This is a genomic window from Parvibaculum sp., assembly GCF_039680535.1.
Classification (GTDB): Bacteria; Pseudomonadota; Alphaproteobacteria; order Parvibaculales; family Parvibaculaceae; genus Parvibaculum.
In genome coordinates, this window is sequence record NZ_JBDKSS010000001.1 from 1 (window position 1) to 56,473 (window position 56,473).

Sequence of the window (56,473 nt, forward strand, 5' to 3'; positions counted from 1 at the left end):
ATGAAGAACCTCGCCATGGCGGGCGGCTTCCTGCAGCTCGTCGCCCATGGCGCAGGTGCGTACAGCATCGACAATCGCGGCAATGCCTGATTGCAGACTGGCGCGGGCGATCAGTCGCCCGCGCGAAGCCGCTGCTGTACCGGGACGGCTGAGAGCATGCGCTCCCGCTTGCCGATATAGTCGCGGGTGAGGGGCAGGGCATCGATCTTCTTCGTCAACTGAAGCTGGAAGTTGACCATTCCCTCGTGGCGGAACGAGGTTTCCGAACCCGCCAGATAGAACTCCCACATGCGGCAGAAGCGTTCGTCATAGATCCTGGCGGCGATGTCGCGCTTCGCCATGAAGCGGCGGCGCCACTCCTTCAGCGTTTCGGCATAATGGAGCCGGAGCACTTCGAGGTCGGTCATGAAGAGGCCGGTCTTTTCGACCGCCGCCGACATCTCGCTGAGCGCTGGAATATAGCCGCCGGGGAAGATGTATTTCGCGATCCAGGGATTGGTCGCGCCGGGCGGATCGAGCCGCCCGATGGTGTGGATGAGGGCAACGCCATCATCCGCGAGCAGGCGCTTTACGCCGTTGAAATATTCCGTGTAGTGACCGATGCCGACATGCTCGAACATGCCGACAGAGACGATGCGGTCGAACCTGTCGGTGAGCGTCCGGTAGTCCCGCAGGTGAAACTGCACGCGGTCGGCCAGGCCCCTTTCAGCCGCGCGCTGGCACGCTACCTTGTGCTGTTCGACGCTCAGGGTGACGCCGGTGACGAGTGCGCCCGTTTCCTCGGCGAGCGTTAGCGCCAGACCGCCCCAACCGCAGCCGATATCGAGCAGTTTCATGCCCGGCTCGATCTGCAGTTTCGCAGCGATATGGCGCTTCTTCGCGAGTTGCGCCTCTTCGAGGCTCATCGAGGGATTGGCGAAATAGGCACAGGAATATTGTTTGTCCGCATCGAGAAAGAGATCGTAGATGCCGCCGTCGAGATCGTAATGATGGGCGACGTTCTCTTGCGCCTTGCCGATCGGATTGTGCTGATCGATACGCCGCTTCATGCGCCGGAGCGCGGCATATGCCTTGAAGGCGCGGCTCGGATAGCTCGCGCCGAGATTGCCGAGGATGAGGTCGAGGAGGTCGTAGATGGTGGCCGGCTGGTCGACGGTCAGTATGCCGTCCATATAGGCTTCGCCGAGCTTGAGATAGGGATTGGTGGCCAGCGCGAATTGCGCGCCCTTGTCCCGCAACCGTATGGTTATGAGGCGGCCTGTGCCGTCACCATAGGTGCCGACCTTGCCGTCATGGTCAATCAGGCGGAGCGAGCCGCGCTTGACGACCTGCTTCAGAAGCACACCGAACAGCATACAGCCTCCATTATCAGGAGTTGACGCAGGATCGGGTCCCGTCAGTACGCGACCGATCGAGGTTCGTACTTGCCTTGTTTGACCATGAAAAAAGAAAGCCAGATTAGAATCAATAAAAAAGTGAGCGGGGGCTACACGGAAGAGGGAGGTGCCAACGAAAAACGCCGCCCCGAAGGGCGGCGTTTCGTGTTTCGTCCGGTCGTATCGGAGACGATCAGGCCTCTTCGGCTGCCGTCTCTTCTTCGGTCGGAGCCAGTTCTTCGGATTCGAAGAACTCGGCGGCTTCGATCTCGTCTTCTTCCTCGGTCCGGCGGGTGAGGTCTTCACCGGCGGCCTGGCGCTTGGCCTCTTCCTCGGAGCGGGCGACGTTGATCGAAACGGTCGCGGACACTTCGGGGTGGAGGACGACGCGCACCTGATGCAGACCGATCGTCTTGATCGGGTGATCGAGCGCGATCTGGTTGCGGTTGGTCGAGAAACCGCCGGCGGTCGCCGCATCGGCGATGTCGCGGCCGTTCACCGAGCCGTAAAGGTGGCCGGTTTCGCCAGCCTGACGCAGGACCGTGAAGGTCTGGCCGTCGAGCTTCGTCTTGACCTGCTCGGCTTCCGACTTGAGTTCGAGGTTGCGGGCTTCGAGCTGCGCGCGCTGCGCTTCGAAACGCACAAGGTTTTCTTTGGTGGCGCGGAGCGCCTTCTTGCGGGGCAGGAGGAAGTTACGGGCAAAGCCGTCCTTCACCTTGACCACATCGCCCATCTGGCCGAGTTTTTCGACCCGTTCGAGAAGTACGACTTGCATGTCTGTCTCCTTTTCCGGGCTCAGCCGATGACGTAGGGCAGAAGGGCGAGGAAGCGCGCGCGCTTGATGGCGCGGGCGAGTTCACGCTGCTTCTTGGCGGAAACCGCCGTGATGCGGCTCGGAACGATCTTGCCGCGCTCCGAAACATAGCGCTGCAGGAGCTTCACGTCCTTGTGGTCGATCTTCGGAGCGTTGGCGCCGGAGAACGGGCAGGTCTTGCGGCGGCGGAAGAAGGGCCGGCGCGCGGGGGCTGCTGAGGTGCTCATTATTCTTCAATCCCTTCCGAAGCGGCTTCTTCACGGTCGCGCGAGAAACGGGGACGGTCGCCACGGTCGCCGCCACGGGGACGGTCGCCACGGTCGAAGCGGTCGCCACGGCCACCGCCGCGCTCGTCGCGGCTGCCACGGTTCTGCAGCATGGCCGACGGACCGGCTTCATGCTCTTCGACGCGGGTCGTCATGAAGCGCAGAACGTCTTCGTTGATGCCCTGCTGGCGTTCCATTTCGGCGACGGCAGCGGCCGGCGCGTCGATGTTGAGGAGGGCGTAGTGGCCCTTGCGGTTCTTCTTCACCTTGTAGGCAAGGTTGCGCAGACCCCAGTATTCGGTCTTCGCGACGGAACCGCCGTTTTCCTTGAGGATGTTCGAGAACTGCTCGACGAGCGCCTCGACCTGCTGCTGCGTCACGTCCTGACGCGCAATGAAAATATGCTCGTAAAGAGCCATTGAGCCTTTTCCCATATGTATCCGGTCCCGACGCAAAGCCCCCTTTGAGCCCCAAAAGGCTCGAAAGGACCACCAAAGAAGCGGAGACACCGGAGCCCGGGATTTCTCCCTGCCGCCCCCTCGAAAGGGCGCGGTGCGCCGTTCAGCCTCCAGCCGAGACCTTCAGAAGCCGCGCAATATAGGGAAAGCGGGGTCGAAAGCAAGGGGAGATGGGGCCGGCGTCTGGCATTCAGGCGGCAGATAGAGCGAAAGCGGCGATTTGGGATAGTTAAAGGTGCCTGCGCGGCCAAAGTCATGCGTGAGCGCATAGCCCAGCATCTGGCCATCGAATCCCCGCTCTCCATAATATCCAACCAGCAGGCCGGTTGTTGGCCCCATATACCGGGTCACGTCGGAATATTTGCGAAATTCGGGGTGCCTGTGCCGAAGCAGGCCGTCAATTCGGAACAGGAACTCGCCGCCCGCGCTTCCCGGCGACAGCGGCACCCCGCTTCCCAGCGCCGGAATGGCGCTGGCGCTCAGAATTTCGGTGACGCAGCCGGGATGATCCCGCAGCGCCGCGCCGACGGATCGGGCGATCGCTGCCTGCGCGCGCATGACGAGGACGGGAGGGTATTTGTCCGCGCCGTCCCGGGTGAGGAGCCAGATGTCGGCCGCCGAGGAAAGGCCGGCGAGCCCAAGTGCGATGAGCATCGCGGCGGTCCTGAAAACAGGCGATCGGTCTGCGACCACGGCTGCCGCAGGAACCGCGAACATGGTGAATGCGAGCGCGGCAGGGCCCCAATAGGGCAACTGGTAGGTCATGGGCATGATCGCCGAGGCGACGGTGGACGCGAAAATGACCGCTGCTGCCGCCGCAACCCGGTTTCGCAGGCTTTGGTGACTCGTCCAGGTCGCGAGGATCGGCGCCGCCATTGCGAGGATCAGCCAGACCGGGGTGACGCCTTTGAGGAAATACGCGAAGCCGCGAACGACCTGGATTATCGACGTATGAATAGTCAGGCCGCGAAAATCGTTTGTAAGCAGATGAAATTCAAAGTTGAGAAAGAGAAAGTCCGGCCAGTCGGCGATCAGGTAGTAGAGAATGGGCAAAAGACCGAGGACGCAGCCGAGGACGTATTGGAGCGCGAACATTCGCGATTGGCGGTCGACGACGAAGATGAGCGCGAAAGCCGACATGGGTGCGATGAAGCTCACCTTGCTCGATGAAGCGAGACCGAGGCAAAGGCCGATCAGCAGCGCATCGAACTTCTCGACCGTTCGTCCGAAATACCGGAAGCACGCAAAGGCAAAGAGCAATAGCGGCAGAGCGTAATTGCCTGTCTGCGCCATGTTGGAAAAGGTGCCGTGGTTGAAGAGGATGAGCGCGAAGGAGATCCAGAACACATAGGTGCGTTGCGCGAGTCTTTCTGCGGTCTTCGCCGCAAGTAGGGCTGCGCCGAGCACGAACAGGACTGATGTGAGTCTTGCCGAGAGATAGAGCCAGGATGGGCCGAACAGCGCGTTCAGCGCGGCGTAAAGGAAGATGCTGAGCGGCGTCTGCACATAGGCGATGTCCCGGTAGAGCGCGAGATGCGGAAACAGCGACGCCGCGGCGACATACATATGGTCGTTGTGATTATATTCGCCGAAGGCCCTGATTGCCCTGATGACGGCATAGAGGCAGACGGCAATGGGAAGAACGCGAGTGGCGAGAGCCTCGACCGTAAGCCGGCGCGCCCGGTCGGTTGGAGCGGGTGGCGAAGCGAGGGCATCGTCCATGCGCAAATTGCCTCCCCCATGTGGCTCATTTTCATTCGGACTTCAGCATTGGCAATGTGAATCGGGCAAGCGCGGGCGGGAGGAGAATGTTCCGGTCTGAAAGGTGCCGACATTGCCTCTGCGTCCCCGCCGCCGCGGGCCCTTGTCTTGACACCCCTTTTTGAGCCTGTATCTCTGTGGATCAGCCGGGCCGCGAGCAGTCCGGATATTGCTGGATATGCAGGGAGCGTCGATGAGCAGGGCTTTCACCTTTCCGGGGCAGGGATCGCAGGCGGTCGGCATGGGCCGGGAACTGGGCGAGGCTTTTGCTTCGGCCCGCGAGGTTTTCGAGGAAGTCGACGAGGCGCTCGGCCAGAAGCTTTCCAAACTGATGTGGGAAGGTCCGCAGGAAGACCTGACGCTGACCGAGAATGCCCAGCCCGCGATCATGGCGGTGAGTCTCGCCGTCGTGCGTACTCTTGAAAGAGAGGGCGGCTTCAAGCTTGCCGACAAGGCGGCCTTTGTTGCGGGCCATTCGCTCGGCGAATATTCGGCGCTCGCCGCCGCCGGCAGCTTCACCATTGCCGACACGGCCAGGCTGCTGAAGCGCCGTGGCCAGGCGATGCAGCGCGCGGTGCCCGTGGGCGTCGGCGCGATGGCCGTTCTGCTCGGCCTCGATTTCGACGCGGCCTCCGAAATCGCCAAGGAAGCGGCGCAGGGAGAAGTTTGCGAAGCGGCCAACGACAATGGCGGCGGTCAGGTCGTCGTCTCCGGCCACAAGGCCGCCGTCGAACGCGCCATCGAGATCGCCAAGACCAAGGGCGCCAAGCGCAGCATGGCTCTGCCGGTGAGTGCCCCTTTCCATTGCGTGCTGATGCAGCCTGCTGCCGACGAAATGGCCGAAGCGCTGGCAGAGGTCGAGATCAGGACGCCCTCCGTTCCGCTCGTTGCCAACGTCACCGCTTCGCGCGTTGCCGACCCCGCGACCATTCGCGACTTGCTGGTAAAGCAGGTCACCGGCATGGTTCGCTGGCGTGAAAGCGTTCTCTATATGGAATCGCAGGGCGTCTCGCGTTACGTCGAAGTCGGCGCGGGCAAGGCGCTTGCCGGTATGATCAAGCGCATCGCGCAGGAGCCCGAGACCGTTTCGGTCGGCACGCCCGCCGATGTCGAAGCCTTCCTGAAAACCATCTGATCCGGAGAGACGCTATGTTCGACCTCACAGGTAAATCCGCGCTGGTCACGGGCGCTTCGGGCGGCATCGGCTCCGACATCGCCCGCGCCCTTCACAAGCAGGGTGCGGCCGTCGCGCTCTCGGGCACGCGCAAGGACGCGCTCGACGCGCTGGCTGCGGAACTCGGGGCCCGTACCTTTGTGCTCCCCTGCAATCTTTCGGATAGCGCTGCCGTCGACGCGCTGCCCAAGCAGGCCGAAGAGGCGATGGGCTCGCTCGACATTCTCGTCAACAATGCCGGCCTCACGCGTGACAATCTCTTCATGCGCATGAAGGACGAGGAGTGGGACGAGGTTATCCGCGTCAACCTCACGGCGGCCTTCCGCCTGTCGCGCGCGAGCCTGCGCGGCATGATGAAGCGCCGCTTTGGCCGCATCATCGGAATCACCTCGGTCGTCGGCGTCACCGGCAATCCGGGGCAGGGCAATTATGCCGCTTCGAAGGCCGGCATGATCGGCATGACCAAGGCATTGGCTCAGGAAGTGGCCAGCCGCAACATCACGGCGAACTGCATCGCGCCGGGCTTCATCCGCAGCGCCATGACGGACGCCTTGAACGACGATCAGAAGTCCAAGATCCTTGGAACGATTCCCGCCGGACGCCTCGGCGAAGGGGCGGAGATTGCCGCAGCGGCGGTCTATCTCGCCAGCGACGAGGCGGCCTATGTGACCGGCCAGACCATCCATGTTAACGGCGGCATGGCGATGATCTGACGGGGGCGGGCCCTAAAAGGTAAACGAAATCAGCGCGGTAGTTGTGTGCATCAGTGGTGCGCGCTGGCTGGCACCATAGTGAAAAGTGTGTTACCTAGGCCCCTCGATTTGGCTTGCGGTCTAGGCTTGAAATGGGCCAGAAGAGGTGCAGTCTTTCCGCCGAATTCAATCGCGTTGTCTCCCTGAAGCCTGAGGCAATGGGGACGGGGCGTGAAGCCGGTCAAAACAGGGAATCTGAGGACTTAAAATGAGTGATATCGCGGAACGCTTGAAGAAGATCGTGGTCGAGCACCTCGGCGTCGACGCCGACAAGGTGACTGAGAACGCGAGCTTCATCGATGATCTCGGCGCGGACAGCCTCGACAACGTCGAGCTGGTCATGGCGTTCGAAGAAGAATTCGGCGTCGAGATTCCGGACGATGCGGCCGAGAAGATCCTGACCGTCAAAGACGCGATCGAGTTCGTCAAGGCGAACGCGAAGTCCTGATTTCGGTCTTGTGGAGCGCGGGGCTGAAGTCCCCGCGCTCTGCAGCGTCTTAGGGTCCGGCGCGCCCGGTCAGGTCTCGCCGGCTCTTGCTTTGAGTATCAAGTAGGGCAGCCCCGCGCTCGATCGCAGTGGGCGATGGGGGAGTAGGGACCGATATGAGACGGGTCGTCATTACCGGACTGGGCATGGTGTCGCCGCTTGGCTGCGGCGTCGACGTAACCTGGAAGCGTCTTCTCGATGGCCAGTCTGCGGCTCGCCGGATCGAGAATTTCGACGTCTCCGACCTTCCTTGCAAAATTGCGATGCCTGTTCCCCGCGAAGGCGAGGGCGCATTCATTCAGGACAACTGGATGGATGCGAAGGAATCGAAGCGCGTCGACGATTTCATCGTCTTCGCCGTCGCCGCTGCAACGCAGGCGCTGGACGATGCAAACTGGCATCCCAAGACCGACGAAGAACAGTGGCGCTCGGGAACGTTGATCGGCTCGGGCATCGGCGGCCTTCAGGGCATTGCCGAGACGGCGCTCATTCTTCAGGAAAAGGGCCCGCGCCGCGTGAGCCCGTTCTTCATCACCGGACGCCTGATCAATCTCGCGTCGGGTTATGTCTCCATTCAGCATGGCCTCAAGGGACCGAACCATTCGGTCGTGACGGCCTGTTCGACCGGCGCGCATGCGATCGGCGACGCGGCGCGTTTGATCGCGCTCGACGATGCCGACGTCATGGTCGCGGGCGGCACCGAGTCCGCTATCAGCCGCATCGGCATTGCCGGCTTCGCCGCCTGCCGCGCGCTCTCGACCGGCTTCAACGATGAGCCGACCCGCGCCTCGCGCCCCTATGACAAGGACCGCGATGGTTTCGTCATGGGCGAGGGCGCCGGCGTCGTCGTGCTTGAGGAATATGAGCACGCCAAGGCCCGCGGCGCGAAGATCTATGCCGAGGTTGTCGGCTATGGTCTCTCCGGCGATGCGCACCACATCACCGCGCCGCCGGAAGACGGCAATGGCGGTTTCCGCTCCATGCAGGCCGCGCTGAAGCGCGCTGGCATTACGGCGTCCGATATCGACTATGTGAACGCGCATGGCACGTCCACGATGGCCGATACGATCGAGCTTGGCGCCGTGTCGCGTCTTCTCGGCAATGCGGTCAGCAAGGTTTCGATGTCCTCGACGAAATCGTCGATCGGCCATCTGCTCGGCGCTGCCGGTGCTGTCGAAGCGATCTTCTGCACGCTCGCCATTCGCGACCAGATCGTGCCGCCGACGCTCAACCTTGAGAATCCGGAAAGCGAGACCGAGCTCGATCTCGTGCCGCTCAAGGCGCGCCAGCGCGAAGTCAATTACGCGCTGTCGAACTCCTTCGGGTTCGGCGGAACCAACGCTTCGCTGGTGCTGAAGAAGGTCGATTGATTGTCCGACGGGACCGATAACGAAGGCACGGTCGAGCCTCGCGCTGATGCTCGACCGGGGCGCGTCCGGCGCTTCCTTCTGACGATCCTCGTTGTCCTTCCCATGAGCGCCGCCCTGATCGCGGGCGGTGCTTTCCTTTATGGCAAGCGGATGTTCGAAGCGCCCGGGCCCGCAGCGGCGCCGACAGTCGTCTGGCTCGCGCCGGGACTGGGGCTTTCGGCCATCGCCGAACGCCTGCATGAAGCGCACGTACTCAACGAGCCGAATATCTTTCGGCTGGCCGTGCGGCTTAACAAGGCGGCGGGAACGCTCAAGGCGGGTGAATATGAAATCCCTGCCCATGCGAGCATGGCCGAGATCGTCCGTATCCTGAGGGAAGGCAAGTCGATCGTCCACCAGATCACTGTGCCTGAAGGGCTGACCAGCCAGGAGGTCATGGAGATCGTAAGGGCTGACCCCGTGCTCACGGGCGACGCGCCGCCGGCGCCGGCGGAAGGGTCGCTGTTGCCCGAGACCTACAATTTCACGCGCGGCACCACGCGCGTGCAGGTCGTGCAGCGCATGCAGAAGGCGGCGTCCCAGCTCGTCAATGAGGCATGGCCGCATCGCGCCGCGAACCTTCCCTACAAGACCCAGAGGGAAGCGATCATCCTTGCCTCCATCGTCGAGAAGGAAACGGGGCTCGCCGCCGAGCGGCCGAAGGTCGCCGCCGTTTTCGTGAACAGGCTGCGCAAGCCGATGCGCCTCCAGTCCGATCCGACGATCATCTATGGCATCACAGGCGGAAAGGGGCCGCTCGGACGCCCGATCCGCCAGAGCGAACTCGACCGCGTGACGCCCTATAACACCTATCAGGTGGACGGCCTGCCGCCGACGCCGATCTGCAATCCGGGGCGCGCGTCGATCGACGCGGTGCTGAACCCGCCGCAGACCAGCGACCTCTATTTCGTTGCCGACGGAACGGGCGGGCACGCCTTTGCCGGCTCTCTTTCAGAACATGACCGCAATGTCTCGCATTGGCGTCAGGTCGAGCGGAAGGCCGCCAAGGCGGCGGTGAATGCCGCGGAGCAAAAGCCGGCAGGAGCCAAGCCCGTGGTGCCGCTCAAGGCCCCGGCGCGGCCGACGGGCGGGTGAGTCGGTCACCGGCCCCGCCGCTGCTATAGTTGAAAGCGTTTCACAGTGATTCCAGGAAAGTCCGCCCTATGCCGCTGACCAGCATGACAGGCTTCGCACGCGCCGATGGCGAGAGCGGCAATGAGGCTGGCCTCGTGCGCTGGCATTGGGAGCTTCGCAGCGTCAATGGCAAGGGCCTCGATGTTCGCTTCCGGTTGCCGTCAGGCTTCGAAGGGCTCGAGGCGCGTCTGCGCGAGGAACTGGCGCGGCACATGAAGCGCGGCAACATTCAGGCAACGCTGACGATCGATCGCGTGCGCGGGCCCGCGCCGCTGCGCATCAATCAGGAGGCGCTTGACGCTGTCCTTGCGGCGCTCGCCACGCTCCAGCAGCGCATCGAGGTCATGCCGCCGCGGCCGGAAGGCATCCTCGCACTCAAGGGCGTTCTCGAAACGAGCGAGGTCGAGGAGAGCGACGAAGATCACGCGGCGCTCGAGAAGCTCGTCCTTGGCTCATTCTCCGAAGCTGCGGCTTCGCTTGCGCGCGCGCGCGGCGAGGAGGGGGCGAAGCTTGAGCGCATTCTGCGTGATCAGGTAGACGAGATCGAAAGGCTGACGCAGCAGGCGTCCGCATCGCCTGCCGCCGGTGTCGAGGCTCTCCGTGCGCGCCTCAGGGCGCAGGTGGCGGAACTTCTCGGGGCCTCGCCTGCGCTGTCCGAGGAAAGGCTGGCGCAGGAGGCGGCGCTGCTTGCCACCAAGGCCGACATCCGCGAGGAGATCGACAGGCTGATCGCACATGTGGCGCAGGCGCGCGAGCTTTTCGCGGGGGTTGATCCTGCAGGCCGCAGGCTCGATTTCCTGACGCAGGAATTCAACCGCGAGGCGAATACGCTTTGCTCCAAGGCCGCCGATGTCAGCCTCACACGCGTCGGGCTGGAGCTGAAGGCTGTGATCGATCAGTTGCGCGAGCAGATCCAGAATGTCGAATAAGGAACTTGTCGGCCGCAGGGGCCTGATGCTCGTTCTGTCCTCGCCTTCCGGCGCGGGCAAGACGACGCTGTCGCGCAAGCTTCTCGAGAGCGACCCGCAGATCACCATGTCAGTGTCAGCTACAACACGACGCCCGCGCCCAGGTGAGATCGATGGTCTTGACTATTTCTTCGTCAGTACCGAAGAGTTCGGGCTGATGCGCAATCGGCGCGAGTTTCTGGAAAGCGCGAAGGTCTTCGACAATTACTACGGAACGCCGCGCGCGCCGGTTGAACAGGCCTTGTCGTTCGGACGCGACGTTCTCTTCGACATCGACTGGCAGGGCACGCAGCAGATCGAAGAGGTCGCGCATGAGGACCTCGTGAAGGTTTTCGTGCTGCCGCCCTCGGCGCAGGATCTGGAACGGCGCCTCAATGCGCGCGCGCAGGACTCGGCCGAAGTCGTCGCCGCCCGCATGGCCAAGGCCTCGGATGAAATCAGCCACTATCAGGAATACGACTACATCATCATCAACGACGATGTGGAGCGGGCCTATGGTGAACTCCGTGCCATCCTTCAGGCCGAGCGCCTGCGCCGCCGGCGCCTGACCGGCCTGTCGGATTTCGTGAAGCGGCTGCGCGATACGCTGTGACGCGTTACATGCAGCAGCCCATCATGGGCATCAACTCATCTGCCTTCTTGCGCTGATCGGCGGAGAGCGCCTTGTAAAGCGCTTCGGTTGCGGGCTTCAGCGCTTCGAGTGCGGCAAGCCTCGACTTCATGGCATTGATGTGAAGATCGAAGAGCTGCGTCGGCGAACTGGCCCCTTTCTGGAAGGCTGCGGCCATCTGCTTATGCATGCTGGCCATGACCTCAGCGTTGGACGTCAACGCATCCGCATAGGCCTGCCAGACGGATTCCTGATCCTTCGTGATCTTGAGTTCGGCCTTGAGGAAGGCAATTCGGCCTTCGATGTAGCTGTCGAAGTCGCCACCCGCGCCGTAACCCATCATGCCCCAGCCGCCGCCCATCATTCCGGGGCCGCCGCCATAACCCATCATCATGCCCGGCCCGTAGCCGCGCCCGGCGCCGTAGCCCATCATGCCGTGGCCGCCCCAGCCGCCACCCATCATTCCGGAGCCCCAGCCATAACCCGGGGCCGGCTGCCCGCTTCCCGGTTGAGGCGCCGCTGTCTCCTGCGCCAAGGCCAGAGATGCCCCTGAAAGCGCGAGCAGCCCGATGAGAGCGAATGTACGGAGATTCATGGTGGCCTCCTTTGTTGAGAGCGATGGTCAATCTGCTCCTGGCCGATGTCGACTTGCATTGAGACCGATCAAAAACGCGTGACGGGGTCTTGCCGATAAAATGCGGGTGAGTCTTCCCGGCTATATGCAGCCGGCGGCGGGGAGCCGCGCGTCGGCGGTTTTCTTCTGTTCTTCCGATAGCGATTGGTAGAGTGCGATGGCGGCGGGCTTCAGCGCTTCGACGGCCGGGAGCTTCGACTGCGTTGCATCGATGTCGAGATCGACGACGGTCAAGGATGAATGAGTGCTCTGTGCCGATGCGCCGATCATCTGCCGATGGATGCTGGCCATGACCTGTGACGTTGCCTGCAATGCATTCGCGTAGGCGTTCCAGGCCTTCTCCTGATTGCCGGTGATCTTGAGTTCGCTCTTGATCGATGCGAGGCGGTTGGCGGAGTAAACGTCATTGCTGGCGGAGGATGCGCCGAGGTCGCAGTTCCCAATAGGCCTGAGCCCCAACCGTCGCCTGTCATCATGCCGGGGTCATAGCCATAGCTGCGTCCGGCTTGATGTCCGGTGACGGCGGTATCGGCGTTCGGCGGCTCTTGCGCGAAGGCAAGGCTCGAACCGCAAAGCGCGAGCAGGCCGACGACTGGAAATATACGCGGCATCATGGGCGCCTCCTCCCAAAGGCATGGACAATCGTGGGATTGTCCGCCATGGGCGGCATTGAGGCCGATCAAGAATGTGTGACCGGATATCAGCGAGACCCGAGGCCGGAGAGCCTTGCGAGGCGCTTTCTGACGCGCTTTCCAAACCGTTCGAGCCTCTTGCCCTTGCGTGCATAGCCTGGCTGGTCGGCGATCAGCGTGTCATTCAACAAATGACGTTCGATCGTGGTCTGAGGCGCGGAAAGCGCTTCGACGATGAGATCGACATAGTGAGATGTCGCGAATTGATCGGGAAACCTGTTATCGCGGAAGACCGGCGCGGTGACGATGCGTTCCATTTCTTCGCGGCTTTCGCTTAGCCGGACGACGTGATCGGCGAGATCGTCGAAAGTCTCGAAGTCGCGCGCAAAAATGAAGGCCTCGGGATTGAAATCGCTCCGGCCTTCGGAGGCGCCCCAGTAGATCGGGATCGAGCGCGCGGCGAGGGGGTCGATCAGCTTTTCGGTGACGTATCCGGGCGAGAGCGCATTCTCGAAGGCGATGGTGAACTGATACGCGCTCACTGTTTCGAACTTGTCGGCGCAGGGGGCGCCGATATTGTTCAGTACACGTCCGCAGCTGTCGACGCGGCGGCGCCTGCCGAGCATATCGAAAAACTCGGTGCGGAACGAAGTGCGGTTCGAGTAGATGAAGTTGCAGAACTTGTCGCGCTGCTCGAAGCGGCGGTCGCCCAGCAGTTTCTCGGGCGAATAGGGCGACGTCGCGTCCCACCAGTCGACGCTCGACGACCAGACCGGACAGCGAACCCAGCGCCTGCCGAGGAGGGATTCCGGCAGAGAGCCGAAATGCAGATCGTAGATCATTCGGGAAGGCTCGGCGGCCTCGCCGCTGAACCAGACGCGCAGCGCGCGCTCCCGGCCTTTTGCGGGCACAAGTTCCTTGCCGAAAACGCTGAAGAATTGCAGGTCGCGGCCGAAGAGATCGAAGCGAATGTCGAAGCGACGCATCAATTCGCGCGTCAGAAAGAATCTCTTCGGATCGAAGCCAGGCCAGAAATTATGAAAGCTGACGGAGAGCTCCGGACGCGAGGTCATGGATGGGCCTCTTCTGGCGGCGGAGGCCGGCCGGGCAGGAACCCGGCCGGCGTCACGAGAGTCAGGGTTTGAGCACGACGCGGCCGAGCACATGGCCGGCGCGGAGATCGTCGAGCGTCTTCGAGGCCTCGGAGAGCGGCCGCTCCTGCACGGGGATCGGGTCGATCTTGCCGGCCTTCACGAGTTCCATCATGTCGAGCGTCTCGGCGAGCGAGCCCACATAGGAACCGCCGATCGAGATCGCGCGCATCGGGAACATCGGGATCGGCATGGAGAAGCCGCCGCCGAAGAGGCCGACGACAATGACCTGTCCGCCCTTGCGTACGGCGCCCGTCGCGAATTTGAGCGAGGCTTCCGAGCCGACGAAATCGACAGCCGCAGGCACGCCGCCATTGGTGTCGGCGAGGAGCTTCTTCAGCGATTCCGGATCCTTCGGGTTGTAAACCTCATAGGCGCCGGCGCCCTTTGCGGCCTGGAGCTTCTGCTCGTCGACATCGGCACCGAGCGGGGCGTTCTCGAACAAGGCCTTGGCGAACTGCAGACCCATCATGCCGACGCCACCGAGGCCGACGACGAGGACGCGCTCCTCGGGACTGATGTCGCCGAGCTTCTTCATCGCGCTGAAGGCGGTGAGGCCCGAGCACATGTAGGTCGCGGCGAGGCCCTGCGGCACGCCCGTGTAGTCGATGAGATAGCGCGGATGCGGCACGATCACATGCGTCGCATAGCCGCCGGCGACCTGAATGCCCAGATTGACCGGCTTGTTGCAGAGGTGCTCTTCGCCGCGCTTGCAGGTGGGGCACTGGCCGCAGCCGATCCAGGGGAAGGCGACGCGGCGCTGGCCGACGGTAACGCCTTCGGCATCCTCGCCGATGGCAATCACTTCGCCCTCGATTTCATGGCCGAGCGTGAAGGGCAGCTTGCGTCCGCCGCGCACGTCGAGCTTGTTGCCGCCGCCAAGGTCGAAATAGCCGTCATGGAGATGGACGTCGGAATGGCAGACGCCGCAATGCGTCACCTTGAGGAGCACTTCGGTGCCCTTGGGCTGCGGCGTTTCGCTGACGATTTCCTTGAGCGGCTGGCCGTAGTCGACAATGGCTTCAGATTTCATGGCGTGCTCCTGTCCTCTCTACATAAGGCGGTCTTCGCCGCCCGTTTCCGGCAATTTGGCACGCGGGGCGGCGCCCCACAACCTTGTCAGCGCCGCTCCGCAAAGGCGCGGGCAAGCGCGCAGAATTCCTCCACCGAAAGCTCCTCGGCGCGCTGGGTCGGGTTGATTCCTGCCTGCTCGATGATGGCGGCAGGATCGGGCATCAGCGATTTGAGGCTGGAGCGCAGCATCTTGCGGCGCTGGCCGAAGGCTGCGGCGACAACCCGCTCCAGCGCCTTGGGATCGGCGGGCGCGAGGGGCTCGGACCGGGGAATGAGCTCGACCACGGTCGATGTGACCGCAGGCGGCGGCGTGAAGGCGCTGCGGTTGACGTCGAACAGCATGCGGGCTTTTGTCCGCCACTGCGCAAGCACGCCAAGGCGCCCATAGGCCTTGCCGCCCGGAGGAGCGACGATGCGCTCCGCCACCTCTTTCTGAAACATCAGCGTGAGGCTCGCGAAAAACGGCGGCCAGGGCTCCGTCTGGAGCCAGCCGACGAGAAGCGGCGTCGCGATGTTATAGGGCAGGTTCGCGACGATGCGGGCAGGGCCGTTGACGAGGCTTGCCATGTCGGTTGCGAGCGCATCGCCTTCGACGATGGTGAGGCGCCCTGGATAGGCCGCCGCGATTTCCTGCAGGGCGGGAAGGCAGCGGCGATCGCGCTCGATGGCGACGACGCGGGTCGCGCCTTCAGCGAGCAGCGCGCGCGTCAGACCGCCCGGACCCGGGCCGACCTCGATCACCTCATAGCCTTCGAGCGGACCCGCGGCGCGGGCGATGCGGCCCGTGAGGTTGAGGTCGAGCAGGAAGTTCTGGCCGAGCGCCTTGAGCGCGCCCAGCCCGTGCTTCGAAATGACTTCGCGTAGCGGTGGAAGATTGTCGGTCGTCATGAGGCGGCCCGGTTTCGGGCGATCTCCGCCGCAAGACGAACGGCCTCGATCAGGCTGCCGGGATGGGCAAAGCCCTGTCCGGCGATGTCGAGCGCGGTGCCGTGGTCGGGAGAGGTGCGCACGATCGGCAGGCCGAGCGTTGTGTTGACGCCGCGCTCGAAGTCGATGGTCTTCAGCGGGATGAGAGCTTGATCGTGGTACATGCAGAGCGCCGCGTCGTAGCGCGCGCGGGCGGCGGTGTGGAACATGGTGTCCGGCGGAAGCGGGCCCGAGACATCCGCGCCGGCCTCGCGGATCGCAGCGAGGGCGGGAATGATGACGTCGAGTTCCTCGCGGCCGATATGCCCTTCCTCGCCCGCATGGGGGTTGAGACCGGCGACGGCGATGCGGGGATGCGCGATGCCGAGGTCGCGCCGCAGCGCGTGGGCGAGGATCACGCCCTTTTCAGCGATCATCGCCGTGGTGAGCGAAGTTGCCACGCTCGCCAGCGATTGATGCACGGTGACGGGAACCACCCGAAGCCCGGGGCAGGACAGCATCATCACCGGCGTTGCGCCGCCCGTGCGCTCCGCCAGATATTCCGTATGCCCCGGAACCTTGAGGCCGGCCTCATAGAGGGCGCGCTTGTGGATCGGATTGGTGACGATGCCAGCGGCCTCGCCCGCCAGTGCGAAGTCGCAGGCCATGTCGATCGACCGGATGACGGCGTGGGCATTGGCGGGGGCGAGGTGACCGGGCCGGACGGATGCGTCGAGCGTCACCGGCAGAACGGGAAGGGCGGCATCGAAGAAGCGGTTGGCCTCGTCCGGTGTCGCGATCTCCCTGACGGTCACATCGAGGCCGAGCCGTACCGCTTCCTCGCGGTAGAGCGACGGTGCGCCGATGACGAAAAAGGCAGGGAGATCCCCGCCCGTTCGCGCCGCCCAGGCCTTCAATGTGATCTCGGGGCCGATGCCCGCCGGCTCGCCCATCGTAAGGGCAAGCGGCGGCCTCTCCGCATTCGTCATGACAGATCCTCGTCCGGCGGCATGTTCCTGCCGCCGGATCATATCACCTGATATCGACGACGGCGTCGCGCCGCAGATCGCGCAGATGCCGGCGCGCCATCATGTCCAGCCGCTGGCCGAAGATGTTGTTCTCGAGCTGGTCGCGGGTCGGTGCGCCGCCCGTGTCCGCCTGATAGCCGCAGACGGCGATCATTTCGATGCCCTGCTGGCTGCGGATAGGCTTCAGGATCGTGCCCGGCTTGGCTCCGGACAGCGCATCGCGAAGCCGCTGGTCGAGCTGACCGAAGACGACGGCGCGGGGCGGCTGTGCGGCGGCGCCAACGAATTCCTTCACCTGATCGGAGAGTGCGTCGCAGGATTTGAACTCGGCCATGAGCTTCTGCGCTTCGCCGACGCGGCGCGAGACCATGGTTTGCGGCGCATCGGGAGCCAGCGGCAGGAGAACATGGGCAAGCGTCCAGCGATCCTGCAGCGGGTCCGCACCGAGACCGGTTTGCTTGTTGCGGAGCTGGACGATGTAGACGCCGTTCAGCGTCTTGATCGGATCCGAGATGGCGCCAATGTTCATCTGCTCGACGATCGGGGCGACATCGCTCGGCATCTGGCTCGCATGTTCCCAGCCGATATCGCCGCCGTTTGCGGAGCTTGCCGACTGGCTGAACTGCCGCGCAACGGAGGCGAAGGGCGCCCCCTGACGCATCTGCTCGACCAGGCGCTGCGCGCCCGACATGGCTTCGGCTTCCTGCTCCGGATTGTCATAGGTGAGCACGATTTCCGACAGCTGATAGCGCGGCTGATCGGCCTGGGCCTCAAGCTGCTTGAGCGCCTCGTCGACCTCGTCCGCGCCGACGGAGACAAGCGGGGCAAACTGCTGCTCGATCACCTTGTTCCAGGCGATGTCCGCATAGAGCTGGGAGACGAGCGTGTCCCTGGAGACGCCGTTTTCCTTCAGATAGTCCTCGATCTCCTTTGGCGTCATGTTGGCGCGCGCGGCGATCTGGGCGAGCTGCTGGTCGATTTCCTTCTCTTCGACCTTCAGTTCGAGGCGCACGGCTTCCTGCAGCTCGAGGCGCTCATCGATCAGGCTGCGGAGAACCTGACGCTGGATGCGGCTGACCATTTCCGGCGAATTCGGAATGCCGGAGGTCACCATGACAAGGCGGACGCGCTGGTCGAGGTCGTATTTCGAGATGATCTTGTCGTTGACCGTCGCGACGATGCCCTGGCTATCGTCGGGTTCGGACGCCGCCGGGGCGCCGTCGAGACCGAGGCTGTCCGGCGTCGGTGCGCCAAGTCCTTCTTCCGCATGGGTCGAAATGGGGTAGGCCAGGCTCACGCACGACACCATTGCGAGCGTTGAGAGGAACCGGGACACAGTAGCTACGGCAGGCGTGAATGAGCACGCGAGCTTCATTGACTTCATGATTTTTTCAAACGGGGCCGGAGCCCCTCCCGTGTTAGCCTGGACGCCCCTGGCCTGAGGCGGACAGAATACTGCAATCGGTGCCCTAATCAACCGAGGAGCACGGGCGAAAAGCCGCAAGTTTCCGCGGTTTTACGCCTCGGGCGGGGTTTATCTGTTGGTGCCGATACCCGGGCGGCGGCTGTCGTTGATCATGACGCCGGCAGGGTCGCCAAAGAGGGAGGTGTCGGGGTCGCCGAAGAGGGTGGTCCCCGGGTTCACGATGCCCATCGAATCCGTCCGGGCGGACAGGTTCGACTGGCTGCCTACACCTGTGGAGCCCAGATTCTTGAAGGTGATCTGCAGCAGGAAGGTGTTGGACCTCTGGATGTCCTGATAGCTGATGTTCGACTGGTAGAAGCCAAGCGCCAGGCCGAAGCAGTCATCCTGGTAACCGACGCCGATCTGGTTCGAGATCGAGCCGCTATTGGCGAGATCCTGCACCGTGCTGCCGAACAGGCGCCAGTAGCGGCTGAGCTTCAGCGTTGCGCCGAGCGAGAGTTCCTCACGGGCGCCGATGGCCGTTGTCACGGCCTGATCCGCCGCAAAATATGCATAACCCAGCGAGGTCGTGAGCGGGCCGGTGCGGGCCAGGACGTCAAATTCGTTGCGGCTGAACTTGAAGTTGTTCTCGTTGATGCGGAACCGGTGAACCGCGACGAGATTGTCGTTCGGTGCGACCTGGATCGCGCCCACGTAATCGGAAAGCTGATCGCGCAGGCCGGTCGCGTCCGAGAAGCTGTTGTCGTCCTTCAACCGGTAGCTCTGACCGAGAAGGACGCTGGCCTGTCCGCCGCCTGCGCCATAGATCGAATAGCGCATGCCGACATTGGCGCGGCCGCCGGTTTCCCAGCGATCGAGGCCCGGGAAGCGGTTCTCCGAGAACAGGTTCGTGTCGTCGAACTCGACGTTGATCGAGTCCATGTTCGGAATGCGATCGCTGTTGCCGATGCTGGGCGCGTAGATCACCTGAACGATGGGCTCGATCACCTGCTTGAGGCCGGGATCGGGCCGGACGAAGGGATAGCTCGCCTCCGCGCCCACGGTCGGCAGGGCGCGAATGATGGTTTCCTGTCCGAAGTAGGTGCCGGCAGCGGCGGGGTTCGGCGCCTTGTCTGTCGAATAGGCGTCGGCGCGCAGGTTCGCGAAGATGCGATAGACCTCGCCGCCGCGCGACGTATAGGGCTTGTCCCAGTCGAAGGCGGCCGTGAGGCGGCGGGAGTCCAGACCTGCGGGCGTGCCCAGAACCATCGCGTTGCTGCTGAACTTCAGCCGGCCGAGACCGAGCAGATCGCCCAGATATTTCTCGTAATCCACCGTCGGTGCGACCCAGGGCGTGTTATCGCGATTGGTGCCTGCGAGCAGGTTTCGGAAGTAGTAGGCGTTGGCCGAGAAGCTGTCGCGTCCGTCGATATTGTTCAGGTGAATATTGGTCGTGAGGTCGGTCGCGTCTGACAGGCCGTATTTGCGCAGATAGGTGTTGTCGGTGACGAGCTGCGTCTGGAAGCCCCAGCTCCATTTCGGTGCGAGGTTGAATTCGCCATTGCCGAACAGGCTGCCGCGGAAGGCCGCATCGGCGGGCGTGCCTGCGGTGCGGCTGTCGGGCCAGGTGCCGGTGCCGAAGAACTGATAGGAGCCCGACTCGAGGCGATGACGGAATTCGCCCTGATAGACGATGCCTGCCTTGGTCGTGAAGCGTGGCGCCAGCGTCACGTCGAGGTTCGGCTGGATCGCCCAGTAATAGGGGAGCGTGATTTCCTGGCCCAGATCGGTGGAGCTTGCCACGCTCGGCGTCAGGAACCCCGACTGGCGCTTCACCGTCGGATCAGGATGCGAGAAGAACGGAACGTAGAAAACGGGGACGCCGAACATTTCCATGTAGGCGTCTTCGTAGATGATCCGCTTTTCCGACTTGTTATGAACGACGCGGAAGGCCTTGATCTGCCAGACCGGCGTGTGCTGTCCCTGCTTCTCGCAGATCTCGCAAGGGCTGTAGACGCCGCGATGAACGGTGGTCACGTCGCCGTTGGTGCGCACCGCGTCGCTGCCGGCAAGGCGCGATTTGTCGGTGAGGAGGACCTGCAGCGTCTGAATGACGCCGTCCTTCATCTCGTTGCGGAGCACCACATGGTCGGCGAAGGCGACATCGCCCTGCGGCTCCAGCAGCGAGACGTGGCCGTCGGCCGTAACCACGCCGGTCTTCTGGTTGTAGGTGACCTTGTCGGCCATCAGGACCCGCTGGCCATAGGCGATCTCGACGTGGCCCGTAGCGGTCACGATCTGGGCGTCACGGTCATAGCTGAGGTCGTCGGACTGCATGAGGACCTCTCCCGACTCGGGGAAAGGCTTCGTGCCATTGTCCAGGGCTATCGACTTGCGCTCGCCGGCCGGCGCGTCCTGAGCGGAGGCGGCGATGGGCCAAGCCGCAACGGCCCACAATGCGGCTACCGCAGCAAATGCCACGGACCGTCGACCGGCCGACCCCATCCTCGATCCACTCAAAATGACCCCCTGCAACCTAGGATTCGCTTGTTGTTTAACCGTCTTCGAGGTGAAAGAGAACCGCAACCCCCAAAAGCAAGGCAACGATAACCGGCGCCCATGCAGCCAGGAAGGGCGGAAGGACCCCCGAAAGTCCGAGTGCGAGCGACAGATCGCTCAGGAAATAGAGCAGGAACCCTGCGAAAATGCCTCCGACGACGAGCTGGAAGAGGCCCCCGAGGCGCGAAGCCCGGAGCGAGAACACGGCCCCAAGAAAGACCATGGTGCATAGCAGGACGGGCGTCGACAGGATGTCGTAGAGGTGAAGCCGGTAGCGCTGGGCGGAAAAGCCTGCGGCCTCGGCCATGTCGATGAAATGAGGCAGATCCCAGAAGGAGATGGTGTCGGGATCGGCGAAACTCTCCTGCACCTGCGTCAGCGTCAGGGTCGTGGGCTGGCGATAGGTGTCATAATGCTTGGGCTGGTCCGCCGTGGACGTGACCCAGGCGTCCTTCATGTCCCAATAGCCATCTTCCAGCACGGCGCTGGCCGCGTCGATGCGGCCGGTGAAATTATCGCTCTGGCCATAAAGGAAGATGATGACGTCTTCGAGCCGCAAACCGCGCTCGCTGACGCGAAGCGCGTGGACGACCGATTGGCCGCCGGTGTCCGCTTGCCGGAGCCACAGCCCGTTCGACGAAACGGCGATGAGGCTCGGCCTGCCGCGCAGATATTTCGCTTCGAGCTGCGTGTAGCGCGCCGACATGGCGGACGCGACCGGGTTGTAGACCGTGATGACCACGAGCCCGAGGGCCAGTGCGGCAGCGAGGGCAGGGGCGAGAAACTGCCAGACGGAGATGCCGGCGGCGCGCGCGACGACGAGTTCGTGATTGCGCGTCAGCCGGAGGAAGGAGGCCATGCCGCCGAAAAGCACGGCGAAGGGCAGCGTGTCGGAGCCGAGCGTCGGCAGGTTGAGGAATGCCATCGACGCAATGGTGCCGAAGGTGATCTCGCTGTGTTCGGCAGCCTTACGCATCAGCTCGACGATGCTGATCATGTAGATCAGGCAGAGCACGATCGCGAAGGTGATGAGCACCGTGCCGAGGAACTGGCGTCCGAGATAGCGCGACAGGGTCCAGGAAATATTCATGCGGTCCACGCCTCAATTCTGCGCCGGACCTGATCGAAGCGAAACCCGGCGATGAGCGCGCATGAGGCGGCGCAGACGAGAAGAGGCGTCAGGTAGATCACGGGAATGAGAAGAGGCTGGTTGACAGCGGCGTTGACGAGGCCGAAGCCGACCACGCGCGCGACGATGGTGGCGAGCGCCGCAATGCCGATGCGCAGTGCATAGCCGCGCCGGTTGAACGGGGCGGGCAGCAGGGCCGCGAGCGCGATGCATGCGAACATGATCGGATAGATGGCCGCCACGATGCGGTCATGCCCTTCCGCCCGCAGCCGCGCCTTCATGCGCTGTCCGTAGAGATCGTTGCTCGCGGGATTGAACAATTCATCCAGATAGCGTTCGCGCACTTCCCAGGGGGAGATCTGCTCGGTCGACGCATATTGCGACAGGTCGTAGGTATATTTGTCGAAGAAGAGCAGCGTGACCGGGCTTTCGGTCTTGGTCGCCTTGCGGGTAACGCGCTCGATATTGCCATTATACATGACGAGGCGCGGGCCCTCCGGCGTGCGGACCATTTCGCCGGTCTCGGCCATATAGGTCACCGGCTCGTCGGGGTTGCGCCCGTCATGCACCAGAATGCCGCGAATGCCGCCTTCCGGCGTGCGCGATCTGACATAGACGGTGAGGCCGGATACAGGATTGGTGAAGGCGCCCTCGCGGATGAGCGACGTCGCCACGTCGCCGCGAATTTCGAAGAGCTTGACCCGCAGCGTCCGCATGCCGGCAGGCATGAGCCAGAGATTGAGCACGATGACGAGGGCTACGGTGATGGCGGTCAGCATCATCACCGGGATGGCAACCGTCCACCGGCTGACACCGGCCGAGAACATCACCACGAGCTCGCTGTCGGTGATCAGCTTGTTCAGCGCGTAGACGAGGGCGAGAAAGAGCGCGATGGGCAGGACCGAGTTCACGGCCGTCGGCAGGGCGAGCAGGCTCAGTTCGAAGAAGGCCGAAACCGTCTGCCCCTGCATGATGAGCACGTCGAGCATCTTCAGCGCCTGCGTCAGCCAGATGATGCCTGACAGCACGAAGGTCGCTATGGCGAAGGGGCCGGCGGACTGCCAGAAAATATATCTCGTCAGTGCTAAGGGCATCCGTCCCGGCTTTCAGGGGCTTGTTTGTGGCGTGGTGCGTGATCCGGGCGTGCGATCCGGGGATCGACGAATAGCTTTTCCTCTCAAGGGTTTCCGCTAGGATACGCGCTTGGCCGAGATGAATGGTTATCCCATTTTGTCCGACCGGAAAAGCCGGGCGCTGGAACGCCTCTGACGCAAGCCCTTTCTGGGGGGAGCGAGGGGTGACGGCGCCAACGGCCGCTCCGACGATTCGTTTTGCCCCGGGCGCGGGCCTGCCTTGAGAGCTGGAAAGGTTAACTTCATGAATATCTCCTTTGCCGATGTTTCGCTGACGAAGCCCGGCGTTCTCGCGCTGCTCGTATGCGAGGACCATATCCTGTCCGGCTTTGCCGCCGACCTCGACCGCAAGGCCGATGGGGCGATCAAGCGGGCGATCAAGGCAGCGAGCTTCACCGGCAAAGCCGGCGGCATCCTCGAACTCGTCGCGCTGCACGGGATCACCGCGCACCGGACCATTCTGATCGGCATCGGCAAGCGGGCGGATCTCACGACCACGATCCTGGAACATGCGGGCGGTGACCTGCATGGCCGCATCGGCAAGGCGAAGGAGCAGGTCGCGATCATCGTCGATGGCGCCCATTCGGCGAAGATCGAGCCGGGCGAGGCCGCAGCCCGCGTCGCCTTCGGCGCGGCGCTCCGCAGCTACAAGTTCGACAAGTACAAGACCAGCACCAAGGACAAGGACGCGGCCGACGCGGCGCTGAAGAGCCTGACCATCATGACGAAGGCGGCCGCGGCCGCTCGCAAGGCCTATGCGCCGCTCGCCAAGATGACGGAGGCGATCTACTTCGCGCGCGATCTCGTCAACGAGCCTGCCAATGTTCTGACGCCCGGCGAGTTTGCAAAGCGCGTTCGCGGGCTTTCGAAACTCGGCCTCAAGATCGAGGTGCTCGGCGAAGCGCAGATGCGCAAGCTTGGCATGGGCTCGCTGCTCGGCGTCGGTCAGGGCAGCGTGCAGGAAAGCCAGCTCGTCATCATGCGCTGGAACGGCGGCAAGGCGGCGGAGAAGCCCATCGCCTTTGTCGGCAAGGGCGTCTGCTTCGATACCGGCGGCATTTCGCTCAAGCCGGCAGCGGGCATGGAAGACATGAAGGGCGATATGGGCGGCGCGGCCGCTGTCGCCGGTCTCCTCTACACGCTCGCGGCGCGCAAGGCGAAGGTCAATGCGATCGGCGTTCTCGGCCTTGTCGAGAACATGCCCGACGGCAATGCGCAGCGGCCCGGCGACATCGTCACCTCGATGTCGGGACAGACGATCGAAGTCATCAACACCGACGCGGAAGGCCGCCTCGTGCTCGCCGACGCGCTCTGGTACACGCAGAAGCGCTTCAAGCCGAAGTTCATGGTCGATCTTGCGACCTTGACCGGTGCGATCATGGTCGCGCTGGGCAAGGAATATGCGGGCCTCTTCGCGAGCGATGACAAGCTTGCCTCGCAGCTCATCGAGGCGGGCGAGGCCGAGGGCGAGAAGGTGTGGCGCATGCCGATGGGCCCGGCCTATGACAAGATGATCGAGTCCCGCAAGGCCGACATGAAGAACACGGGCGGGCGCGACGGCGGCTCGATCAGCGCCGCGCAGTTCCTCAAGCGCTTCGTCAATGACGTGCCCTGGGCGCATCTCGATGTCGCGGGAACGGCCATGGCCTCGCCGCCGACCTCGATCAATCAGAGCTGGGGTTCGGGCTGGGGCGTGCGCGTCCTCAACCGCCTCGTTGAAGATTATTACGAGGCATGACGGAAGTTCTCTTCTATCACCTCCAGAACGCGCCGCTCGAGCAGGTGTTGCCGCAACTGCTCGAGCGCTCGCTGGCGCGGCCATGGCGCTGCGTGGTGAAGGTGGGAAATGCCGAACGGCTCGACGCGCTGGTGAACGCGCTCTGGACCTGGCGCGAGGACAGTTTCCTGCCGCATGGCACGAAAGAAGACGGGCCTGCCGAGGCGCAGCCGATCTTCATGACCACGGAAGATGAGAACCCGAACGGCGCGCAGGTCGTCTTCCTTGTCGACGGCGCGGAGCCGGGCGACGTCTCGGGCTATGAACGCTGCGTGCTGATGTTCGACGGGCGGGATGAGCAGGCGCTGTCCCGTGCGCGGGAAAACTGGAAACGGCTGAAGGCGGAGGGGCACGACGCGACCTACTGGCAGCAGAACGAGGACGGGCGCTGGGAGAAGAAGGCCTGAGGGGCGGGATTAAATTTCGTATATCGGCCAGTAAATTTTCGCGATTGATCCGTCCACGATCCGCGCCATATCGTCTCGACCGGAAACAAAGCCAGCGAGGAGGGCTGATTTCGATGGGTTGGAAGCGTATTGCGTTGATCGCGCTTGGGGTGGTCGTTCTGATCGGCGGCGGCGCCTATTATTGGCTGGTCGTCGAGAGCCATGATGCCGGCGAGCGGCATTTTGCGCTCGATATGGAGGAAGTCCGCCGTCAGGCCGACGCATTGCCGGGCGCGAAGCCCGTCGAGATCGACGCCGAGAAGGTGGCTGCCTTTTCGTTCCCGAAAGCCGCTGTGGTTGCAGGCGACGGCTGGGAGAAGGTCGACGTGCCGGTCTTTTCCTATCGGGTCGTCTTTCCCGGCGGCGCGAGCGCGATCATCGACACAGCGCTCGACGACAAGCTCGGTGGATCGAACCTCGTTTCTTTCGACAAGGCCGCCTATGACCGCATGAGCGCCGCGCTCGACAAGGCGTCGCTCATCGTCATTACGCATGAGCATATGGATCACATCGGCGGACTGACCGAGCACCCCGATGTGCGGCGTATTTTGCCGTCAACGAAGCTGACGCAGGAGCAGGTCGATCATCCGGAACGTTCCGCACCCGCCGCCTTTCCGGCCGGCACGCTCGATGGCTACAAGCCGCTCGTCTACGACCATTATGTCGCCATCGCGCCGGGCATGGTGCTGATCAAGGCGCCGGGCCATTCGCCGGGAAGCCAGATGGTCTATGTGCAGAAGGCTGACGGAACCGAGGTGCTCTTCATTGGCGATGTCGCCTGGCAGTTCCGCAACATTGACCTGGTGCGCGAGCGCCCCCGCCTCATGACCCAGTTCATGCTCAAGGAAGATCGCGGCGAGGTCTTCGCGCAACTACGCGAGTTGCACCGGCTTCACGCGGCGGAGCCGAAGCTCAGCATCGTGCCGGGCCATGACGGGGCCACGGTAACTGCGCTCGAGCAGGCGGGTGTGCTCAAGACGGGATTCTGAGGGGTCCATCTTTTTAGGGGAGCGTCGATGAAGGGCGGGTGGGTTTACATCATGACCAACAAGCCACGCGGCACGCTCTATGTCGGTGTGACGGCGGATATCGGACGGCGAGCACATGAGCACCGCGAGGGCTTGATCGACGGATTCACGAAGCGCTACGGCCTGAAGAGGCTTGTCTATGTCGAGAGGCACGAGGAGATCGAGGCGGCCATCGACCGGGAAAAGAAGATCAAGAACTGGCCGCGCGCGTGGAAGATTGATCTGATCCTGTCCGTTAATCCGGGGTGGGACGATTTGTACGAGACGCTTCAGGCTTGATGGTGGGAGAAGGTGGACCCCGGCTCGATGCCGGGGTGACGGATGTTGTTGAGGGGAGACTCTCATTACCCAGATGCGTCATGCCGGACTTGATCCGGCATCCATCTTTTCTTCAGTGCGCCGGTCACGATGGACCCCGGATCAAGTCCGGGGTGACGAGAGAGAAGTTAGCGCCCTGCTTTAATCCGCCATCGCTTCGTCGTAAGCCGCGGAGGCGTGGAGCCAGTCTTCTTCGGCCTTGGCGAGCGCCTTGAGCGTGTCGGCGCGGAGCTTGGCGATGCGGGCGGCGTCCTCGGGCTTGGCGACGAGGTCCGCGTCGTGCTTCGCCACTTCGGCCTGAAGACGTTCGACTTCCTTTTCGGCGGCCTGCGCCTTTTTCTTCAGCGGCGCGAATTGCTCGCGCTTCTGGGCGGCGATGCGGCGGGCTTCCTTCCTGTCGATCTGGGGCTTCGGAGCGGGGCGGGCTTCTGCTTCCGCCTGTTCCTCGGCCGTCAGCGGCTTTATGCGGCGCGCCGGATCGAGCAGCCACTTGCGATAATCGTCGAGGTCGCCGTCATAAGGCTTCACTGTCCCGTCGGCGACCAGCCAGAGGCGATCGGCGCAGGTCTCGACCAGATGGCGGTCATGGCTGATGAGGATGATGGCGCCATCATATTCGTTGATCGCCATGACCAGCGCCTCGCGGCTGTCGACGTCCAGATGGTTCGTCGGTTCGTCGAGAATGATGAGGTGCGGCTTGCTGAAGGTCTGGACGGCGAAGAGCAGGCGCGCCTTCTCGCCGCCGGAGAGTTTTTCGACGCTGGTATCCGCCTTGTCGGCGCCGAAGCCATAGGAACCCGCCGTGGCGCGGACCTGCGCCTGCGTCGCCGTCGGCATCAGTTCACGGAAATGCTCATAGGGCGTTTCGCCCATGTTGAGTTCGTCGAGCTGGTGCTGGGCGAAATAGGCGATGCGGAGCTTCTTGGAGTCGTATTTATGGCCGCCCGTGACCTGCAGACGGTCGCAGAGCAGTTTGGCGAAGGTCGACTTGCCGTTGCCGTTCGCGCCGAGAAGCGCGATGCGGTCGTCATGGTCGATGCGAAGGTCGAGATCCTTGAGCACGGGCTTGTCGGGCGAATAGCCGACCGACGCATGTTCGAGGCGAATGATGGGCGAGGCCAGCGGCTTTTCCGGCGCGGGGAAACGGAACGGCATCACGCGCTCGCTCAGAATGTCGGCGATGGGCTCCATCTTGGCCAGCGCTTTCATGCGGCTCTGCGCCTGACGGGCCTTCGAGGCTTTCGCCTTGAAGCGCTCGACGAATTCCTCCATGTGGCGGCGCGCGTCTTCCTGCTTCTTCTTCATCGACATCTGAAGCAGCAGCTTCTCGCGGCGCGTACGGTCGAAGCGGTCGTAATTGCCGGCGTAGTAGGTGAGCTTCTTGTGCTCGAGATGCAGGATGCCCTCCGCGACATTGTTCAGCAGGTCGCGGTCATGGCTGACGATGAGCACGGTGTAGGGGTAGGAGCGCAGATAGTCCTCGAGCCAGATCGTGCCTTCGAGGTCGAGATAGTTGGTCGGTTCGTCGAGTAGCAGCAGGTCCGGCTCTGAAAAGAGCACGGCCGCCAGCGCGACGCGCATGCGCCAGCCGCCCGAGAAATCGGAGCAGGGGCGGGCCTGTGCCGCCTCGTCGAAGCCGAGGCCCGCGAGGATCGCGGCGGCGCGGGAGGGGGCGGCATGAGCGCCCATGTCCGCGAGGCGGGTATGGATTTCGGCGATACGGTGCGGGTCGGTGGCGTGCTCGGCCTCGTCCAGCAGGGCGGCGCGCTCGGTATCGGCGGCAAGCACCGTGTCCAGCAGCGTGGTCGGCCCGGCCAGAACCTCCTGGCGGACCATGCCGACGCGCCAGTTCTTCGGGTAGCTGATGCCGCCCGTTTCGGTCTGGTATTCGCCGGTGATGATCTTGAGCAGGGTGGATTTGCCGGTGCCGTTGCGGCCGACAAAGCCCACCCGCTGCCCCGGGGGCACAGCCGCGGTGACATGATCGAGGAGGAGGCGCCCCTCCATGCGGAAAGTCAGGTCGTTTATGTGAAGCATGGGCGGCTCTTTAGCACGGAAGGTTGCCGTAGTCATTAAGCCCGGCTATAACCCGCGCCAAATCCCTGACCCTTATTTTAGGAACTCTGAGCATGGCCCTCGAACGGACCTTCTCGATCATTAAGCCGGACGCGACGCGCCGGAACCTCACCGGCAAGATCGTCGACCGGTTCGAAAGCGCCGGCCTCCGCGTCGTCGCCTCGAAGCGCGTCTGGCTCTCCAAGGCCCAGGCGGAAGGCTTCTATGCCGTTCACCGCGAGCGCCCCTTCTTCAACGATCTCGTGAACTTCATGATCTCGGGCCCCGTGGTCCTGCAGGTCCTCGAAGGCGAGAACGCCATCGCCAAGAACCGCGAAATCATGGGCGCGACCAACCCGGCCAACGCCGCGGAAGGCACGATCCGCAAGGATTTTGCCGAGTCGATCGAAGCCAATTCGGTCCACGGCTCCGACGCGCCGGAAACCGCCGCGCAGGAAATCGCCTATTTCTTCGCCGGTATCGAGATCGTCGGCTAATTCGGCCCGACGCTGGATATTGAAAGCCCCGCCGGCAACGGCGGGGCTTTCTGCGTTTTGGCAGGGCGTATAAGGTTTGCGCATGCCCAGGTGGCAAAGGGGGGAGAATGAGACCGTCCGGGCTCGTGGACCGCATTCGCTGGTATTATGAAGGCTCGTCGGACGAGGCGCAGCGGTTTCGCTATGTCCTGCTCGGCGTCGACGTTGCAACGATCCTGTTCATCGTCGTGTCCTCGTTCCTGCCGCGAACGATTTTCGTCGAGATCGCCGATGAAATTATCGGCCTTTTCGTTCTTGCCGATTTTGCGGCGCGGCTCCTCATCAGCCGCGAGCGCCTCGCCACTCTTCTGCGCCCGACCAGTATCGCCGATATCGTGGTGATCCTCTCTTTTCTGGCGCCGGTCGTGGGCGAGGGGCTGGGGTTTCTGCGCGTGGTGCGCACCCTGCGGCTGCTGCGCGCCTACCGGACGATTGCGCGGCTGAGGCGGGATTTCCCGTTCTTCCGCCGTCACGAAGACGTCATCATCGCCGCCATCCACCTCTTCGTCTTCATCTTCGTGATGACGGGTCTCGTCTACGAGACGCAGCACTATTCAAATCCGACCATCGGCAATTATGCCGATGCGCTTTATTTCACGGTGACGACGCTCACCACGACGGGCTTTGGCGACATTACGCTGCCGGGAACCACCGGCAGGCTGCTTTCCGTCACCATCATGATCTTCGGCGTGACACTTTTCCTACGTCTGGCGCAGGTGCTGTTTCGCCCGAACAAGATTCATTACGAGTGCTCGAAATGCGGCCTGATGCGCCATGAGCCGGACGCCATCCACTGCAAGCATTGCGGCGCGCTCCTCCATATTCACAGGGAAGGCGAAGGCTGAGCGATCCGCTCAGGCGACCGGCGGCACGAAGAGGGGGGCTTGCGCTTCGCCGCGCGGCCCGTCGATTTCCACGCGCTCGTTGACGACGCGGGCGCGGCCCGAGGCAACGAGCTTGAGCGCCAGCGGGTAAAGCTTGTGCTCGGCTTCGAGCACGCGGTCGGCAAGGACTTCCGGCGTATCGCCTTCGAGCACGGGCACGGCGACCTGCGCGACGATGGGCCCCTCATCCATGGCGGCGCGGACGAAATGCACCGTGCAGCCGGTGATGCGGCAGCCGGTTTCGATCACACGCTCATGGACGCGGAGCCCCTTGAAGGCGGGAAGGAGCGAGGGGTGGATGTTCAACTGCCGGTCGCGCCAGCTTTCCACGAAGCCATCGGACAGGATGCGCATGAAACCGGCGCTGCAAATGAGCTCGACGCCCGCGCGGCGGAGCGCCGCGTCGAGTTCGGCGTCGAAAGCTTCGCGGGTCGGATAGTCCTTGTGGTTCACCACTTCGGTCGGAATGCCGGCGGCGCGGGCGACGTCGAGGCCCGGCGCGTCGGGCCTGTTCGAAATGACGATAACGATCTCGGCGGGAAAGCCGGGCTCCTTCGTCGCCGCAATCAGCGAGCGGAGGTTCGAGCCGCGGCCGGAGATGAGGACGCCGACCTTCATGCGAGGCTGCCGAGCGCGCCCTTGATCTCGACGCGGGGTTCGTCGCCATGGCGCGCGCGCAGATGGCCGATGCGATAGACCGTTTCACCGGCTTCGGCGAAGATGCGCGCGGCTTCAACCGCATGTTCCGCGTCCACGACGACGACCATGCCGATGCCGCAATTGAAGGTGCGGCCCATCTCGGCTTCCTCGATGCCGCCGAGCTTCATGATCCAGCGGAAGACCTCGGGCATGCGCCAGGAGGCGCCGTCGATTTCCGCGACGATGCCGTCAGGCAGGACGCGGGGAATGTTTTCGACGAAGCCGCCGCCGGTGATGTGCGCCAGCGCCTTCACGGCGCCGGTTTCGCGGATGGCGCGGAGCACGCTTCGGACATAGATGCGCGTCGGCGCGAGCAGGGCCTCGCCGATGGTGACGCTGCCGTCTTCCACATGGGGGAAGGGCGCGTCATAGCTCAGTCCATGATCCGCGATGATGCGGCGGACGAGCGAATAGCCGTTGGAATGGAAGCCCGTGGAGCCGAGGCCGATGAGCACATCGCCCGCGCCGACATCGCGGCGCGGCAGGATCTGGTCGCGCTCGACGGCGCCGACCGAGAAGCCCGCGAGGTCGTAATCGCCCGCCGCATACATGCCCGGCATTTCGGCCGTTTCGCCGCCGATGAGCGCGCAATTGGCCTGACGGCAACCTTCGGCGATGCCGGAGACGACGGCGGTCGCTTCCTCGACGTTGAGCTTGCCCGTGGCGAAATAGTCGAGGAAGAAGAGCGGCTCCGCACCCTGCACGACGAGATCGTTCACCGACATGGCGACGAGATCGATGCCCACCGTGTCGTGGATACCGGCTTCGATGGCAACCTTGAGCTTCGTGCCCACGCCGTCATTTGCGGCAACGAGGACGGGGTCCTTCATGCCGGTGGCCTTGAGGTCGAAAAGCCCGCCGAAACCGCCAAGCTCGGCGTCAGCGCCGGGGCGGCGCGTGGACTTCGCCAAGGGCGCGATGGCGCGGACCAGGGCGTTGCCCGCGTCGATGTCTACGCCCGCCTGCGCATAGGTGTAGCTGTTCGGGCGGTCCTTGTCGGAGCTTTGAGACATTGCGAGCGGGTCCGTTCGGGGGGAATCTATGGGGCACAAAACACCCGAAAACGCCCCTATAAGCAAGGGATCAGGCAACAAAAAGGCCAACGGCGAAAAAGCGCCTATCTCCGCTTCGCTCGCGCCATGCGATACTATAGTCTGCGACGCGACCGGGCGGCGATTTGCGCAATAAAACTGTTTTGAATCAAGGGGCTAGGCTATGAGGACGGCTTTCGGGCTGGCGATGGCGGCGACCATTGCGATGGCGCTTTTCGCGGGGGGGCCCGCCGGGGCCGCCGATCTTTACACTGTGAAGGGCGTTCATGTGGATCAAACGGCCAAAAGCTCGGCCGAAGCCCGCACCATCGCGCAAGGCGCCGCCCAGAGCCTCGCACTGAGCGAATTGCTGAAGCGTTTGACGCTGCCCGAGGACTGGCCGTCGTTGCCGCAGGTGGACGCGCGGACGGCATCCGACGCCGTGCGCGGCTTCGCCGTGGCGAGCGAGAAGACCAGTTCCACCCGCTATATCGCCGACCTCAATGTGAGCTTCCAGCCGGAAACCGTGCGTCGCATGCTGCAGGCGCGGAACATTCCCTTCGGCGAGACGCAGGCGAAGCCCGCCGTGCTGCTGGCGGTTCTCGACAAGGCGGGCACGCGCATTCTCTGGGAAGACCAGAACCCCTGGCGCGACGCATGGGCAGCCGCTGACATCGCCGATGCCATGACGCCGCTCGTGATGCCGATGGGCGACGTGCAGGAATTCACCATGGTGACCGGCGCACAGGCCATCGCGGGCGACAAGACGGCGCTCGCCGCGCTTGCCACGCGTTATGGCGCAGATGCCGTGGTGGTCGCTCATGGCGTGACCGACGCCACGGGATCGAAGCTCGATGTGACGGTCACGCGCTACGATCCCGCGGGTTCTGGAACGCCGCTCCACCAGACGTTTCAGGGGGTGGCCGGTGCGCAGACCGACGATGCCTTCATGACACTCGCCAAGGGGGCCGCTTCGCAGATGCTGCTGGCGCTCGGCGAACCGTGGAAGCGCGAGGTTGTGGTGCGCGCCGGCGAGCAGGCGCAGCTTACGGCCTCGGTCTATTATTCGACGCTCGATCAGTGGGAAGCGATCCGCAAGGCGCTGGGCAATGCGCCGCTGGTGGACAGCATGCAGATCAACGGCATCGCCGCCAGTGGCGCCGAGGTGGACATCAGGTATCACGGCACGCCGGACAAGCTGGCGCTATCGCTGGCGCAGGCGAACATCGCCCTCACGCAGGAAGCCGATGGATGGTCGCTCCGTCTGAAATAGATGCGGCTGAAGTAGAGAGGTTCGTCCGATGAACTTGCAGCGCCAGACGGCCATCTGGGTTGGCGGCATCGTCGTTTTTGCGCTGATGCTGTGGCTGCTGAAGGGCATTCTGCTGCCCTTCGTGGCGGGCCTCGCAATCTCCTATTTCCTCGATCCCTTTGCTGACAGGCTGGAGGCAAAGGGCCTGTCGCGCATGGCGGCGACGATCGTCATCTCGATCATCTTCACATTCATTGTCGTCGCGGTGGCGATCCTCTTCCTGCCGCTTCTCTATCAGCAGACGGTCGCCTTCATTGATGTGCTGCCGAATATCGTGAGCGGTGCGCGCAGCGCGCTCAACGAGATCAGCCATGGCAAGCTCGCCCATCTGCTCGGCAACAATTCCGATGTGCAGAAGGCGGTGCGCGAAGTGGCGAGCGGCGGGCTTTCATGGGCGCTGAGCCTGCTGCCCTCTATCGGCTCGCAGGGGGTGGCGCTCGTCCAGTTCATCTCGCTCGTCGTGGTAACGCCGGTCGTCACCTTCTACATGCTGCTCGACTGGGACCGCATGGTGGCCCGCGTCGATGCGCTTTTACCGCGCGAACATGCCGAAACCATTCGCGGCCTTGCGCGGGAAATGGATGAGGTGCTCGCGGGGTTCCTGCGCGGGCAGGGGCTGGTGTGCGTTTTCCTCGGCACGTTCTACGCGCTGGGCCTGTCGGCGGCGGGCCTCACCTTCGGCCTCGTCGTCGGCATCATGACGGGCATTCTGAGCTTCATTCCCTATCTCGGCACCATCACGGGCTTCGTCGTGTCGGTGTCGCTCGCCTTCTTCCAGTTCTGGCCGGATTACATGTCGATCGGCCTTGTCGTCGGAATCTTTGTTCTCGGACAATTCATCGAAGGCAACTTCCTTCAGCCGAGAGTGGTGGGCCGGAAAGTGCGGCTTCATCCACTCTGGGTGATGTTCGCGCTGTTCGCGTTCGGCTCGCTGTTCGGCTTTGTCGGCGCGCTCCTTGCGCTGCCGGTCGCGGCGGCCATCGGCGTGCTGGCGCGTTTCAGCGTCGCGCAATACGAGCAGAGCAAACTCTATTGGGGCAACGCGCCGCATCCGGTCGCCGCGCAGCCTGTGGTTGCCGATGCGGCGGGCAATGCGCCCACCGAGGACTAGATGACGCGTCAGCTCGCCTTTGAACTTGGCCATCGCACGGCTCTGGGCCGGGAGGATTTCCTCGTCGCGCCGTCGAACGAGGCGGCGGTGGCGCTGGTCGATGCGTGGCCGGACTGGCCCTCGCATGGCATCGCGCTGTCCGGCCCCTCGGGCAGCGGCAAGACGCATCTCGCCGAAGTCTGGCGGGCGGCGAGCGGCGCGGCGCGGATCGACGCAGGCGACCTTGCGACGGCCGATCTGCCGGGCCTCATCGCCTCGCGGGCGGTCATCGTCGAGGATGTCGGGGCGCTTTCGGATGCGGGTGAGCGGGCGCTGTTTCACCTGCTCAACCTCGCCAAGGAAGATAAGGCCTTTTTGCTGCTCACCGGGCGGGAGGCACCGGCGCGGATGCCCACGCGGCTCCCCGATCTCGCGTCGCGGCTCAGGGCGCTGCCGCATGCCGAACTTGGCGCGCCCGACGACGCGCTGCTCGCCGGCGTGCTGGTGAAGCTCTTTGACGACCGGCAGTTGCGTGTCGGCGAACCTGTCATCACCTATCTCGCGGCCCGCATCGAACGCTCCATCGCGGTGGCGCGTGATGTGGTCGAGGCGCTGGACCGCGCGTCCCTCTCCGGCAAGCGGCCGATTTCGGTGCCGCTGGCTGCCGAAGTTCTGCGCGACAAGGGGCTTGCCTGACGCGCCGGTCGGGCAGTTCATGACACAGTCTCATACTGTCGAACTTCCCCGAAGTTCCCGCATGTTCCCTGCCGTTCCTGGAAAGTCAGCGTTTTTGAGCATTTTTCTTCTTTGGAAGGCATGCAGTGGCGCAGTTCCGCCGGATTGTTGAGACATGCAAACCGCCAGCAGTACCGCCAGCACGGGGCGAAAAAATGCTCACAGATTCGATGATCAAGGTAGAAATCCGAAAGGCTAAAAAATCTGGACGGGATGGTTGAACTGAAGGGCGGCCGCGAGTGTGGTGCTGGGTGCCTATCATCCCAAGCTCGGCTATTTGCTATTCCGGAGGCATCTAAATGGGATGCCATCTACTTCTGCGCAGGGCGCACGCGAATGACCAAGATTAGGTCGCTCCCGGTGAAGGGACCGGCAGAGGCGAGGAAGTGCTTCCGAGAAGAATTTGTTCCTGTGTTCTCTTCTGGTGGATGGTTGACCATCTGCTGACCGGCCTCCCAAGCTTAGGAGCACCGACGCGGGCCACTGCGGGAATCTACAAACAATCGGATCTCATCCTTGTTGGTGCTGGCGCAAATACGACATCAGTTGTTCGAAACGCTGGTCGCTTTCCAGCGCCGGCGCCGCTGCCCGAATTGCTTCTAAACAGGCGCCAAGGTCACTCGGTGTCCATTGGGTTTGATAGCCGATGACCAAGCTCAGAAAGTCTAGGGCCTGTCCCGGGAATCTGACGCAAAGATCGGCTTCATGAAGACGATGCACTAGGTAGTCAGGATAGGCGGGTGGTTGCAGCCAGACGCGGAGCTGCGTCAGTGCATCCGGGAACGCATCCTGTGCGGCGACACACAGGAGACCGAGGCTTTCGGCGATGGCAGGTGAAATGTTATCTCGGGTCTTCGGCCAGATGCCGTGCAGATAGGGCTTCACCCGGTTTGACCAGTAGTCGGCACGCTGATCGCCTGCGCCGTCAAGCGCTCTCACCAATGCCTGTGCTGTTTCGTGCAGACCGTCCGGGGGAAGTGCACGGGTGGCGCCCGCCAGTTCGGCGATGGTGAAGATGTCACTCGGGTCGAGGGCCGCGAATGTCAGCAGCGATGCGTATTGCCCGTCGTGCTTGCCTAAAGCCGCATAGTGGCGCGCGGTGTCGAGGAAGGCTGGCTTGAGCACTTCCATCAAGGGGCGATACAGGCGTGGCGACCACAGGAAACCTTCCCAAGCCGCGCGCGCTTCCGCTTCGGAACCGTGCCAGTCGAAGAGCGGCAGAAGATGTTGCGTCGCCCATTCCCGGTCCACGCGGAACAGGGTGATGACATGGGCCGCCAGCACGACGCGGCCGTGCCGAAATTTATCGATTCGGGTATCGCAAAGTTCGGTGAATGTGGGCTTGATCTCCTCAGGCAAGCCTTGTCCATCCTCCAGCGAGCGCCGATAACACCAGCGCAGAAGTGCTTCCGTCACGTGGCCCACCGGGTGATTGATGGCGCGCATGACGGGGTCGTCAGTGTCGACGCCGTCCTGATGATCCACTGCCAAGACACGGCGCACGAGGGTAAAAAAGTGTGTTTGGTGACCTTCGAAGGTCTTAGCAATGGCTTGCAGCCAGCGACTGACACTGTTGGCGAGGCCTTGTTGCACGTCGTCAGGCGCAGTGGTCAGGATCGGCGCCATGTAGTGCCAGGAGCGCTTGACGAGTTTTTCCTCCGACCAGGCCTGCAGCGCCTCGCGCCAGCGCTCCGTCGGCCAGATTCCATCCTTGGCCAAGGCGCATAAGGCACAAGCGGTAGTAGCAAAGTTATCGCGACAGCGCTGCCGCCAGTCGTCGTCCTGCCAGTGATCTCCTCTGGGTTGCTGATTGAGCCATTCGATTAGATCACGGCGACGACGCGGCGTGGCAACGAACTTGCGCCACTCGTCGCCATCTCCCGTCCAGTAAGGAAACTCATCGCGCTGATCCGACGCCAACGTCCATTCGGGATATCGAGCTGAAAGTGCCTCCAACCGTTCCTTGCCTGCCGCACTCAAGGCTGCGCCGGTCTCATCGATCTTAGCCAGCCGCAGCCAGATTTCCCGGTCCACGATCCGGGTCCAACGCTCGGACTCGATGTCGTCCTTGAACATTTCGCGGGGAGGCCCCGCGAGCAGAGCCCGTTCCAGCTCCTGGAGCATCGCCTTATCGAGTTGCGGCGTTAGGGCTACCAGCAAGCGCATGGTTTCCCGTTCGGTTTCCACTGACCACAGCCACCAGTGTGTATCCGCCAGCAGCCAGTCGAGCGCGCGGCGATGGGCTATCACCCCATCCTGTGCGGCCGCGAAGAAGGCGAGGCGTCGGAACAGCGGGTAGGGCGTGTGCCACCAAGACTCGGCCACGAGCGCTGCCCGCCGCGGCGATTGCGCCACCGTGGCGAGCCAGGCGTCCCGCGTCAGGTCGATCAATGCCGTCCAGTCGTGAAAGTCCTTGTTCTGTGGGTGATTACTGATCGAGGGTTGATGCATATAGGACAGATCGCTCCGGTCCTCGGCGTCGCCGAGCTCGCGCATCAGACCGAGCGCGTCGCGCAACAAGGTGCTAAAATCATCCAGCAGTTCCGGTAGCGCAGCCGTCCAGCGTTCATCCTTGAGCAGGTCGCGTAGGCTGGAATGTACGTGATCCGTCGATAGCACGAGCTCCCATTCGACCAGTTCCCTGATGCGCTCTGGCTCGCGGCCTTCTCCTTCCTCGGTTGGCCAGTGGAAAGGCTCGCGCAGCGACACGAGCGGCGTCAGCGTCTCGCGCAGTTCCAAGCGCAAGGAAGTGGTGAGCCCATCGCGCTTGAAGCGATCGCGCCAGCGATAAAGGTTGAAGTCGTGTAGCCCGGATTTCACGCGCCCGGTGAGCACCAGTTGCCACAGCGTGCGCATCAGCGCGCCGGGGATCGCCTTCGGTGCGTTGGCGCGAATCCGCACCAATTCAGCCGTGTTGCCCTCGTGTTCGAGTTTGGCCAGCTCACCAAGGCGATGTTCTATCCCCCAGACCAGATTGTTATGCAGTTGAGCGCCGCGTTTGACCAGCCACAGCAACAGGGCTGTGTCATCGAGATGACGGATCAGCCAGCGCGCGAGTTGCTGCATCACTTCGTCCCAATGGCTGCTACGCGCGCCGGCATCGACGAAACACATCCATGGCGCCAGCGGATAAGGCGACGGCCTGCGGGTCAGGCTGAAGGCAAGCTTGTCATCCAAAGCCGCTTTGGGTCGGATGCCGAAGCGCTCTAGGTCGGCGTGCCGGTAGCGTTCCTCGCTCAAGGGCTCCAGCCAATCCAGCGACGGCACCGGGTCCAGTTCGGCAAATCGCCTGGCAGGCAAGCCACCCGGATCGCTCAGCGCCCACAGCAGGCGGCCGACGAAATCGTCCTGACGGGTGCTCGCCAGGGGGCGCGCGATGGCGCACTCGACGACGATGCGTTCCTTGCCGCGCACGCCGTCGCGGTAGGTCTCGGCCCAGGCACGCAGCGTCTTGTGCAGGTAGGCGTGACGGTTGTGTTCACGGTAGAGGATGGGTGTGACGTTCTTGGCCCGCCATTCGTTGGCGCGCTGTTCTTCCTTGCCTTTGGAGTAGCTGCCGAACGCGAACATCTCCGGCGGCGACTCACCGAGCAGACGGTCGGCGGCCAGTGCGTCCATCATGTAGCGCAGAACCGGATCGTTGATGCTGTAGCCGACGAAACACACGGTGTAATTGCGAAACAGCTCGCTGACAAAACGCGCCGCCCAGCGCTCGGTGAGGTAGGCTAGGCCGAAATCTCCGCTGGAGACGACCAGCCGATCCAGTTCCCCCGCCCTCGGTGCGGCCGGGAGGAGGCCATGCAGGTATACCAACCCGTCCCAACGGTTTTTCGGCACCGGGAGCAATGGAGCCTGAAAGCGCTCGATGGACAGCGCCCTCGCGGCCATCACTTCCTCGAACAGGCGATCAAAGTTGGTGGTGATAAGCCGCGTGCGGCCCTCCCGGCTCTTGCCTAGCGTCAGCAGGGCTTCGTGGGTCACCGTCGCGTTCGGCTCACTAAGGTCGGGCGTCAGGACGCCCGCCAGTGCCCGGCGAACGGTCTCGCGGCCTCCGATGATGTCGGCTTCCAGCAACCCTATGGCGGTGTCGAACTGCCCCGCATTGATGGCCGCCTGCTGCACGGCATTGGGTGTCGCTGCCAAGTTTGCATAGAGTTTTTCCACCAGCCCTGAAAATCCCGGCAGGCGCGCCGGGTAGGAGATGCCCGCGCCGCAGAAAAACACAACGCGACCATCCTCATGCGCCTGCAATAGGCGTTCAGGAATGTCAGGGCCGTTCTTGATAAATTGCATCGCGGAGCCCGTCAGTGGGTACTGCCTCAGTTTGAAATCTGATGGCTCTTAACCCAGTGTCGCCCAGCGCGGTCACCCTGTGCAACGGTGATAAGAGTCTTGCATGGGCTCTTGAGCATGCTGTTGTAGTCAATGATTGGGGCATGCTTCTCGCCGCCCAAATCGACCTGCCGAAACTCCGTCACCATCCCCTCAGCCGTGTATCTCTTCCTTGCCCTCGACCTGCTCCTTCATGGTCAAACCCCTACTTCACGGAGAGCCAATTCTTTGGGGGCAGGCCATCCTCGTCGAGCCAAGCCAGCACGAAGGGCCACCGGCCCAACCACGGCGGAGATGGCCACGACAAGTCGCGAGCGACACAGTTCAACGCCAACGATCATCTGGTTAGGATCATCTCGCTCTCTTCACCGCTGACAGGGCGGATCCAGCGGCACGTATAGCCGGGCGCTCTGCTAACCACAGACCTTCGAAGGGGTGAAAAATAGGGAATGCGCGGGAATATGCGGGAATGTTTGGGGAAACCACCAGCAATACCGCCAGCAAATTCAATATCATCGCCGATGATAATATTGTAACATATTGAAATTCATGCATTTTTTGTAAAAATCGTTTTTTATCTTGCATGGCACAGTCACATGTTTGACGTAATCTTCGGAGAGAAAAGGCTTTTCCGGCCATAACACCGAGCGCCCCATGACCACGACGCCGCGCCACCTAGCGACTGACGACAACGAGCCGACCGGTGTGACGCCTCTGCCGTCCTTGAGCACCAAGGGCGAGGCGGCTGCGGCGGGGGAGTCTGTCGAGAAGGTGCGGACGGCCCAGGGGCTTGATTTCAGCCGGCCGGAACGCTTCATCAATCGCGAACTTTCCTGGCTCGCCTTCAACATGCGCGTGCTGGAAGAGACGGCGAACACCAACCACCCGATGCTGGAGCGGTTGCGCTTTCTTTCGATCTCGGCCTCGAACCTCGACGAGTTCTACATGGTCCGCGTGGCGGGTCTGCGCGGGCAGGTGCGCGCGGGCGTCGAAACGCTGAGCCAGGACGGTCTGACGGCGGCGCAACAGCTCGACCTCGTCAACGAGGCGGCGAACAAGCTGATGCAGGAGCAGCAGCGGCAATGGTCACGCATCAGCAAGGAGATGCGCGAGGTCGCAGGCATCTTCGTGCTGGCGCCGAATGAAGTGACGCCGGAAGAATTCTCCTGGCTCGAGAACCGCTTTCTTGAACAGGTCTTCCCGGTTCTGACGCCGCTCGCCATCGACCCGGCGCATCCGTTCCCCTTCATTCCCAATCTCGGCTTTGCGCTGGCGCTCCGTCTTCAGCGCGAGACCGACGGCAAGCTCATGGACGCGCTGCTGCCGATCCCGACACAGGTCGAGCGCTTCATCCGCCTGCCGGGCCGCGAGAATGGCGAGGGACACGGACAGATTCACTTCGTCACGCTCGAAGACATGATCGGGCTTTTCCTCGACAGGCTTTTCCCCGGCTACAAGGTGATCGGGCAGGGCGCCTTCCGCCTGCTGCGCGACAGCGACATCGAAATCGAGGAAGAAGCCGAAGATCTGGTGCGCTATTTCGAATCCGCGCTGAAGCGCCGCCGCCGCGGCAGCGTCATCCGGCTGAAGATTCAGGCATCGACGCCTGAAAAGCTGCGCAATCTCGTGGTGAGCGAACTCGGCGTCACCGAGAAGGAACTGGTCATTGTCGACGGGCTGCTCGGCCTCGCGCAGACGAACCAGCTCATCGTCGACGACCGGCCCGACCTGAAGTTCCCGCCCTATGATGCGCGTTTCCCGGAACGCATCCGCGATCATGGCGGCGACTGTCTGGCGGCCATCCGCTCGAAGGACATCATCGTCCATCATCCCTATGAATCGTTCGACGTGGTCGTGCAGTTCCTGCGGCAGGCGGCGGCAGACCCCGATGTCGTCGCGATCAAGCAGACGCTTTACCGCACGTCGAAGGACAGCCCCATCGTGCAGGCGCTGATCGAGGCGGCGGAGGCGGGTAAGTCGGTCACGGCGCTCGTGGAACTCAAGGCGCGTTTCGACGAGGCGGCCAATATCGTCTGGGCGCGGAACCTCGAACGCGCTGGCGTGCAGGTCGTTTTCGGCTTCATCGAACTCAAGACCCACGCCAAGCTGTCTCTGGTCGTGCGCCGCGAGGCGGGCGCGCTGCGCTCCTACGTCCATTTCGGCACCGGCAACTATCACCCGGTCACGGCGAAGATCTATACCGACCTTTCCATGTTCACATGCGATCCGCTGCTCGCGGCGGATGTGTCGCAGATCTTCAACTTCATCACCGGCTATGCGGAGCCGAAGCACCTGAACCTGCTTGCCGTCTCGCCGATCAACCTGCGCGCGCGGCTGCTCGGCCATATCCGGAACGAGATGGATCATGCCAAGGCGGGCCGGCCCGGCGCCATCTGGGTGAAGCTCAACTCGCTGGTCGATCCGGAGATCATCGACGCGCTTTACGAGGCGAGCTGCGCCGGCGTGAAGATCGATCTCGTCATTCGCGGCATCTGCTGCCTGCGTCCGGGCGTTCCGGGGCTTTCGGAAAACATCCGTGTCAAGAGCATCGTGGGGCGCTTCCTCGAACATTCGCGCATCATCTGCTTCGGCAAGGGGCATGGGCTCCCGTCCGACAAGGCGAAGGTCTATATCTCCTCGGCCGACTGGATGCCGCGCAACCTCGACCGCCGCGTCGAGGTGCTGGTGCCGATTCTCAACCCGACCGTCCACGATCAGGTGCTCGACCAGATCATGGTCGCGAATCTGCGCGACAATCAGCAGAGCTGGGAGTTGAAGGCGGATGGGTCATACGAGCGCATCACCGTGCCGGAAGGGGGCGAACCCTTCAATGCACATACCTATTTCATGAATAATGCCAGCCTTTCCGGCCGCGGAAAGTCGCTGCGCGACAATCTTCCCCCGACTTTTCCGGTCAAGACTGGTGACGGCGGGTCGAACAAGCTTTAGTTTCCCCCCTTAGAGGCCAAATAGCTGTGGGGTTATCTTGAACGGCGGCAGGAAGTCGACCGGACGGTTCGGCATTGTCGATCTCGGTTCCAATTCCGTGCGTCTCGTCGTTTATGCGGCGGCCGCGCGCAGTCCCGTGCTCGTCTTCAACGAGAAGGTCCTGTGCGGCCTTGGGCGCACGCTGTCCAGCACCGGCAGGCTGGACCCCAAGGGCATAGACCGCGCGATTGACGCGATAAAACGCTTCGTCGCGCTGCGCGAGCAGATCGGTATCAAGACGCTGATCATCGCGGCCACGGCGGCCGTGCGCGACGCGGAGGATGGGCCCGAGTTCATCGCCCGCATCGAGAAGATCTGCGGCTTCAAGATCAACCTCATCTCCGGCGAGGAGGAGGCGCGGCTTTCGGCGCAGGGGGTGCTCTCCGGCATTCCGGACGCCGATGGCGTCGTGGGCGATCTGGGCGGGGCGAGCCTCGAACTTGTCGGCGTGTCGGGCGGCAAGCGGCTTGGCATCGGCTCGACGCTGCCGATCGGGCCGCTGCGCATCATCGATCAGTCGAAGAACAATCTCGTGGCGGCGGAAGCCATCGTTGACAAGGCGCTCAAGGGGCTCGACGTTCTCAAGGAGAACCAGGGCAAGCGGCTCTATGTCGTGGGCGGCGCCTGGCGGAACCTCGCGCGCATTCACATGGCGCAGCGCCACTACCCGATCCATGTTCTCCACGAATATGTGATCCCCGCGCGCGACGCGGCGGACCTCGCGAAGCTCATCGAAAAGCTCGGACCCAAGACGCTGGCGCAGATCCCCGACATTTCCGAACGCCGCATCGATACGCTGCCCTTCGGCGCGCTGGTGCTGGAACGCGTGATCGCCGCGATGAGGGCGAAGGAGGTTGTCGTCTCGGCTTATGGCCTGCGCGAGGGCATTCTTTTCGACCGGCTCGACAAGCGAACGCAGGCCAAGGACCCGCTGATCGAGGGCTGCCGCGATCTCGCTTCGCGGCTGTCGCGCTTTCCCGAGCATGGAGACGAACTCACGCCCTGGACTGCGCCGCTCTTCCGCGACGAAGTGTTGGGCGAGACGCTGAATCAGGCGCGTCTTCGCCATGCGGCCTGCATCCTCGCCGATATCGGCTGGTATGTGCATCCCGACTATCGGGCGCATCATTCGCTGACGCAGATTCTGCTGGCGCCGTTTTCGGGCGTCGATCACTCGGGCCGTTTGTTCCTTGCGCGGGTCGGCTATCACCGCCATGAGGGCAGGGGCGAGCCGGAACTCATCGGCAATCTCGCGGGCATTCTGACGGAGACGGAGAATTACCGCGCCATGGTGCTCGGCCTTGCGCTTCGGCTTGCCTTCACGCTATGCGCGGCGACGACCGGGATGCTGCCCAAGACCCGACTCGAAGTGACGAAAACCACGGTCACGCTCGTCGTGCCGCGGCGCTATGAGTCGCTGCTCGGCGAAGTGGTGCAGCGCCGCCTCGCGGCGCTTGCCCGCGCGGTGGACCGCAAGGGCGAGATGCGCGTGGGGCGGTAGCGGCGTTCGGGGCTATGCCGGTCGCGTCTTGAAGCGCGTTAACGCGCCTGCGCCTTACCCGGCTCGATCAGGATGATGCGCTTGCCTTTGGCGCCGATGGCGAGTTCGCCGCGCTTGAGGCGAAGCGCGTCGTTGCCGAAGACTTCACGCCGCCAAGCGGTTGAGGGCGGCAACGTCCGCTTCATCATGGGCGGCGTTGCACCCGCAGCACCTACTCCCTACTCTTCATGCGCAGCGGTCATGACCTCTGGTGGGGGATAGGGATGTACACTGCGTCGCACGCGATCCTGCGCAAAGTGGGGCAATATATTCGTCAGGCTGAAGGAGCGGTGGACAAGTACTTTCCCGGTCGCACGGGAAGAACTGGCTTTGACCATCTTTTCCGATCGTCGGCGTATCGGTCGCAACAGCCCTTCTCGTGTGTTCGGTTTACTGGCAGTACCGGGCTTGGCGGGGTCCACTCAGGTTTGATGATGCCTACATGTTTTACCGCTACGCCCTGCATATACGCGAAGGACTGGGCGTCGCCTGGAACCCGGATGGATTGCCGACTTATGGGATGACGAGCCAACTTTGGGTATTTTTCGTCCTACCATTCACTTTCCTTCCACTGAGTGCCGGCGATGCGCTGCGACTAGCGTCCTCATTGACTGGGCTCGGTGCGCTCGCCGTCATGAGCTTCACGCTCTGGAGGTATGCACACTCAGCGGTCCTGCGCTTTTTTCCGATCTCATTATTGACGGTCAGCCTCCCGCTTCTGGCGGCGCCGCAATTTGCCTTCCATATGATAACCGGCATGGACACCATGCTCTCGCTTTTGACGAATGCGGCGCTCGTCTTTGGCATACTTGAGTATTCGGAACGGCCTCGTAGCAGGCAGGCTTTCGTGGTCGGCCTGCTGGCATTTGTCGCGGTTCTTGCGCGGCCCGACAATGCAGTTTGCGCGCTGGCTACGCCCTTTTTTATCTGGGCCACTTTGCCCGGAACGAAACGCTGGGGCGACCTATTCCACCTTGTCGTGCTCCCTCTCGGCCTGATCGGCATCGAGCTTATGGTTTGTCGATGGTACTTCGGGGTGGCGCTTCCGCTGAGTTTTTATGCCAAGTTAGTACGTACTTATGAGGGCTTCCAAAGTTCGGAAAACGCGGTTGAATATTTCTTTTATTTTGTGATCCTCACTCTCCCGTTTGTCGGTATCCTCTGCGCCAATCTTAGGCGTTCCGAGATATTGAAAGTTGCCGCGTTTCTGCTCCCGGCAGCGGTGACGTTTCTCTATCTACTGACTGCGCGGCAGATAATGGGAACGCGGGGGCGTTTTTATGTGCCCTTCTTACCGTTTCTCGTTGTACCGGCGCTACTTTCGGCCGATATGGCATTAATGCACGATGCAAGGCGGGCGCTGGCACGGACTTCGATTGCGATTCTTGCTGTCGTTCTGCTCTATGTGGGCGCGCGCCCACTGCGGACCAGCGCGTCCGACGCGTATATTCGTTCGGTCCGGTCCGCCCCAATTCTCGTTCCTGCGTTTACCCCCGATACACGTGATAAACTGGCCGACCATGCCTCCTACCAACAGGTAATCGAAACTATGGGCGTCGTCTTGGCCCAGTTGCCACAGGGTGTCTCTGTTGCAGCGTCCGAGGTCGGCTATATCGGGAGCAGCGCACCGCACATACCGATTATCGATCTGGTGGGGTTAAACGATACCCACATCGGAACGCATGGCTTTTCGATGGATGATCTGTTGCTGCGTGCGCCGGATCTGATCTGGTTTCCGCATACTGACTATACAGGAATGCGTCGAAGGATGTTCGCCGAGCCCCGTCTCCTGGATCGTTATGTTGTTGTTGATGGCGCATTTAGGTATGGCATTGCAATTCGCAAGGACAGTCCTTACCGGCCTCAAATCGAGGCGGCTTTGCGAAAGGGATGGGCTGTCCTCTACCCATCGCGGGTTATGGATGACTACATCGTCGCCCGCTGAGGCCAAGACGTATCTTCGCTCGGCTCTGGTCCGGTAGGCGCTGATCTTTCTATTTTGCGCTCTTACCCGGCTCAATCAGGATGATGCGCTTGCCCTTGGCGCCGATGGCGAGTTCGCCGCGCTTGAGGCGAAGTGCGTCGTTGCCGAAGACTTCACGCCGCCAGCCGTTGAGGGCAGGGACCTCGGCTTCCTCGTGAGCGGCGATGAGTTCGAGGTCGGAAACCTTGGCGATGAGCTTCTGGGCGACTTCATGCTCCTCGCAACGCATGGCGAGCAGCACTTTCAAAAGTTCGACCAGCGGCCCGATACCCGGCGGCAGAGGTTCCGCGTCCTTCACCACCGGAATCAGGTGTTCCGGCATGTTGAGGCCGCGCTCGATCGCCTCCATCAGGGCGGCGGCGGAGCGGCTGTTCGAGAGGCCCTTGGGGACGGCGCGGAGGCGGTCCAGCTCTTCGAGTGAGCGGGGAATCTGGGTCGCGATCTCGGCCAGCGCGTCGTCCTTGAGGACCCGGGAGCGGGGCAGGTCGCGGTCCTGCGCCTGACGCTCGCGCCAAGCGGCGACCTCCACCAGCACGGCAAGGCCCTTGCTGCCCTTGAAACGAACCTTGAGCCGCTTCCATGCGTCTTCGGGGCGGGTCGTATAGGTCTCGGGGTCCTGAAGGATCGCCATTTCCTCGGCCACCCAGCGGGCGCGGCCGGTCTGGGTCAGGCGGCGGGCCAGAACCTCATAGATCTTGCGCAGATGCGTGACGTCGCCCGAGGCGTATTGAAGCTGCTTGTCCGAAAGCGGGCGGCGCGCCCAGTCGGTGAAGCGCGAGGACTTGTCCACGCTGCCGCCGGAAAGGCGCTTCACCAGCGTTTCGTAGCCGACGCTGTCGCCGAAGCCGCAGACCATGGCCGCGACCTGAGTGTCGAACAGCGGGTCGGGGATCGTCTGCGCTTCGTGCCAGAAGATTTCGATATCCTGCCGCGCGGCGTGGAAGACCTTCACCACCTTCTTGTTCCGCATCAGCTCGTAGAAGGGCGTGAGGTCGATGCCCGGAGCGAGGGGGTCGATGATGTAATCGTCCTGGGGGCCGGCAAGCTGGATCAGGCAGAGCTTCGACCAGAAGGTCGAGTCGCGCATGAATTCGGTGTCGACCGTGACGTATCCGGCGGTGGAGAGGCCGGCGCAGACGGCTGCAAGAGTATCGCTATCGGTAATGGTGCTCATGGACGCCTCTATAAACCATCGCCACGGCCATGTCGCGGCGCGAGAGCGGCGCTTCCATCGAGCCATGAAAGAGCGCCCCGGGACGGGCGCCATGCGCATGAAAACCCAACAAAAGCGCCCGACTCTTGACAAGCCGTGCCCTTCCATGCGCTTTTCGCCCGTCCGGGCGTTGCACTGTGCTACGTTGCGGCGATTCGTTCTGGATTATCAAGGCCTTGCAGCTATGAACCTCTACCGCAGCCATACCGCTGGCGAGCTCCGTAAGTCTCATGTCGGCGAGAGCGTCCGGCTCTCCGGCTGGGTCCACCGAAAGCGCGACCATGGCGGGCTGCTTTTCATCGATCTGCGCGACAATTTCGGGCTGACCCAGCTCGTCTTCGACCCCGACCATGCGGCGGCCTTCGCCATGGCCGAGAAGGTTCGCGCGGAATATGTGATCAAGGTCGAGGGCAAGGTCGTCGCCCGGTCGGACGAGACGGTGAATACCGGGCTTGCGACAGGCGAGATCGAGGTTCAGGTGACCTCGCTCGAAGTGCTCTCCGAAGCGCTGGAGTTGCCGCTGCCGATCTTTGGCGAGCCAGACTACCCGGAAGACATCCGCCTGACCTACCGCTTCCTCGATCTGCGCCGCGAGACGCTGCACAAGAACATTCTGCTGCGTTCCAAGATCATCGCCTCGGCGCGTCGCCGCATGACGGAAGCGGGCTTCAATGAGTTCCAGACGCCGATCCTGACGGCGTCGAGCCCGGAAGGCGCGCGCGACTTCCTCGTGCCGAGCCGCATCCATCCCGGCAAGTTCTATGCGCTTCCGCAGGCGCCGCAGCAGTTCAAGCAGCTCATCATGGTGGCGGGCTTCGACCGCTACTTCCAGATCGCGCCCTGCTTCCGCGACGAGGACGGCCGCGCCGACCGCTCGCCGGGCGAGTTCTATCAGCTCGATGTCGAGATGAGCTTCGTCAGCCAAGATGATGTTTTTGCTGCGATCGAGCCTATTCTTCATGGATTGTTTGAAGAGTTCGCCGAGGGCAAGGTGGTGACGCCTTATCCGTTCCCGCGCATTCCTTATGCGACCTCGATGCGGAAATATGGTTCGGACAAGCCGGACCTTCGCAACCCGATCGAGATGTCGGATGCGACGCATATCTTCCGCGGCTCGGGCTTCAAGGTCTTTGCCGGAATGATCGAGAAGGACCCGAAGGTCGAGGTCTGGGCGATCCCGGCGCCGGGCGGCGGCAACCGCGCCTTCTGCGACCGCATGAACGGCTGGGCGCAGGGCGAAGGCCAGCCGGGCCTCGGCTACATCTTCTACCGTTCCGAGAACGGAACGCTGGAAGGTGCTGGCCCGCTTGCGAAAAACATCGGTCCTGAGAGAACGGAACAGCTTCGTGTCGATCTCGGCCTGAAGGAAGGCGACGCCGTCTTCTTCGTCGCCGGTCTGCCGAAGAACTTCACGGCTTTTGCGGGCGCGGCGCGCACGCGCATCGGCAAGGAACTGAACCTCATCGAAGAGGGCATCTTCAAGTTCTGCTGGATCGTCGACTTCCCGATGTTCGAATGGAACGAGGACGAGAAGCGCGTCGACTTCTCGCACAACCCGTTCTCGATGCCGCAGGGTGGCCTCGAGGCGCTGGAAAATCAGGACCCGCTGACGATCAACGCCTATCAGTACGACATCGTCTGCAATGGCGTGGAGCTTTCCTCGGGTGCCATCCGGAACCACAAGCCGGAGATCATGTACAAGGCCTTCGCCATTGCCGGTTACGAGAAGGAAACGGTGGAGACGAAGTTCGGCGGCATGCTCAACGCATTCAAGTATGGCGCGCCGCCCCACGGTGGCCTCGCGCCGGGCATCGACCGCATGGTCATGCTGCTCGCGGGCGTCGAGAACCTACGCGAAGTGACCATGTTCCCGATGAACCAGCAGGCGCAGGATCTGCTGATGCAGGCGCCTTCGGAAGTGACGCCGAAACAGCTCAAGGAACTTTCCATCCGCGTGGTGCCGCCGCTCGAGAAAAAGGGCTGAGCGCTTCACGGAAAAGAACAGGGGCCGGAGCCGCAAGCTCCGGCCTTTTTCTTGAGGGGGATGCAATGCTGCGAAGCACGAAGGAGCGGTTCTTCCAGGCCGCGCTTTACGAGGTCATAGGGCTCGCGATCCTGACGCCTGCCTACAGCTTCGCCCTGGGCCTGCCGCTCGACAATTCCTTCGTGACGATGGCGTGGATTTCGGCGGTCGTCGTCGTCTGGTCCGCGGTCTACAACACGGTCTTCGACCGGCTGCTGCTCAAATGGACCGGGCTTGCCGCGCATCAGAAAACGCTTCCGCTGCGCCTTCTTCACGCCTCGCTCTACGAGGTCACGATCACGATTTTCGCGGTGCCCATCATCGCCTTCATGAGTGGCAAGGGTTGGCTCGTCGCCTTTCTGGCGGACCTCGCCTTCACGGCGGTCTATTTCGTCTACACCTACGTCTTCTACCTTGTGTATGACTGGGCGAGACCCGTTCGACAGCGCGGGGCCGATTGACCGGGCTTGTTTGATTCCGATCAAGTTTTCAGCCGGAAAAGCGTGCAAGCCTTTCCCGGTCGCCATGACCAGGCGGCATCTGTTTTCTCGAACTGAGTGGAAACAAGGAGCCGGCCATGCTCAAGGTTATCGAAATTCTTGCTGAGTCAGACAAGAGCTGGGAAGACGCAGCCGCGAGCGCTGTGAAGAAGGCTGCGAAGACCGTTCACGGCATCAAGTCCATCTATATCCAGGACATGGAAGCGTCGGTGAAGGACAACAAGATCGTGTCCTATCGCATCAACGCGAAAATCTCCTTTCTCCTCGACGGGAAATGACCGGGGGAGCTATCGCCCCTTCGGATACTGGGTGCTCCTGCACAGGGTGATGCAATGAAGCCTCCGCATATCTGGATTGTTGTCGCTGACGGCGAGACCGCGCGTATTTTCTCGGCTCACGGACGAACGGCAAAACTCGAACCTGCCATTCCCTACGAGCTGAGGATGGTCAATCCACCCTCCCGTGAGCAGGGAACGGAGAGGCCCGGTCGCGGCCATGAAAGTGTCGGGCAGTTGCGGCATGGTGTGCAGCCGCGCGTCGATCCGCACCGCGAGGCAAAGCGGACATTCGCAGAGGAGATTGCGGAACTTCTGCACGGGAAGACGCGGGAGAGAGCCTTCGACGAATTGATCCTCGCCGCGCCGCCAAAGATGCTTGGCGATCTGCGCGATGCGCTGGACGACAAGACGCGGGCACTGGTGAAGGCCGAGCTTCACAAGGATCTGACCAAGCTCTCGCCGGCGGAGCTGCACGCCTATCTGACGGTGGAACTCTGGCGCTGATTTCTTGCGGCGGGCATTTGTTCGCGCGAGCGTAGCTCGACGTCGATGGTGGCAAGCTGCCGGTAGATGTGCGCGAGACGCCGCACCGGCCACCAGTCGTAAAGCAGCGTTTCGACCGGCCTCCACATCGCCACCCAGCCGAGGATCAGCAGGCCCTCGTTCAGGATGCCGCCGAAGGTGGTCAGCGGCTGGCGCAGAAAGATTTGCCGAAGCGCGATGCAGGAAAAGAGGAAGACAAGGCCGAGCAGGAGCGTGGTGCGGCCTTCGCGCAGCAACAACCGGAGCCGCCTCACGGTCGCCGCATGGCAATAGGCGAAATAGTGGCGGATGGCGTCCGGCGCCGCCTTGGCCTCGGGCTCGATCATGGACTCGGCGGGCAGATAGACGACGAGCTTCACCGGCGTCCGTGGCTGGAGATCGCGCAGCGAGTCGACGATATAGGCCTCGGCTTCCCGGTCGAGGTCTTTTTCATGAAAGGGCGAGGGGTCGAGCGAGTTGAAAAGCTGTTCGACGCGGAGGAGCTTCAGTTCGATAAGGGTGACGTCGCCTTCGCGCCGGTAATGAAACCAGGGAGCTGACTCGAAATCTTTTTCGGACAAGGGATGCTCCGGGCGAAGGGCGGCGGGGCCGCCCCGCCCATTCTCGGTGAACGGGCGGAGCGCGCGGGATTTACTGGCCGGGAGCCTTCAGCGTGCCACCGGAAGGCGGCGTCTCGCCCGAGGGCGGAAGCGCGCTGGAATCGTCACTCTGCGAGAAGACCGGCGTCGGCAAGGTGCTGACCGGCACGATGATGCCGTTCGATGCCTCGATGGCGGGGCCGGACTGGTTGGCGCCGAACTCACCGCCGAAATGCAGGCCGCTGGCGCTCGACGTGATGGTCACCGGGTCCTTCTGGAAGGTGTTGATCGTCACGCCGCTGCCGACGCTCGCCGGCGTGATGCGGCCGGGCACGATCTCATAGAGCATCAGCGCCTGAACATTGTTGCGGTCGTTCGCAGCCGGATGGATGAGGTCGTCATAACCGCCCTTGATCGCGTCGAAGGCGGCGTTGGTGGGCGCGAATACGGTGCGGGGGCTCTGCGCCGTATACTGATATTTGACACCATTGGCGTCGATGATCTGTACCAGCGTCGAGAACTGCGGATCGGCCTTCAGCGCGTCATAGATCGTGCCGGCGAAGGCGGGCATGGCACCGGCGGCAAGAAAGGCGGTTGCGGCAAGGAACGTCTTGAATTTTGCGGACATTTTTCTTTTGCCTCGGGGTCTGGTTTCAGGTGCGTGTTGAACCTGGACAATGGCAGTGCGGGCGGGAAAGAGATTGCCCTGTACGATTAAACGCCTTTCACGATGGCGGCGCAATTCGGCCAAAATGAGACAATGGCGCGATGGCGGTCATGCCGTTCAGATACGCTTGCGGTAGATGCGGGCGATGTTCTCGCGGAGTGTCGGTATACCGAATGCCTCCATCATCATGCTGTCGCGTCTTTCCCGGGCGGACGCATCCCCCGGGGATTCTGCGATATCATCTATTCGATAATATTCGCAGAGCCCGTAGCTGTCGCAGACGAGGCGCTCGCGGCCGCGCATGAGGGCGACGCCCGTGCGGTGCCAGGAGCGCCACGCATTGGTGCTGGTGGCGATGGCCAGCCGGTCGGCCGGGATTTCCTCGAAAAGGCTATGACCCGCATAGGCGAGGTCTTCCCCCAGCGACACCCCAAGAAGGTGGGCAAGCGTCGGCGCGATGTCGATATTGGCGATCAGCGCGTCGGCGTTCCGGTGCAAGGCGCGAAGCATGGCGGGCGGAAGATCGCGCGGCGGCTTCAGCATGAAGAGCGGCCGCAATATGGGTTCGCTGTAGTTTTCGAGCCGCGGGACGATCCATTTGTGCGACAGCGGGTCTTCGAGCCGCTCGCCGTGATCCGCGACCGAGAGGATCAGGGCGTCGTCATATCGTCCCGACCGCCTGAGCGCATCGAAGATGTGCTTGTGGCCGGCCTCGACGATATGGAGCGCGCGCGAGCGGCGGTCCTTGAGCGCTGGCGGGATGGGGATGCGGCTCTCCGACTGGAAGGGGACGTGGAGGGCGTTGGTGTAGAGAACCGCGAACAGGGGTTCCTGCGCCTCTTCGATGAGATAGGCGAGCCTCATGATCGGCTCGGCATCGTCTATCGAGATGTCGTTGACGATGGGGCTTTCGGTCGTGTCGGCGCAAAACAGCTCGTCTATCTTCGCGCCGGCGAAGAACCGGTCGAAATATGCCCAGTCGAGAGTTGTCGAGGTGACAAATGCCGTGCGGTAGCCCTGCGCTCTCGCGAAGTCGAAGAGGAAGGGCATGCGGTGAAGCTTGTCGGCGCTTTCATGAGAGCCGGTGCCGGTGAGCAGCGAAGGCAGGCTGACATCTGTGCAGGAGGAATTGGTGACGGCATTGGACGGTACGAACCATTCCTCGGGTGTGCCGCTCAGCTCGCGCAACTTCTCGTGCAGGCGCAAATCCGGGTCGGCGCTTGAAGGGAGGTCGTGGCTGGTGGATTCGTTGACGATGAGGAGGATCGTACGCGGGCGGGCCGGAGGTTCGCCCGTGAGCGAGAAATGACCGCTGCGATCGGCGGCGCGGAGGGGCGTTGCCCGCATCGTCGGTTCGATGCGCAGAAAGGTCTGTTCGATGGGCGAGAAAAGGCCGGGAGACCTGAGGCGATCGAGAAGCGACCAGATGCCGAGGGAAAGCAGGCAGACGCCAAGAGCGGTGAGCATGGAGGGCATTCCACCCGCGCCCGTCCATTCGATGACGGCGAAGACGATGCCGAGCATGGCGGCAAGGCTTGCCAGAAAGCCAACGGGGAGAAGCTGGGCGATATAGGCGCGCGCCATGGAGCGCGTGCCTGCACCGAAGCCGCTGACGGGCAGGTGGCGATAGACCTTGAGTGGCGAGGCCGCGAAATAGTGCCGGCACAAGAGGTCGAAAGTTGCTGAAAGACTCAGCACCGTGATGCCGGTCGCAGCGGCGGGAAGCACGAAGGCGGGTTGCCGAAGGGAGGCACAGGCTTCGAGCGTTAGGATGGAAAGACTGGCAACCGTCACCGGCCAGGCAATGGCCTCGACCCGGAAGCGGCTTTTCTGGCGGCGCGCGACCCGCAGCAGGTGAAGCGCCGCCGCGAGCGTCAGTATGAGGATGAGCGTGCCGTAGGCCATGATGCGAAGTTCGAGCCGAGCGGTTTGTTCCTGTCAGGCGACGCCCAATGCGCGCTTCATGGCCTTGAGGTTACCACGACAGAAGGCGCTCATCTGCGCGTTTTGCTCGTCGAGCGAGGCGTCATCGTCCATCTCGAAGCGGATGATGAGTTCGATACGTGAGGACGCATCCGTAACCGGCTTGACCGAGACGGTCGAGAGATAGGTCTTCAGCCCGGCGCGTGGCAGCGTGTAGGTGTAATGGAGCGGCCCCTGTTCGACGAGACGCTCCCGGAACGTCTGCCCGTCCTTGAGCGTCAGCAGGCGGAATTTCCCCTCCGGTGTCTCTTCAAGTCTGGCATCGATCACGAGCTTCGCCCATTTGTCGATCCGCACGAAGTCGCCTATCACCGACCAGACGGCGTCGGCGGGCAGGGGGATATCTTCGTGGGTGACGAGTTCGTGCATGATGACTCCTGCGGAGTAGGAAGACTTTCTTCGGGTTGAAGTTTTGCCGAAAAAAGGTAACACGGGCTGATAGCGAGCTGGCTGATTTCTGCAGGGGGCTGCCTTGAACACTGCCTGTTCCAACGTTGACGGCCGGTCCGGCCTTTTTCAGGTGAACTGTCTCTGGGTCGGGGGCGAGTTGCGTCCGCTTGAGCAGGTATCGCTTCTGTCGATGCAGAAGCAGGGGCACGCGGTCAGGCTTTTCACCTATGGCGCGGTGACCAATGTCCCCGACGGCGTTGAAGTTGCAGACGCCAACGAGGTTCTGCCCTGGAAGCGGATGATATTCAACCGGCGGACGGGATCGCCGGCGCTCGGTTCGAACCGGTTTCGCTACCGGCTCATGCGCATGGGGCTCGGCCTGTGGCTCGACGCCGACATGCTGCTGCTGAAGCCGATCCTCAAACGCGACGGCCATCTGTTCGGCAGGCAGGATGAGACCTTCGTCAACGGCGCCGCGCTCTTTCTTCCCGCCGCCTCGCCGGTCCTGGAAGATCTGATCGCCTTCATTGGTGACGACTTCGCCATTCCTCCATTCCTTCCGATGAAGGAAAGGCTGCGGTTGGCGCTTCGCAAATGGACGGGGCGGCCCAGGCATGTTTCCCGGATGACATGGGGCGTTTTCGGTCCGATGGCGCTGACGCATTTCATCGGGAAACACGGATTGACCGGCGAGGCGGTAGGCCGGGACGTCTTCTATCCCGTGCCCTATACCGACGCGCATTCGCTCTTCATGGCAGACGCAGACATTGAAAGATGCCTGGAGAGCACGACGCTCGCGATCCACCTGTGGAACGAGGCTCTCCGGCGGCCGTCTCACCTGCGGCCCGATAACCCGACAGGCAGGCTCTTCGTGGAAAAGGGAAGCTTCGTGGAGCGCTACGCGCGCGAGGAGCTGGGCTTCGCGCTGGGAGGCGACGCCTGACCGCCGCCTAAATGTCGATCTGATCGGACGCTGTCCAACCAAGCTCGGCCTCAATTTTCCGTCGATACGCGGTGTCGACTTGACGGGGGGCTAGGCGAATATACTTTTCGGCATTATCCCGTTTGGGGCCCTCTAGTTTGCGAAGGTGACTGAGTACTTCCTCGATACTTGGGGTTTTGCCATCAGTGCCGTCAAATTTGGGAGGCAGGGCAGTCCAGATCACATGATCTATCTCATGGGCCGCAGCCCATTCCGCTAGATTTGGGATCGTCGCGGGAGAAGGCGTTCCGGGCGCCCAACTCCCAATATGCTCCGATTTGCAGCCTTCCCTTTGTCTCAACGCTTTTTTGGCGTACTCGACATCGGTTCCAATCATCACGGCCCAAAGGGTTCGCACCTGCGCGGCGGTCTCTTCGATCACCAAGGTGATCCTGTCATTTTGAGACTGGCGCGCAAACTCAACCTTGGCGAACGGGCCGTCTTCAAACCAATGACGTTGAATGGGTAAGTCCTGCGGATCCCAAATCAGAGATCCCCAACCTAAGCATGCGATTAACGGCATGGTCCTCACCTCAGCGCTTCACACGATCCTCTCTTTATATTTAGGCACCGGCGATTTGTTCCATTGGTGACGATCTGACAGATGCAGGCGCACGCGACATGCATGGTCGCAGAGCGAACTTTGATGGCCCGGTCAAGCCGGGCCATGACGTCGGAGAATGATGGCTCAGCTGCAGCCGCTCGTCGAGCCGCAGGTATCGCACTTCAGACACGTGCCATTACGGACCATGGTGAAGTTGCCGCATTCGCCGCAGGCCTCGCCTTCATAGCCTTTCATGCGGGCTTCGGCGACGCGGGAGAAGGAGACGGTGGTGCTTTCCGTGCGGAGCGTTGCCTGCACGGCCATTTCCTCGGCGTGTTCGGCTGCGTCGAGGATCGCTGCCGTGGCCGTCGCGCCCGCGACCTGTGCGCGCATCGTGGCGGCGCCGCCGCGCACGATATAGAGGTTCGCCATTTGCGGATTGCGGGTGAAGCCGGGGCTTACGACAGCCGACGCCGGGAGCTTGCCCTCGTCATTGCCGGTGCCCATGGCGTCGAAGCCGATATCCTTCGGATCGACATGGCCAAGATCGGAACGGCCAAGATAGGAGACGGCGAGTTCACGGAACACATAGTCGAGGATCGAGGTCGCGTTCTTGATGCGGTCATTGCCCTGGACGAGGCCCGCGGGCTCGAAGCGCGTGAAGGTGAAGGCCTCCACATATTCCTCAAGCGGCACGCCATATTGCAGGCCGAGCGAGATGGCGATGGCGAAATTGTTCATCAGTGAGCGGAAGGCGGCGCCTTCCTTGTGCATGTCGATGAAGATCTCGCCGATCGTGCCGTCTTCATATTCGCCGGTGCGGAGATAGACCTTGTGGCCGCCGACGAGGGCTTTCTGCGTGTAACCCTTGCGGCGGTCGGGAAGCTTGGCGCGTTCCTTGGCGCGCTCCACCACGCGCTCGACGATCTTCTCGGCGACGACGCGGGCGCGTTCCTGCTGAGGCGCTTGCGCGAGGCGCTCGGCGATGGGCTCGTCTTCTTCCAGAATCTCGTCTTCGAGGATCTGGGAGTTGAGCGGCTGGGAGAGCTTCGAGCCGTCGCGATAAAGGGCGTTGGCCTTCAGCGCGAGTTTCCAGGAGAGCATGTAGCTCGCCTTGCAATCCTCGACACTCGCCGCATTCGGCATGTTGATCGTCT

General features: G+C 62.8%; 52 protein-coding genes (1 of these 52 cut by a window edge). 24 read left to right on the forward strand and 28 right to left on the reverse strand.

The features are described from left to right. Window positions 1–110: 110 nt before the first annotated feature. From ABFC66_RS00005 to ABFC66_RS00025, 5 genes are all read right to left on the reverse strand, one after another. Window positions 111–1,355, reverse strand: coding sequence for a cyclopropane-fatty-acyl-phospholipid synthase family protein (locus ABFC66_RS00005; RefSeq protein WP_346738905.1), 1,245 nt, complete (start codon window positions 1,353–1,355; stop codon window positions 111–113). Window positions 1,356–1,569: 214 nt separating this feature from the next. Further along, window positions 1,570–2,151: a 50S ribosomal protein L9 gene (gene rplI / locus ABFC66_RS00010; protein WP_346738906.1), complete on the reverse strand. Its 582-nt coding sequence runs from the start codon at window positions 2,149–2,151 to the stop codon at window positions 1,570–1,572. 20 nt (window positions 2,152–2,171) lie between these two features. Continuing rightward, window positions 2,172–2,417: a 30S ribosomal protein S18 gene (rpsR, locus tag ABFC66_RS00015; RefSeq protein WP_152215834.1), complete on the reverse strand. Its 246-nt coding sequence runs from the start codon at window positions 2,415–2,417 to the stop codon at window positions 2,172–2,174. Continuing rightward, window positions 2,417–2,875 (reverse strand): 30S ribosomal protein S6, encoded by a 459-nt coding sequence (rpsF, locus tag ABFC66_RS00020; protein ID WP_346738907.1) that lies wholly within the window; start codon window positions 2,873–2,875, stop codon window positions 2,417–2,419. Before rpsF ends, rpsR begins: the two co-directional genes overlap by 1 nt. A 162-nt stretch (window positions 2,876–3,037) precedes the next feature. Beyond that, window positions 3,038–4,636, reverse strand: a complete 1,599-nt coding sequence (locus tag ABFC66_RS00025) for a hypothetical protein (protein ID WP_346738908.1) — start codon at window positions 4,634–4,636, stop codon at window positions 3,038–3,040. Window positions 4,637–4,868: 232 nt separating this feature from the next. Here ABFC66_RS00025 and fabD point away from each other — a divergent pair, with 232 nt between their 5' ends. The 7 genes from fabD to gmk all read left to right on the forward strand — a co-directional run bounded on the left by fabD (window position 4,869) and on the right by gmk (window position 11,191). Beyond that, entirely contained in the window at window positions 4,869–5,810 is a 942-nt protein-coding gene (fabD, locus tag ABFC66_RS00030) for an ACP S-malonyltransferase (protein ID WP_346738909.1), read from the forward strand. Window positions 5,811–5,824: 14 nt separating this feature from the next. Next, window positions 5,825–6,562 carry a 3-oxoacyl-[acyl-carrier-protein] reductase gene (gene fabG, locus ABFC66_RS00035; protein WP_346738910.1) on the forward strand — a complete coding sequence of 246 codons (738 nt, stop codon included), beginning with the start codon at window positions 5,825–5,827 and terminating at the stop codon, window positions 6,560–6,562. A gap of 247 nt (window positions 6,563–6,809) precedes the next feature. Continuing rightward, window positions 6,810–7,049 (forward strand): acyl carrier protein, encoded by a 240-nt coding sequence (locus ABFC66_RS00040; RefSeq protein WP_012112293.1) that lies wholly within the window; start codon window positions 6,810–6,812, stop codon window positions 7,047–7,049. A gap of 155 nt (window positions 7,050–7,204) precedes the next feature. Further along, window positions 7,205–8,458 (forward strand): beta-ketoacyl-ACP synthase II, encoded by a 1,254-nt coding sequence (fabF, locus tag ABFC66_RS00045; protein ID WP_346738911.1) that lies wholly within the window; start codon window positions 7,205–7,207, stop codon window positions 8,456–8,458. Next, complete coding sequence (gene mltG / locus ABFC66_RS00050) at window positions 8,459–9,592, forward strand: endolytic transglycosylase MltG (protein WP_346738912.1); 1,134 nt, start codon at window positions 8,459–8,461, stop codon at window positions 9,590–9,592. 68 nt (window positions 9,593–9,660) lie between these two features. Continuing rightward, window positions 9,661–10,560 (forward strand): YicC/YloC family endoribonuclease, encoded by a 900-nt coding sequence (locus ABFC66_RS00055; RefSeq protein WP_346738913.1) that lies wholly within the window; start codon window positions 9,661–9,663, stop codon window positions 10,558–10,560. Further along, window positions 10,550–11,191, forward strand: coding sequence for a guanylate kinase (gene gmk / locus ABFC66_RS00060; protein WP_346738914.1), 642 nt, complete (start codon window positions 10,550–10,552; stop codon window positions 11,189–11,191). Before ABFC66_RS00055 ends, gmk begins: the two co-directional genes overlap by 11 nt. A 4-nt stretch (window positions 11,192–11,195) precedes the next feature. On the opposite strand, the gene ABFC66_RS00065 is transcribed toward gmk, so the two are convergent. The 10 genes from ABFC66_RS00065 to lptF all read right to left on the reverse strand — a co-directional run bounded on the left by ABFC66_RS00065 (window position 11,196) and on the right by lptF (window position 22,821). Next, window positions 11,196–11,804 carry a Spy/CpxP family protein refolding chaperone gene (locus ABFC66_RS00065; RefSeq protein ID WP_346738915.1) on the reverse strand — a complete coding sequence of 203 codons (609 nt, stop codon included), beginning with the start codon at window positions 11,802–11,804 and terminating at the stop codon, window positions 11,196–11,198. Between the two features lie 120 nt (window positions 11,805–11,924). After that, the gene (locus tag ABFC66_RS00070; protein ID WP_346738916.1) at window positions 11,925–12,302 is read right to left on the reverse strand and encodes a Spy/CpxP family protein refolding chaperone; all 378 of its coding nucleotides are present in this window, start codon (window positions 12,300–12,302) and stop codon (window positions 11,925–11,927) included. A gap of 241 nt (window positions 12,303–12,543) precedes the next feature. Next, a complete protein-coding gene (locus tag ABFC66_RS00075) occupies window positions 12,544–13,548 on the reverse strand; it encodes a glycosyltransferase family 10 (RefSeq protein ID WP_346738917.1) in 1,005 nt (334 codons plus the stop codon). A 61-nt stretch (window positions 13,549–13,609) separates the two neighbouring features. Next, on the reverse strand, window positions 13,610–14,659 hold the full coding sequence (locus ABFC66_RS00080) for an alcohol dehydrogenase (protein WP_346738918.1): 1,050 nt from the start codon (window positions 14,657–14,659) through the stop codon (window positions 13,610–13,612). Window positions 14,660–14,745: 86 nt separating this feature from the next. After that, window positions 14,746–15,588 (reverse strand): 16S rRNA (adenine(1518)-N(6)/adenine(1519)-N(6))-dimethyltransferase RsmA, encoded by an 843-nt coding sequence (gene rsmA / locus ABFC66_RS00085; RefSeq protein ID WP_346738919.1) that lies wholly within the window; start codon window positions 15,586–15,588, stop codon window positions 14,746–14,748. Next, window positions 15,585–16,595, reverse strand: a complete 1,011-nt coding sequence (gene pdxA, locus ABFC66_RS00090; protein WP_346738920.1) for a 4-hydroxythreonine-4-phosphate dehydrogenase PdxA — start codon at window positions 16,593–16,595, stop codon at window positions 15,585–15,587. The genes rsmA and pdxA overlap by 4 nt, the downstream gene beginning before the upstream one ends. 43 nt (window positions 16,596–16,638) lie before the next feature. After that, window positions 16,639–17,931, reverse strand: coding sequence for a peptidylprolyl isomerase (locus ABFC66_RS00095; protein WP_346738921.1), 1,293 nt, complete (start codon window positions 17,929–17,931; stop codon window positions 16,639–16,641). 237 nt (window positions 17,932–18,168) lie between these two features. Next, window positions 18,169–20,376 carry an LPS assembly protein LptD gene (gene lptD / locus ABFC66_RS00100; RefSeq protein ID WP_346738922.1) on the reverse strand — a complete coding sequence of 736 codons (2,208 nt, stop codon included), beginning with the start codon at window positions 20,374–20,376 and terminating at the stop codon, window positions 18,169–18,171. A gap of 217 nt (window positions 20,377–20,593) precedes the next feature. Next, window positions 20,594–21,688, reverse strand: coding sequence for an LPS export ABC transporter permease LptG (gene lptG / locus ABFC66_RS00105; RefSeq protein WP_346738923.1), 1,095 nt, complete (start codon window positions 21,686–21,688; stop codon window positions 20,594–20,596). Beyond that, window positions 21,685–22,821, reverse strand: coding sequence for an LPS export ABC transporter permease LptF (gene lptF / locus ABFC66_RS00110; RefSeq protein WP_346738924.1), 1,137 nt, complete (start codon window positions 22,819–22,821; stop codon window positions 21,685–21,687). Before lptF ends, lptG begins: the two co-directional genes overlap by 4 nt. A gap of 283 nt (window positions 22,822–23,104) precedes the next feature. Here lptF and ABFC66_RS00115 point away from each other — a divergent pair, with 283 nt between their 5' ends. The 4 genes from ABFC66_RS00115 (at window position 23,105) to ABFC66_RS00130 (ending at window position 26,390) form a co-directional block, all read left to right on the forward strand. Then, a complete protein-coding gene (locus ABFC66_RS00115) occupies window positions 23,105–24,598 on the forward strand; it encodes a leucyl aminopeptidase (protein WP_346738925.1) in 1,494 nt (497 codons plus the stop codon). Further along, on the forward strand, window positions 24,595–25,044 hold the full coding sequence (locus ABFC66_RS00120; RefSeq protein WP_346738926.1) for a DNA polymerase III subunit chi: 450 nt from the start codon (window positions 24,595–24,597) through the stop codon (window positions 25,042–25,044). The genes ABFC66_RS00115 and ABFC66_RS00120 overlap by 4 nt, the downstream gene beginning before the upstream one ends. 113 nt (window positions 25,045–25,157) lie before the next feature. Then, entirely contained in the window at window positions 25,158–26,072 is a 915-nt protein-coding gene (locus ABFC66_RS00125) for an MBL fold metallo-hydrolase (RefSeq protein WP_346738927.1), read from the forward strand. Between the two features lie 27 nt (window positions 26,073–26,099). After that, on the forward strand, window positions 26,100–26,390 hold the full coding sequence (locus ABFC66_RS00130; protein WP_346738928.1) for a GIY-YIG nuclease family protein: 291 nt from the start codon (window positions 26,100–26,102) through the stop codon (window positions 26,388–26,390). Window positions 26,391–26,570: 180 nt separating this feature from the next. Here the strand turns inward: ABFC66_RS00130 and ABFC66_RS00135 are convergent, their stop codons facing one another. Continuing rightward, window positions 26,571–28,466, reverse strand: coding sequence for an ATP-binding cassette domain-containing protein (locus ABFC66_RS00135; RefSeq protein ID WP_346738929.1), 1,896 nt, complete (start codon window positions 28,464–28,466; stop codon window positions 26,571–26,573). 92 nt (window positions 28,467–28,558) lie between these two features. Between ABFC66_RS00135 and ndk the strand changes: the two genes are divergently transcribed. Together ndk and ABFC66_RS00145 are read left to right on the forward strand one after the other, a co-directional pair. After that, window positions 28,559–28,981 carry a nucleoside-diphosphate kinase gene (gene ndk, locus ABFC66_RS00140; protein ID WP_346738930.1) on the forward strand — a complete coding sequence of 141 codons (423 nt, stop codon included), beginning with the start codon at window positions 28,559–28,561 and terminating at the stop codon, window positions 28,979–28,981. Window positions 28,982–29,088: 107 nt separating this feature from the next. Next, on the forward strand, window positions 29,089–29,865 hold the full coding sequence (locus ABFC66_RS00145) for an ion transporter (protein ID WP_346738931.1): 777 nt from the start codon (window positions 29,089–29,091) through the stop codon (window positions 29,863–29,865). Between the two features lie 9 nt (window positions 29,866–29,874). On the opposite strand, the gene purN is transcribed toward ABFC66_RS00145, so the two are convergent. Then, entirely contained in the window at window positions 29,875–30,522 is a 648-nt protein-coding gene (gene purN, locus ABFC66_RS00150) for a phosphoribosylglycinamide formyltransferase (protein ID WP_346738932.1), read from the reverse strand. Then, window positions 30,519–31,616, reverse strand: coding sequence for a phosphoribosylformylglycinamidine cyclo-ligase (gene purM, locus ABFC66_RS00155; RefSeq protein WP_346738933.1), 1,098 nt, complete (start codon window positions 31,614–31,616; stop codon window positions 30,519–30,521). Before purM ends, purN begins: the two co-directional genes overlap by 4 nt. 202 nt (window positions 31,617–31,818) lie before the next feature. Between purM and ABFC66_RS00160 the strand changes: the two genes are divergently transcribed. Genes ABFC66_RS00160 through ABFC66_RS00170 form a run of 3 tightly spaced genes read left to right on the forward strand, consistent with a single transcriptional unit; the run spans window position 31,819 to window position 34,732 of the window. Continuing rightward, window positions 31,819–32,907, forward strand: coding sequence for a DUF2066 domain-containing protein (locus ABFC66_RS00160; RefSeq protein ID WP_346738934.1), 1,089 nt, complete (start codon window positions 31,819–31,821; stop codon window positions 32,905–32,907). Window positions 32,908–32,935: 28 nt separating this feature from the next. Then, complete coding sequence (locus ABFC66_RS00165; RefSeq protein ID WP_346738935.1) at window positions 32,936–34,057, forward strand: AI-2E family transporter; 1,122 nt, start codon at window positions 32,936–32,938, stop codon at window positions 34,055–34,057. After that, entirely contained in the window at window positions 34,058–34,732 is a 675-nt protein-coding gene (locus tag ABFC66_RS00170) for a DnaA/Hda family protein (RefSeq protein ID WP_346738936.1), read from the forward strand. Window positions 34,733–35,281: 549 nt separating this feature from the next. On the opposite strand, the gene dsr1 is transcribed toward ABFC66_RS00170, so the two are convergent. Both dsr1 and ABFC66_RS00180 read right to left on the reverse strand, forming a co-directional pair. Next, entirely contained in the window at window positions 35,282–39,064 is a 3,783-nt protein-coding gene (gene dsr1, locus ABFC66_RS00175) for an anti-phage defense-associated sirtuin Dsr1 (RefSeq protein ID WP_346738937.1), read from the reverse strand. A 390-nt stretch (window positions 39,065–39,454) separates the two neighbouring features. Next, on the reverse strand, window positions 39,455–39,688 hold the full coding sequence (locus tag ABFC66_RS00180) for a hypothetical protein (protein WP_346738938.1): 234 nt from the start codon (window positions 39,686–39,688) through the stop codon (window positions 39,455–39,457). Window positions 39,689–39,757: 69 nt separating this feature from the next. Here ABFC66_RS00180 and ABFC66_RS00185 point away from each other — a divergent pair, with 69 nt between their 5' ends. Both ABFC66_RS00185 and ABFC66_RS00190 read left to right on the forward strand, forming a co-directional pair. Then, window positions 39,758–42,052 (forward strand): RNA degradosome polyphosphate kinase, encoded by a 2,295-nt coding sequence (locus tag ABFC66_RS00185; RefSeq protein WP_346738939.1) that lies wholly within the window; start codon window positions 39,758–39,760, stop codon window positions 42,050–42,052. A gap of 37 nt (window positions 42,053–42,089) precedes the next feature. Beyond that, the gene (locus tag ABFC66_RS00190) at window positions 42,090–43,592 is read left to right on the forward strand and encodes a Ppx/GppA family phosphatase (RefSeq protein ID WP_346738940.1); all 1,503 of its coding nucleotides are present in this window, start codon (window positions 42,090–42,092) and stop codon (window positions 43,590–43,592) included. 38 nt (window positions 43,593–43,630) lie between these two features. Here ABFC66_RS00190 and ABFC66_RS00195 read toward each other — a convergent pair whose 3' ends face one another. Next, window positions 43,631–43,780, reverse strand: coding sequence for a hypothetical protein (locus ABFC66_RS00195; protein ID WP_346738941.1), 150 nt, complete (start codon window positions 43,778–43,780; stop codon window positions 43,631–43,633). A gap of 293 nt (window positions 43,781–44,073) precedes the next feature. Here ABFC66_RS00195 and ABFC66_RS00200 point away from each other — a divergent pair, with 293 nt between their 5' ends. Then, entirely contained in the window at window positions 44,074–45,576 is a 1,503-nt protein-coding gene (locus tag ABFC66_RS00200; protein ID WP_346738942.1) for a hypothetical protein, read from the forward strand. 49 nt (window positions 45,577–45,625) lie between these two features. On the opposite strand, the gene rnd is transcribed toward ABFC66_RS00200, so the two are convergent. Then, a complete protein-coding gene (gene rnd / locus ABFC66_RS00205; protein WP_346738943.1) occupies window positions 45,626–46,789 on the reverse strand; it encodes a ribonuclease D in 1,164 nt (387 codons plus the stop codon). 223 nt (window positions 46,790–47,012) lie between these two features. Here rnd and aspS point away from each other — a divergent pair, with 223 nt between their 5' ends. The 4 genes from aspS (at window position 47,013) to ABFC66_RS00225 (ending at window position 50,133) form a co-directional block, all read left to right on the forward strand. Then, window positions 47,013–48,812, forward strand: a complete 1,800-nt coding sequence (gene aspS, locus ABFC66_RS00210) for an aspartate--tRNA ligase (protein WP_346738944.1) — start codon at window positions 47,013–47,015, stop codon at window positions 48,810–48,812. A 65-nt stretch (window positions 48,813–48,877) separates the two neighbouring features. After that, window positions 48,878–49,312: a PACE efflux transporter gene (locus tag ABFC66_RS00215; RefSeq protein WP_346738945.1), complete on the forward strand. Its 435-nt coding sequence runs from the start codon at window positions 48,878–48,880 to the stop codon at window positions 49,310–49,312. Window positions 49,313–49,428: 116 nt separating this feature from the next. Continuing rightward, the gene (locus ABFC66_RS00220) at window positions 49,429–49,629 is read left to right on the forward strand and encodes a dodecin family protein (protein ID WP_346738946.1); all 201 of its coding nucleotides are present in this window, start codon (window positions 49,429–49,431) and stop codon (window positions 49,627–49,629) included. A gap of 54 nt (window positions 49,630–49,683) precedes the next feature. Further along, window positions 49,684–50,133 (forward strand): host attachment protein, encoded by a 450-nt coding sequence (locus ABFC66_RS00225; protein ID WP_346738947.1) that lies wholly within the window; start codon window positions 49,684–49,686, stop codon window positions 50,131–50,133. Here the strand turns inward: ABFC66_RS00225 and ABFC66_RS00230 are convergent. The 4 genes from ABFC66_RS00230 to ABFC66_RS00245 form a co-directional block, all read right to left on the reverse strand. Continuing rightward, window positions 50,106–50,732, reverse strand: coding sequence for a hypothetical protein (locus ABFC66_RS00230; RefSeq protein ID WP_346738948.1), 627 nt, complete (start codon window positions 50,730–50,732; stop codon window positions 50,106–50,108). The two genes, ABFC66_RS00225 and ABFC66_RS00230, sit on opposite strands and share 28 nt — an antisense overlap. Window positions 50,733–50,802: 70 nt before the next feature. Then, on the reverse strand, window positions 50,803–51,378 hold the full coding sequence (locus ABFC66_RS00235; RefSeq protein WP_346738949.1) for a fasciclin domain-containing protein: 576 nt from the start codon (window positions 51,376–51,378) through the stop codon (window positions 50,803–50,805). A gap of 156 nt (window positions 51,379–51,534) precedes the next feature. Next, window positions 51,535–53,322 (reverse strand): sulfatase-like hydrolase/transferase, encoded by a 1,788-nt coding sequence (locus tag ABFC66_RS00240; RefSeq protein WP_346738950.1) that lies wholly within the window; start codon window positions 53,320–53,322, stop codon window positions 51,535–51,537. A gap of 33 nt (window positions 53,323–53,355) precedes the next feature. Continuing rightward, window positions 53,356–53,769: an SRPBCC family protein gene (locus tag ABFC66_RS00245; protein ID WP_346738951.1), complete on the reverse strand. Its 414-nt coding sequence runs from the start codon at window positions 53,767–53,769 to the stop codon at window positions 53,356–53,358. 103 nt (window positions 53,770–53,872) lie between these two features. Here ABFC66_RS00245 and ABFC66_RS00250 point away from each other — a divergent pair, with 103 nt between their 5' ends. Beyond that, window positions 53,873–54,733: a hypothetical protein gene (locus ABFC66_RS00250; protein ID WP_346738952.1), complete on the forward strand. Its 861-nt coding sequence runs from the start codon at window positions 53,873–53,875 to the stop codon at window positions 54,731–54,733. 7 nt (window positions 54,734–54,740) lie between these two features. Here the strand turns inward: ABFC66_RS00250 and ABFC66_RS00255 are convergent, their stop codons facing one another. Further along, entirely contained in the window at window positions 54,741–55,295 is a 555-nt protein-coding gene (locus tag ABFC66_RS00255) for a hypothetical protein (RefSeq protein ID WP_346738953.1), read from the reverse strand. 165 nt (window positions 55,296–55,460) lie between these two features. Next, window positions 55,461–56,473 carry the 3' end of a vitamin B12-dependent ribonucleotide reductase gene (locus ABFC66_RS00260; protein WP_346738954.1) on the reverse strand. 2,641 nt of this gene lie beyond the right edge of the window, so the window shows 1,013 of its 3,654 coding nt (coding positions 2,642–3,654); the start codon falls outside the window, past its right edge; its stop codon occupies window positions 55,461–55,463.

What these genes read in the sequence shown, in the direction of transcription:
- ABFC66_RS00005 (WP_346738905.1), bottom strand. Translation starts at nt 1,355, where the DNA reads ATGCTGTTCGGTGTGCTTCTGAAGCAGGTCGTCAAGCGCGGCTCGCTC.
- rplI (WP_346738906.1), bottom strand. Translation starts at nt 2,151, where the DNA reads ATGCAAGTCGTACTTCTCGAACGGGTCGAAAAACTCGGCCAGATGGGC.
- rpsR (WP_152215834.1), bottom strand. Translation starts at nt 2,417, where the DNA reads ATGAGCACCTCAGCAGCCCCCGCGCGCCGGCCCTTCTTCCGCCGCCGC.
- rpsF (WP_346738907.1), bottom strand. Translation starts at nt 2,875, where the DNA reads ATGGCTCTTTACGAGCATATTTTCATTGCGCGTCAGGACGTGACGCAG.
- ABFC66_RS00025 (WP_346738908.1), bottom strand. Translation starts at nt 4,636, where the DNA reads ATGGACGATGCCCTCGCTTCGCCACCCGCTCCAACCGACCGGGCGCGC.
- fabD (WP_346738909.1), top strand. Translation starts at nt 4,869, where the DNA reads ATGAGCAGGGCTTTCACCTTTCCGGGGCAGGGATCGCAGGCGGTCGGC.
- fabG (WP_346738910.1), top strand. Translation starts at nt 5,825, where the DNA reads ATGTTCGACCTCACAGGTAAATCCGCGCTGGTCACGGGCGCTTCGGGC.
- ABFC66_RS00040 (WP_012112293.1), top strand. Translation starts at nt 6,810, where the DNA reads ATGAGTGATATCGCGGAACGCTTGAAGAAGATCGTGGTCGAGCACCTC.
- fabF (WP_346738911.1), top strand. Translation starts at nt 7,205, where the DNA reads ATGAGACGGGTCGTCATTACCGGACTGGGCATGGTGTCGCCGCTTGGC.
- ABFC66_RS00055 (WP_346738913.1), top strand. Translation starts at nt 9,661, where the DNA reads ATGCCGCTGACCAGCATGACAGGCTTCGCACGCGCCGATGGCGAGAGC.
- gmk (WP_346738914.1), top strand. Translation starts at nt 10,550, where the DNA reads ATGTCGAATAAGGAACTTGTCGGCCGCAGGGGCCTGATGCTCGTTCTG.
- ABFC66_RS00065 (WP_346738915.1), bottom strand. Translation starts at nt 11,804, where the DNA reads ATGAATCTCCGTACATTCGCTCTCATCGGGCTGCTCGCGCTTTCAGGG.
- ABFC66_RS00075 (WP_346738917.1), bottom strand. Translation starts at nt 13,548, where the DNA reads ATGACCTCGCGTCCGGAGCTCTCCGTCAGCTTTCATAATTTCTGGCCT.
- ABFC66_RS00080 (WP_346738918.1), bottom strand. Translation starts at nt 14,659, where the DNA reads ATGAAATCTGAAGCCATTGTCGACTACGGCCAGCCGCTCAAGGAAATC.
- rsmA (WP_346738919.1), bottom strand. Translation starts at nt 15,588, where the DNA reads ATGACGACCGACAATCTTCCACCGCTACGCGAAGTCATTTCGAAGCAC.
- pdxA (WP_346738920.1), bottom strand. Translation starts at nt 16,595, where the DNA reads ATGACGAATGCGGAGAGGCCGCCGCTTGCCCTTACGATGGGCGAGCCG.
- lptD (WP_346738922.1), bottom strand. Translation starts at nt 20,376, where the DNA reads ATGCAGTCCGACGACCTCAGCTATGACCGTGACGCCCAGATCGTGACC.
- lptG (WP_346738923.1), bottom strand. Translation starts at nt 21,688, where the DNA reads ATGAATATTTCCTGGACCCTGTCGCGCTATCTCGGACGCCAGTTCCTC.
- lptF (WP_346738924.1), bottom strand. Translation starts at nt 22,821, where the DNA reads ATGCCCTTAGCACTGACGAGATATATTTTCTGGCAGTCCGCCGGCCCC.
- ABFC66_RS00115 (WP_346738925.1), top strand. Translation starts at nt 23,105, where the DNA reads ATGAATATCTCCTTTGCCGATGTTTCGCTGACGAAGCCCGGCGTTCTC.
- ABFC66_RS00120 (WP_346738926.1), top strand. Translation starts at nt 24,595, where the DNA reads ATGACGGAAGTTCTCTTCTATCACCTCCAGAACGCGCCGCTCGAGCAG.
- ABFC66_RS00125 (WP_346738927.1), top strand. Translation starts at nt 25,158, where the DNA reads ATGGGTTGGAAGCGTATTGCGTTGATCGCGCTTGGGGTGGTCGTTCTG.
- ABFC66_RS00130 (WP_346738928.1), top strand. Translation starts at nt 26,100, where the DNA reads ATGAAGGGCGGGTGGGTTTACATCATGACCAACAAGCCACGCGGCACG.
- ABFC66_RS00135 (WP_346738929.1), bottom strand. Translation starts at nt 28,466, where the DNA reads ATGCTTCACATAAACGACCTGACTTTCCGCATGGAGGGGCGCCTCCTC.
- ndk (WP_346738930.1), top strand. Translation starts at nt 28,559, where the DNA reads ATGGCCCTCGAACGGACCTTCTCGATCATTAAGCCGGACGCGACGCGC.
- ABFC66_RS00145 (WP_346738931.1), top strand. Translation starts at nt 29,089, where the DNA reads ATGAGACCGTCCGGGCTCGTGGACCGCATTCGCTGGTATTATGAAGGC.
- purN (WP_346738932.1), bottom strand. Translation starts at nt 30,522, where the DNA reads ATGAAGGTCGGCGTCCTCATCTCCGGCCGCGGCTCGAACCTCCGCTCG.
- purM (WP_346738933.1), bottom strand. Translation starts at nt 31,616, where the DNA reads ATGTCTCAAAGCTCCGACAAGGACCGCCCGAACAGCTACACCTATGCG.
- ABFC66_RS00160 (WP_346738934.1), top strand. Translation starts at nt 31,819, where the DNA reads ATGAGGACGGCTTTCGGGCTGGCGATGGCGGCGACCATTGCGATGGCG.
- ABFC66_RS00165 (WP_346738935.1), top strand. Translation starts at nt 32,936, where the DNA reads ATGAACTTGCAGCGCCAGACGGCCATCTGGGTTGGCGGCATCGTCGTT.
- ABFC66_RS00170 (WP_346738936.1), top strand. Translation starts at nt 34,058, where the DNA reads ATGACGCGTCAGCTCGCCTTTGAACTTGGCCATCGCACGGCTCTGGGC.
- dsr1 (WP_346738937.1), bottom strand. Translation starts at nt 39,064, where the DNA reads ATGCAATTTATCAAGAACGGCCCTGACATTCCTGAACGCCTATTGCAG.
- ABFC66_RS00180 (WP_346738938.1), bottom strand. Translation starts at nt 39,688, where the DNA reads ATGCAAGATAAAAAACGATTTTTACAAAAAATGCATGAATTTCAATAT.
- ABFC66_RS00185 (WP_346738939.1), top strand. Translation starts at nt 39,758, where the DNA reads ATGACCACGACGCCGCGCCACCTAGCGACTGACGACAACGAGCCGACC.
- ABFC66_RS00195 (WP_346738941.1), bottom strand. Translation starts at nt 43,780, where the DNA reads ATGATGAAGCGGACGTTGCCGCCCTCAACCGCTTGGCGGCGTGAAGTC.
- ABFC66_RS00200 (WP_346738942.1), top strand. Translation starts at nt 44,074, where the DNA reads ATGTTTTACCGCTACGCCCTGCATATACGCGAAGGACTGGGCGTCGCC.
- rnd (WP_346738943.1), bottom strand. Translation starts at nt 46,789, where the DNA reads ATGAGCACCATTACCGATAGCGATACTCTTGCAGCCGTCTGCGCCGGC.
- aspS (WP_346738944.1), top strand. Translation starts at nt 47,013, where the DNA reads ATGAACCTCTACCGCAGCCATACCGCTGGCGAGCTCCGTAAGTCTCAT.
- ABFC66_RS00215 (WP_346738945.1), top strand. Translation starts at nt 48,878, where the DNA reads ATGCTGCGAAGCACGAAGGAGCGGTTCTTCCAGGCCGCGCTTTACGAG.
- ABFC66_RS00220 (WP_346738946.1), top strand. Translation starts at nt 49,429, where the DNA reads ATGCTCAAGGTTATCGAAATTCTTGCTGAGTCAGACAAGAGCTGGGAA.
- ABFC66_RS00225 (WP_346738947.1), top strand. Translation starts at nt 49,684, where the DNA reads ATGAAGCCTCCGCATATCTGGATTGTTGTCGCTGACGGCGAGACCGCG.
- ABFC66_RS00235 (WP_346738949.1), bottom strand. Translation starts at nt 51,378, where the DNA reads ATGTCCGCAAAATTCAAGACGTTCCTTGCCGCAACCGCCTTTCTTGCC.
- ABFC66_RS00240 (WP_346738950.1), bottom strand. Translation starts at nt 53,322, where the DNA reads ATGGCCTACGGCACGCTCATCCTCATACTGACGCTCGCGGCGGCGCTT.
- ABFC66_RS00245 (WP_346738951.1), bottom strand. Translation starts at nt 53,769, where the DNA reads ATGCACGAACTCGTCACCCACGAAGATATCCCCCTGCCCGCCGACGCC.
- ABFC66_RS00255 (WP_346738953.1), bottom strand. Translation starts at nt 55,295, where the DNA reads ATGCCGTTAATCGCATGCTTAGGTTGGGGATCTCTGATTTGGGATCCG.